Annotated in this window: 49 protein-coding genes, 1 pseudogene and 1 riboswitch (1 of these 51 only partly in view); of the genes and pseudogenes, 21 read left to right on the forward strand and 29 right to left on the reverse strand. The window is 66.0% G+C overall.

The features are described 5' to 3' along the window. Positions 1-502: 502 nt before the first annotated feature. From AB7F11_RS18280 to tkt, 5 genes are all read right to left on the reverse strand, one after another. Positions 503-2,434: a S8 family serine peptidase gene (locus tag AB7F11_RS18280; RefSeq protein WP_428288656.1), complete on the reverse strand. Its 1,932-nt coding sequence runs from the start codon at positions 2,432-2,434 to the stop codon at positions 503-505. A gap of 139 nt (positions 2,435-2,573) precedes the next feature. Next, on the reverse strand, positions 2,574-3,473 hold the full coding sequence (locus AB7F11_RS18285; RefSeq protein WP_428288657.1) for an alpha/beta hydrolase family protein: 900 nt from the start codon (positions 3,471-3,473) through the stop codon (positions 2,574-2,576). Continuing rightward, positions 3,470-4,066 carry a TetR/AcrR family transcriptional regulator gene (locus tag AB7F11_RS18290; protein ID WP_428288658.1) on the reverse strand — a complete coding sequence of 199 codons (597 nt, stop codon included), beginning with the start codon at positions 4,064-4,066 and terminating at the stop codon, positions 3,470-3,472. The genes AB7F11_RS18285 and AB7F11_RS18290 overlap by 4 nt, the downstream gene beginning before the upstream one ends. Positions 4,067-4,157: 91 nt before the next feature. Then, on the reverse strand, positions 4,158-5,156 hold the full coding sequence (gap, locus tag AB7F11_RS18295) for a type I glyceraldehyde-3-phosphate dehydrogenase (RefSeq protein WP_428288659.1): 999 nt from the start codon (positions 5,154-5,156) through the stop codon (positions 4,158-4,160). Between the two features lie 96 nt (positions 5,157-5,252). Further along, positions 5,253-7,286, reverse strand: a complete 2,034-nt coding sequence (tkt, locus tag AB7F11_RS18300) for a transketolase (protein ID WP_428288743.1) — start codon at positions 7,284-7,286, stop codon at positions 5,253-5,255. A gap of 198 nt (positions 7,287-7,484) precedes the next feature. On the opposite strand from tkt, the gene AB7F11_RS18305 reads away from it, so the two are divergent. The 6 genes from AB7F11_RS18305 (at position 7,485) to AB7F11_RS18330 (ending at position 14,615) form a co-directional block, all read left to right on the forward strand. After that, entirely contained in the window at positions 7,485-8,237 is a 753-nt protein-coding gene (locus AB7F11_RS18305; protein ID WP_428288660.1) for a nucleotidyltransferase family protein, read from the forward strand. Positions 8,238-8,285: 48 nt separating this feature from the next. Beyond that, positions 8,286-9,683 (forward strand): aminopeptidase P N-terminal domain-containing protein, encoded by a 1,398-nt coding sequence (locus AB7F11_RS18310; protein WP_428288661.1) that lies wholly within the window; start codon positions 8,286-8,288, stop codon positions 9,681-9,683. A 110-nt stretch (positions 9,684-9,793) separates the two neighbouring features. Then, entirely contained in the window at positions 9,794-10,948 is a 1,155-nt protein-coding gene (locus tag AB7F11_RS18315) for an imelysin family protein (RefSeq protein WP_428288662.1), read from the forward strand. A 10-nt stretch (positions 10,949-10,958) separates the two neighbouring features. Then, a complete protein-coding gene (locus tag AB7F11_RS18320; protein WP_428288663.1) occupies positions 10,959-12,452 on the forward strand; it encodes a di-heme oxidoredictase family protein in 1,494 nt (497 codons plus the stop codon). Then, entirely contained in the window at positions 12,449-13,531 is a 1,083-nt protein-coding gene (locus AB7F11_RS18325) for an imelysin family protein (RefSeq protein ID WP_428288664.1), read from the forward strand. Before AB7F11_RS18320 ends, AB7F11_RS18325 begins: the two co-directional genes overlap by 4 nt. Next, positions 13,515-14,615 carry a DUF1513 domain-containing protein gene (locus AB7F11_RS18330; protein ID WP_428288665.1) on the forward strand — a complete coding sequence of 367 codons (1,101 nt, stop codon included), beginning with the start codon at positions 13,515-13,517 and terminating at the stop codon, positions 14,613-14,615. The genes AB7F11_RS18325 and AB7F11_RS18330 overlap by 17 nt, the downstream gene beginning before the upstream one ends. On the opposite strand, the gene AB7F11_RS18335 is transcribed toward AB7F11_RS18330, so the two are convergent. Both AB7F11_RS18335 and AB7F11_RS18340 read right to left on the reverse strand, forming a co-directional pair. After that, the gene (locus tag AB7F11_RS18335) at positions 14,616-14,984 is read right to left on the reverse strand and encodes a hypothetical protein (protein ID WP_428288666.1); all 369 of its coding nucleotides are present in this window, start codon (positions 14,982-14,984) and stop codon (positions 14,616-14,618) included. Positions 14,985-15,020: 36 nt separating this feature from the next. After that, on the reverse strand, positions 15,021-15,326 hold the full coding sequence (locus tag AB7F11_RS18340) for a hypothetical protein (RefSeq protein WP_428288667.1): 306 nt from the start codon (positions 15,324-15,326) through the stop codon (positions 15,021-15,023). Between the two features lie 152 nt (positions 15,327-15,478). On the opposite strand from AB7F11_RS18340, the gene bfr reads away from it, so the two are divergent. The 5 genes and pseudogenes from bfr to AB7F11_RS18365 all read left to right on the forward strand — a co-directional run. Continuing rightward, positions 15,479-15,955 carry a bacterioferritin gene (gene bfr / locus AB7F11_RS18345; protein WP_428288668.1) on the forward strand — a complete coding sequence of 159 codons (477 nt, stop codon included), beginning with the start codon at positions 15,479-15,481 and terminating at the stop codon, positions 15,953-15,955. 120 nt (positions 15,956-16,075) lie between these two features. Beyond that, positions 16,076-16,300 (forward strand): (2Fe-2S)-binding protein, encoded by a 225-nt coding sequence (locus AB7F11_RS18350; RefSeq protein ID WP_428288669.1) that lies wholly within the window; start codon positions 16,076-16,078, stop codon positions 16,298-16,300. A 179-nt stretch (positions 16,301-16,479) separates the two neighbouring features. Further along, on the forward strand, positions 16,480-18,807 hold the full coding sequence (locus AB7F11_RS18355; protein ID WP_428288670.1) for an NADP-dependent malic enzyme: 2,328 nt from the start codon (positions 16,480-16,482) through the stop codon (positions 18,805-18,807). Between the two features lie 224 nt (positions 18,808-19,031). Then, positions 19,032-19,463: a ribonuclease domain-containing protein gene (locus tag AB7F11_RS18360; RefSeq protein ID WP_428288671.1), complete on the forward strand. Its 432-nt coding sequence runs from the start codon at positions 19,032-19,034 to the stop codon at positions 19,461-19,463. Positions 19,464-19,516: 53 nt separating this feature from the next. Beyond that, positions 19,517-19,912 (forward strand): annotated as a pseudogene (locus AB7F11_RS18365) (barstar family protein); the annotation flags it as partial. A gap of 205 nt (positions 19,913-20,117) precedes the next feature. Here the strand turns inward: AB7F11_RS18365 and rsmA are convergent. From rsmA to AB7F11_RS18380, 3 genes are read right to left on the reverse strand one after another with little or no spacing between them, the layout of a single operon-like run. Further along, positions 20,118-20,882, reverse strand: coding sequence for a 16S rRNA (adenine(1518)-N(6)/adenine(1519)-N(6))-dimethyltransferase RsmA (rsmA, locus tag AB7F11_RS18370; protein WP_428288672.1), 765 nt, complete (start codon positions 20,880-20,882; stop codon positions 20,118-20,120). Between the two features lie 19 nt (positions 20,883-20,901). Continuing rightward, entirely contained in the window at positions 20,902-22,281 is a 1,380-nt protein-coding gene (locus AB7F11_RS18375; RefSeq protein WP_428288673.1) for a peptidylprolyl isomerase, read from the reverse strand. Next, positions 22,274-24,757 (reverse strand): LPS-assembly protein LptD, encoded by a 2,484-nt coding sequence (locus AB7F11_RS18380; protein ID WP_428288674.1) that lies wholly within the window; start codon positions 24,755-24,757, stop codon positions 22,274-22,276. Before AB7F11_RS18380 ends, AB7F11_RS18375 begins: the two co-directional genes overlap by 8 nt. Before the next feature lie 148 nt (positions 24,758-24,905). On the opposite strand from AB7F11_RS18380, the gene AB7F11_RS18385 reads away from it, so the two are divergent. The 4 genes from AB7F11_RS18385 to AB7F11_RS18400 all read left to right on the forward strand — a co-directional run bounded on the left by AB7F11_RS18385 (position 24,906) and on the right by AB7F11_RS18400 (position 28,579). Further along, positions 24,906-25,997 carry an aminoglycoside phosphotransferase family protein gene (locus AB7F11_RS18385; protein WP_428288675.1) on the forward strand — a complete coding sequence of 364 codons (1,092 nt, stop codon included), beginning with the start codon at positions 24,906-24,908 and terminating at the stop codon, positions 25,995-25,997. A 2-nt stretch (positions 25,998-25,999) separates the two neighbouring features. After that, on the forward strand, positions 26,000-26,734 hold the full coding sequence (locus AB7F11_RS18390) for a 16S rRNA (uracil(1498)-N(3))-methyltransferase (RefSeq protein WP_428288676.1): 735 nt from the start codon (positions 26,000-26,002) through the stop codon (positions 26,732-26,734). Between the two features lie 68 nt (positions 26,735-26,802). Beyond that, positions 26,803-27,978, forward strand: a complete 1,176-nt coding sequence (locus AB7F11_RS18395; RefSeq protein WP_428288677.1) for an MFS transporter — start codon at positions 26,803-26,805, stop codon at positions 27,976-27,978. A 103-nt stretch (positions 27,979-28,081) separates the two neighbouring features. After that, the gene (locus tag AB7F11_RS18400; RefSeq protein ID WP_428288678.1) at positions 28,082-28,579 is read left to right on the forward strand and encodes a YidB family protein; all 498 of its coding nucleotides are present in this window, start codon (positions 28,082-28,084) and stop codon (positions 28,577-28,579) included. An 11-nt stretch (positions 28,580-28,590) separates the two neighbouring features. Here AB7F11_RS18400 and AB7F11_RS18405 read toward each other — a convergent pair whose 3' ends face one another. From AB7F11_RS18405 to metX, 8 genes are all read right to left on the reverse strand, one after another. Next, the gene (locus AB7F11_RS18405) at positions 28,591-29,445 is read right to left on the reverse strand and encodes an alpha/beta hydrolase (protein WP_428288679.1); all 855 of its coding nucleotides are present in this window, start codon (positions 29,443-29,445) and stop codon (positions 28,591-28,593) included. Between the two features lie 16 nt (positions 29,446-29,461). Next, positions 29,462-30,958, reverse strand: coding sequence for a M20 family metallopeptidase (locus AB7F11_RS18410; RefSeq protein WP_428300303.1), 1,497 nt, complete (start codon positions 30,956-30,958; stop codon positions 29,462-29,464). A gap of 159 nt (positions 30,959-31,117) precedes the next feature. Beyond that, positions 31,118-32,662 carry a methyl-accepting chemotaxis protein gene (locus AB7F11_RS18415; protein ID WP_428288681.1) on the reverse strand — a complete coding sequence of 515 codons (1,545 nt, stop codon included), beginning with the start codon at positions 32,660-32,662 and terminating at the stop codon, positions 31,118-31,120. A gap of 64 nt (positions 32,663-32,726) precedes the next feature. Further along, positions 32,727-34,268 carry a methyl-accepting chemotaxis protein gene (locus tag AB7F11_RS18420; protein ID WP_428288682.1) on the reverse strand — a complete coding sequence of 514 codons (1,542 nt, stop codon included), beginning with the start codon at positions 34,266-34,268 and terminating at the stop codon, positions 32,727-32,729. A 30-nt stretch (positions 34,269-34,298) separates the two neighbouring features. Next, positions 34,299-36,422 carry a Cache 3/Cache 2 fusion domain-containing protein gene (locus AB7F11_RS18425; RefSeq protein ID WP_428288683.1) on the reverse strand — a complete coding sequence of 708 codons (2,124 nt, stop codon included), beginning with the start codon at positions 36,420-36,422 and terminating at the stop codon, positions 34,299-34,301. 31 nt (positions 36,423-36,453) lie between these two features. Next, complete coding sequence (locus AB7F11_RS18430) at positions 36,454-36,981, reverse strand: chemotaxis protein CheW (RefSeq protein WP_428300304.1); 528 nt, start codon at positions 36,979-36,981, stop codon at positions 36,454-36,456. Between the two features lie 157 nt (positions 36,982-37,138). Beyond that, positions 37,139-37,720, reverse strand: a complete 582-nt coding sequence (gene metW, locus AB7F11_RS18435; RefSeq protein ID WP_428288685.1) for a methionine biosynthesis protein MetW — start codon at positions 37,718-37,720, stop codon at positions 37,139-37,141. Beyond that, the gene (gene metX, locus AB7F11_RS18440; protein ID WP_428288686.1) at positions 37,717-38,952 is read right to left on the reverse strand and encodes a homoserine O-acetyltransferase MetX; all 1,236 of its coding nucleotides are present in this window, start codon (positions 38,950-38,952) and stop codon (positions 37,717-37,719) included. Before metX ends, metW begins: the two co-directional genes overlap by 4 nt. 55 nt (positions 38,953-39,007) lie before the next feature. After that, a riboswitch (SAM riboswitch) is annotated at positions 39,008-39,083 on the reverse strand. Positions 39,084-39,335: 252 nt separating this feature from the next. Here metX and AB7F11_RS18445 point away from each other — a divergent pair. Next, on the forward strand, positions 39,336-39,740 hold the full coding sequence (locus tag AB7F11_RS18445) for an RNA recognition motif domain-containing protein (protein ID WP_428288687.1): 405 nt from the start codon (positions 39,336-39,338) through the stop codon (positions 39,738-39,740). A gap of 88 nt (positions 39,741-39,828) precedes the next feature. Here the strand turns inward: AB7F11_RS18445 and AB7F11_RS18450 are convergent, their stop codons facing one another. Genes AB7F11_RS18450 through AB7F11_RS18465 form a run of 4 tightly spaced genes read right to left on the reverse strand, consistent with a single transcriptional unit; the run spans position 39,829 to position 42,849 of the window. Continuing rightward, the gene (locus tag AB7F11_RS18450) at positions 39,829-40,635 is read right to left on the reverse strand and encodes an SDR family oxidoreductase (RefSeq protein ID WP_428288688.1); all 807 of its coding nucleotides are present in this window, start codon (positions 40,633-40,635) and stop codon (positions 39,829-39,831) included. After that, positions 40,632-41,303, reverse strand: a complete 672-nt coding sequence (gene lptC, locus AB7F11_RS18455; protein WP_428288689.1) for an LPS export ABC transporter periplasmic protein LptC — start codon at positions 41,301-41,303, stop codon at positions 40,632-40,634. The genes AB7F11_RS18450 and lptC overlap by 4 nt, the downstream gene beginning before the upstream one ends. Further along, a complete protein-coding gene (locus AB7F11_RS18460; protein ID WP_428288690.1) occupies positions 41,300-41,854 on the reverse strand; it encodes a KdsC family phosphatase in 555 nt (184 codons plus the stop codon). Before AB7F11_RS18460 ends, lptC begins: the two co-directional genes overlap by 4 nt. After that, positions 41,851-42,849 (reverse strand): KpsF/GutQ family sugar-phosphate isomerase, encoded by a 999-nt coding sequence (locus tag AB7F11_RS18465; RefSeq protein ID WP_428288691.1) that lies wholly within the window; start codon positions 42,847-42,849, stop codon positions 41,851-41,853. The genes AB7F11_RS18460 and AB7F11_RS18465 overlap by 4 nt, the downstream gene beginning before the upstream one ends. Positions 42,850-42,914: 65 nt before the next feature. Between AB7F11_RS18465 and AB7F11_RS18470 the strand changes: the two genes are divergently transcribed. Beyond that, positions 42,915-44,900: a cation:proton antiporter gene (locus tag AB7F11_RS18470; RefSeq protein ID WP_428288692.1), complete on the forward strand. Its 1,986-nt coding sequence runs from the start codon at positions 42,915-42,917 to the stop codon at positions 44,898-44,900. Positions 44,901-45,166: 266 nt separating this feature from the next. Then, positions 45,167-45,712 (forward strand): adenine phosphoribosyltransferase, encoded by a 546-nt coding sequence (locus tag AB7F11_RS18475; protein WP_428288693.1) that lies wholly within the window; start codon positions 45,167-45,169, stop codon positions 45,710-45,712. Between the two features lie 20 nt (positions 45,713-45,732). Here AB7F11_RS18475 and AB7F11_RS18480 read toward each other — a convergent pair whose 3' ends face one another. From AB7F11_RS18480 to rpmH, 7 genes are all read right to left on the reverse strand, one after another. After that, positions 45,733-46,437, reverse strand: a complete 705-nt coding sequence (locus AB7F11_RS18480; protein ID WP_428300305.1) for a hypothetical protein — start codon at positions 46,435-46,437, stop codon at positions 45,733-45,735. Positions 46,438-46,522: 85 nt separating this feature from the next. Next, the gene (locus AB7F11_RS18485; protein ID WP_428288695.1) at positions 46,523-47,014 is read right to left on the reverse strand and encodes a Crp/Fnr family transcriptional regulator; all 492 of its coding nucleotides are present in this window, start codon (positions 47,012-47,014) and stop codon (positions 46,523-46,525) included. A 106-nt stretch (positions 47,015-47,120) separates the two neighbouring features. Beyond that, entirely contained in the window at positions 47,121-48,521 is a 1,401-nt protein-coding gene (gene mnmE, locus AB7F11_RS18490; protein ID WP_428288696.1) for a tRNA uridine-5-carboxymethylaminomethyl(34) synthesis GTPase MnmE, read from the reverse strand. Positions 48,522-48,673: 152 nt separating this feature from the next. Continuing rightward, positions 48,674-50,383 (reverse strand): membrane protein insertase YidC, encoded by a 1,710-nt coding sequence (yidC, locus tag AB7F11_RS18495; protein ID WP_428288697.1) that lies wholly within the window; start codon positions 50,381-50,383, stop codon positions 48,674-48,676. Next, positions 50,380-50,667 (reverse strand): membrane protein insertion efficiency factor YidD, encoded by a 288-nt coding sequence (gene yidD / locus AB7F11_RS18500; protein WP_428288698.1) that lies wholly within the window; start codon positions 50,665-50,667, stop codon positions 50,380-50,382. Before yidD ends, yidC begins: the two co-directional genes overlap by 4 nt. Beyond that, positions 50,657-51,058 (reverse strand): ribonuclease P protein component, encoded by a 402-nt coding sequence (locus AB7F11_RS18505; RefSeq protein ID WP_428288744.1) that lies wholly within the window; start codon positions 51,056-51,058, stop codon positions 50,657-50,659. Before AB7F11_RS18505 ends, yidD begins: the two co-directional genes overlap by 11 nt. Positions 51,059-51,128: 70 nt before the next feature. Next, on the reverse strand, positions 51,129-51,263 hold the full coding sequence (rpmH, locus tag AB7F11_RS18510; protein WP_006299042.1) for a 50S ribosomal protein L34: 135 nt from the start codon (positions 51,261-51,263) through the stop codon (positions 51,129-51,131). Between the two features lie 225 nt (positions 51,264-51,488). Here rpmH and dnaA point away from each other — a divergent pair, with 225 nt between their 5' ends. From dnaA to gyrB, 3 genes are all read left to right on the forward strand, one after another. Beyond that, entirely contained in the window at positions 51,489-52,895 is a 1,407-nt protein-coding gene (gene dnaA, locus AB7F11_RS18515) for a chromosomal replication initiator protein DnaA (RefSeq protein WP_428288699.1), read from the forward strand. Positions 52,896-53,001: 106 nt separating this feature from the next. Then, positions 53,002-54,108, forward strand: a complete 1,107-nt coding sequence (gene dnaN / locus AB7F11_RS18520) for a DNA polymerase III subunit beta (RefSeq protein ID WP_428288700.1) — start codon at positions 53,002-53,004, stop codon at positions 54,106-54,108. Between the two features lie 82 nt (positions 54,109-54,190). Beyond that, positions 54,191-56,412, forward strand: the 5' portion of a protein-coding gene (gyrB, locus tag AB7F11_RS18525) for a DNA topoisomerase (ATP-hydrolyzing) subunit B (protein ID WP_428288701.1). Its footprint extends 394 nt past the window's final position; the window shows 2,222 of its 2,616 coding nt (coding positions 1-2,222); its start codon is at positions 54,191-54,193; its stop codon lies beyond the right edge, outside the window.

The following is a 56,412-nucleotide window of genomic DNA, read 5'->3' on the forward strand; positions in this document are numbered from 1 at the left end:
CGAGGGGGCTGGGCCTGCCTTGGGGGCGGCCCGGCGGCTGGCCCTGGCCCCCACGCTCCGCCGCCGCGCGGGTCGCTGCCCCCCGAGGGGGCTGGGCCTGCCTTGGGGGCGGCCCGGCGGCTGGCCCTGGCCCCCACGCTCCGCCGCTGCGCAGGTCGCTGCCCCCCGAGGGGGCTGGGCCTGCCTTGGGGGCGGCCCGGCGGCTGGCCCTGGCCCCCACGCTCCGCCGCCGCGCGGGTCGCTGCCCCCCGAGGGGGCTGGGCCTGCCTTGGGGGCGGCCCGGCGGCTGGCCCGTTCTCGTTGCCCCCACGCTCCGCCGCTGCGCGGGTCGCTGCCCCCCGAGGGGGCTGGGCCTGCCTTGGGGGCGGCCCGGCGGCTGGCCCGTTCTCGTTGCCCCCACGCTCCGCCGCTGCGCGGGTCGCTGCCCCCCGAGGGGGCTGGGCCTGCCTTGGGGCGGCCCGGCGGCTGGCCCCTGGCCCCCCCGCGCTCCGCCGTTGCGTGCTCAGGCGCGGCGGGTCCGGCGGCTCAGGTGGTTGCGTTGCGTTGCGATTGCGCCCAACACCCATGCCCAGAGGCTCAGGCCCCATAAAAGGCTGCTGGAACCGCCGCCACCGCCCGCGGGTGGAGGTGGCATGGCTGCCACCACCTGCACCGTGTCGGAGCCTGTACGCCCCAGGTCATCGACCACGGTGAGTCGAAACACGTACGTGCCCTCGGTCGCAAGCGTGGTGCCCGCCAGCGGCGTGGCGCTGTTCGTCAACGTGACCGACGTCCCGGCCGTCTGTTGCCACTGGTGGCTGACGATGGTCGAACCGGTGATGGCCACGCTCTGGCGGCCGTCAAGCGCGATGACGCTGCCGGGCTCGACCTGGCCCAGGCGCTCGATCACCGCGGCCGGGCCTGCCGCGAGCTGCAGCGAGCGTTCGGCATCCAGCAAGCCGGCGCCACAAGTGCTGGGGGTGCAGTTGCAGATGCCTGGGTGTGTGGCACTGCAGGTGCTGCGTCCAGCGTCGAAGGCGTGCGTGCGCGCACCGGTCTTCATGCGGTCGATGAGCTGTGCAGGCGAGAGCGCCGGGTTGATGCCCAGCATGAGGCTGGCCACGCCGGCCGCCTGCGGCGCCGAGAAGCTGGTGCCCTGTTTGTAGCCGTACGAATTGCTCGTCGGCGTGGTGGTGCCGCTGTTGTCGGTGGAGACCAGGAAATGGTTCGGGTTCGACTCTATGGAGCCGCCCGGTGCGGCCAAAGCCACCTGTGAGCCGAAATTCGAATACGAAGCCTTGGCGCCGTCCTTGCGCACCGCGGCCACGGCCATCACGCGCTGGCAGTCGGCCGGGCGCGTCAGGGTGGGATTGCCCAGCGGCTGGTTGTTGCCCGCCGCCACCACCAGCAGCGCGCCGGCGTCGGTGACTTCGTCGATGGTGTCCTGATAGGCCTGAGAGCAGGGCGCATCGCCGCCGAAGCTGAGGTTGATCACCTTGGCCGGCGTGCTGTTCACGGGCACGCCCGCCACGGGCAGGCCGGCGGCCCAGCGCAGGCCGTCGAGCAGGTCCGACACGAGCGCGCCGCATTTGCCCGACACCCTCACCGGCAGCACGCTGGCGCCCCAGTTGAGGCCTGTCACGCCGGCGCCGTTGTTGGAGGCGGCGGCGATCTGGCCGGCGATGAAGGTGCCGTGCCAGACGCTGTTGGAGGGAGAGCAATACTGGAAGATGCCCTGACCGGCTTCGCCGACAGTCACCCAGTCGCCGGGATCACTGGCGTCGGCATCCCGGCCGCCGCCATCGTTCGCAATGTCGATTTCGCTCACGAGGTCGTAGCCCGCGAGCAGCCGGCCGGCCAGATCCGGGTGATCGAAACGCACGCCGCTGTCGACCACGGCCACCACCACCGGGCTGCCGTTGCGGATGGTCCAGGCACCCGGCAGGTTCATGCCAGAGAAATTGGTGACGTTGTCGGCTGGCTGCAGGTACCACTGAAGCGAATACAGCGAGTCGTTGGGCGCCCCGGGGGCAAGCTGCTGGCGGGGCAGCAAGACGTTGGGTTCGACCCAGGCAACTTCGGGATGCAGCCGCAGTCGGCGCATGGCGCGGTCCAGCGCCTGGCCTTTGAGCGGACGTTCGAGACGCAGCAGGTGGGCATTGCCCGCCTCACCCGCGCCGGCCAGCGCGACGCCGGATTCCTGGGCCAGCCGGGCCACACGCTCCCGGTCACGGCGCGCCGAACGGTCCCAGGTCTTGCGGGCCCGTTCGCGTTCGGAGGCCCAGGGGCCTCGATCGACATGGCGCGTGGTCCGCTCCTCTTTGCCGTCCTTGAAGCCGATGATCAGGCCGGTGGCCACCGCCGTTTCCTGCACAGGGCGGGCGGCGGCCGGCCAGGCGCTCATGCCCAGCAGCACCACGAAGCCCAACAGGCATGTCGAGAGAAATCGGCTCATTACGTTTTGTAGCATGAGCCGATCGGCGGGCATGCAATGGGTGGGGGACTCGCGGGTTATTCTGACACGGCGCCCTGGGGCTCATGCGCCTGTTACCTCCCATTCAAGTACTTTCGTCGTCGGTGCAACGGCTTGCCCATCAGCCCGCGCGGGGTAACGCGCCCAGGCGCTGCGCGTCAATCCAGTCCAGCGCCTCGTTCCACAGTGGCTGTGCCCTGGGACGAAAGTACCCCATGTGGCCGATCGGGCCGAGCCCTGCCTGGCGGGGATCTATCGTGATGGCGCGCACCGGGGCGTTGCGGTAGCCGGCCATGAACGCGTCGCGGGATGCGGGTGGCGCCCAGGCATCGTCCAGCGCGTTGGCCGCCACAATCGGAAAACGCACTTCGTCGAAGCGGTCGGTGGTGGCGCTCATGCGCGGATCGTCAAAGAAATATCGCGGGAAACCACACCAGTGGCGCCATTGGCGGTACACGTCCAGCGGCAAGTCTTCGCCCATGCCCAGCCGGCTCCAGGGCAGGTAGCCGGCCATGCGCGTCCAGACCGGGCCGAGCACCCGCCACATGAAGAGCACACGCATTTGCTCCAGCGGCGGCATCCAGCCGTGCCAGCCGGCGCCGGTGGCGAAGGTCCAGGCGCCATCGACCCAATCGTGCCGGGGCAGCAGGCCCAGCGCATGGCCCCCATAGGAATGGCCCACCAGGTACAGCGGCATGCCCTCCTGGCGCATGGCCTGCACGCCAGCGGCCAGGTCGAGCCGGCCCCAGTCGAGGTAGTTCATGCGGAAGCCCTTGAGCGAAGGCGGGGCCGACTGACCGATGCCCCGGTAGTCCAGCGTGAGCACGTCGAAACCGCGCCCGGCGGCATGTTCCGCAAACCGCTTGTAGAAGCCCTGCGGCACACCCGTGGCGCCAGCGACCACAAGGTGCGCTCGCGCAGGGCCGGCGCTGCGGTAGCGCAGCGCCGCCAGTTCGTAACCATCAGCGGCGACGAGGGAGAGGCGCTCGGCCTGCACGGGTAAGTCGAGGGTGGGGTTCATTTGGTTGCAGCCTGGGCACGGCCCGCAAGCAAGGTGAGCAATGCCTGCGTGGCCAAGTGGATGGGTTCGATGCTCTGCGCCACGCGGGCCTGCAACAGGCCGCCTTCGTAGGTGGCCACGATCAGCGCCGCCACACCATGGGCTCGGTCGGTCGGCTCGCCAGCCTGCGCGAGCGCCAGCGCAATGCGCTCGCGCAGGCGAGCGAATGCCTGGTTGAGGGCAGCGCGCAACGCAGGATCGTCCGGGGTGGACTCCAGCGCCACGGTGGCCAGCGGACAGCCGGATTCAAACCCGCTGTCCTGCAGGCGTGCAGTGGCGCCCGCCATCCATCGGCGCGTGGCCTCGATCGGGTCGGGCGTGGTGGCCAGCAAGGCATCGAGCCCGCGCAGCATGCGGTCCACCACGGCGTCGATCGCAGCCACCGCGAGCTCGGTCTTGCCGCCCGGAAAGTGGTGGTAGAGCACGCCCTTGGGTGCGCCCGCCTGGGCCAGCAGTTCGGTCAGGCCGATGCCGTGCAGACCACGCCTGCGCAGCGCGTCGATCATGGCGGCGATCAGGCGCTCGCGGGTGCCGGGGGTGGGGACTTCGTTCATCAGGCGCAATCTATAGACCGGTCGGTCTAGTGTCAAGTCCGGACACAAAAAAAGCGCCAGAAGGCGCTTTTTTTTGATAGTCAGCGTGCGCTCACTTGGCCACAACGCGAACCATCTCAAGGCATTTGTTGGAGTAGCCCCACTCGTTGTCGTACCAGCTCACGACTTTGATGAAGGTCTTGTCCAGCGCGATGCCGGCGTCGGCGTCGAAGATGGAGGTGCGGGTGTCGCCGCGGAAATCGGTGGCCACCACCTTGTCGGTCGTGTAGCCCAGCACGCCTTTCAGAGCGCCTTCGCTCTGCGCCTTCATCTCGGCGCAGATTTCTTCGTACGTGGCGTCCTTGTGCAGTTCCACCGTCAGGTCCACCACGGAAACGTCAGAAGTGGGCACGCGGAAGCTCATGCCGGTGAGCTTCTTGTTGAGCTCGGGGATCACCACGCCGACGGCCTTGGCCGCGCCGGTGCTGCTGGGGATGATGTTCTCCAGGATGCCGCGGCCGCCGCGCCAGTCCTTGTTCGAAGGGCCGTCCACGGTCTTCTGCGTGGCGGTGGCGGCGTGCACGGTGGTCATGAGGCCGCGCTTGATGCCCCACTTGTCGTTGAGCACCTTGGCGATGGGCGCCAGGCAGTTGGTGGTGCACGACGCGTTGGAGATGATGGCCTCACCCTTGTAGGTCTTGTCGTTGACGCCGTAGACGAACATGGGCGTGTCGTCCTTGGAGGGGGCCGAGAGGATGACCTTCTTCGCGCCAGCGTCCAGGTGCTTCTGTGCGGTCACCTTGTCCAGGAACAGGCCGGTGGATTCGATCACGACCTCAGCACCGACTTCGTTCCACTTGAGGTTGGCGGGGTCGCGTTCCTGGGTCAGGCGGATCTTCTTGCCGTTGACGATGAGGGTGTTGCCTTCGACTTTCACATCGCCCTTGAAGCGGCCGTGCACGCTGTCGTACTGCAGCATGTAGGCCAGGTACTCGGGTTCAAGCAGATCGTTGATGGCCACGACTTCGATGTCGCTGAAGTTCTGCAGGGCGCTGCGCAGCACGTTGCGGCCGATGCGGCCGAAGCCGTTGATGCCGATCTTGATGGTCATGAATGCTCCTTGGATTGAAAAATTCGATCCGCTCGCCCTGAGTTTGTCGAAGGGCCCACCCGTGCGGGGGCTTTGACAAACTCAGCCCGAACGGGACTAGCGCTTGGCGAGCACGGCACGCACCGTGTCCGCCACGTTTTCAGGCGTGAAGCCGAAGTGCTTGAACAGCACCGGTGCGGGCGCCGACTCACCATAGGTGTCCAGGCCAACCACCGCAGCCACCCCGTACTTCCACCAGCCGTCGGTGGAACCCATCTCCACGGCAATGCGCGGCAGTCCGGCGGGCAGCACTGAAGTTTTGTAGGCCGCGTCCTGACGGTCAAAGGTGCTGGTGCTGGGCATGGAGACCACGCGCACAGCGATCTGGTGTTCGCGGGCGAGCAGTTCCTGCGCCTTGAGCGCCAGCTGCACCTCGGAACCGGTGGCGACGATCAGCGCCTGCGCCTTTTTCTTCAGACCCACCTCGGCGGGCTCTGCCAGGACGTACGCGCCTTTGCTGATGTCGCCCAGGTCGCCCTTGGGTGCGTAGGGGAGGTTCTGGCGGCTCAGCAGCAGGGCCGTGGGTCGGCTGGTGTTCTGCAGCGCCACCGCCCAGGCCACGGCCGTCTCGGCGGTGTCGGCGGGTCGCCAGACATCCAGATTGGGGATCAGACGCAGGCTGGCTGCGTGTTCAACGGACTGGTGCGTCGGGCCGTCTTCACCGAGGCCGATGGAGTCGTGGGTGAACACGTGGATGACGCGCTGCTTCATGAGCGCGGCCATGCGGATGGCGTTGCGGCTGTAGTCGCTGAAGGTGAGGAAGGTGCCGCCGTAAGGGATGAAGCCGCCGTGCAGCGCCACGCCGTTCAAGATGGCGGCCATGCCGAATTCACGCACGCCGTAGTTGATGTGCCGGCCGCCCTGGCCGTGCTCATTTTTCACCACCTCGCCAGCCACGTTGAAGCGCAGTGCGGGCGTGGCCTTGGTGTTGGTGAGGTTGGAGCCGGTGAGGTCGGCGCTGCCGCCCAGCAGCTCGGGCAGCGCGGCGGTGAAGGCTTCCAGCGCGAGCTGGCTGGCCTTGCGGCTGGCCACGGTCTCGGCCTTGGTGTGCGCAGCCACGGCGGCGTCCACCGCCACCTGCGCGAAATTCTTCGGCAGTTCGCCCTTCATGCGGCGGGTGAATTCTCTGGCGAGGTCGGGAAACGCCGCCTTGTAGGCGGCGAAGGCGGCGTTCCAGGCGGTCTCCGCATTCTTGCCTGCAGCCTTCGCGTCCCAGGCCGCGTACACCTCCGGCGGCACTTCAAAGGGCTTGTGCGTCCAGCCCAGGGCCTCGCGGGTGAGCTGGATTTCGTCGGAACCCAGCGGCTCGCCGTGTGCCTTGGCGGTGTTGGCGCGGTTGGGGCTGCCTTTGCCGATGGCGGTCTTGCAGATGATCAGCGTGGGCGCATCGGCCTTGTTCTTCGCGTCGGCAATGGCGCGGTCCACCGCCTCGGTATCGTGGCCGTCGATCGGTCCGATCACGTTCCACCCGTACGCGGCGAAGCGCAACGCGGTGTTGTCGATGAACCAGGGCGTGACCTGGCCGTCGATGGAGATGCCGTTGTCGTCATAGAGGGCGACCAGCTTGTTGAGTTTCCAGGCGCCGGCCAGTGCGCAGGCCTCGTGGCTGATGCCCTCCATCAGGCAGCCATCACCCAGGAAGACGTAGGTGTGGTGGTCGACGATGGCGTGGCCCGGGCGGTTGAACTCGGCCGCCAGCAGCTTCTCCGCCAGCGCCATGCCCACGGCGTTGGTGATGCCCTGACCCAGCGGGCCGGTGGTGGTTTCCACGCCAGGCGTGATGCCCACTTCGGGGTGGCCGGCGGTCTTGCTGTGCAGCTGGCGGAAGTTCTTCAGCTCCCCGATGGGCAGCGGGTAGCCAGTGAGGTGCAGCAGCGCGTAGATCAACATGGATCCGTGACCGTTGGAGAGCACGAAACGGTCGCGGTTGGCCCACTGCGGGTTGGCCGGGTTGTGGCGAAGGTGGCGGCCCCACAGCGCCACTGCCATGTCTGCCATGCCCATGGGCGCACCCGGGTGGCCAGAGTTGGCCTGCTGCACCGCGTCCATGGCCAGGGCGCGAATGGCGTTGGCCTGGATCTGCGGCGTCATGGCCGAGACGGCGGGAGCGGTGCGGGTAGAGGTGCTGGCGGCGTCGGACATGGGAGGTGGGGAAGAAGTGAGGAAGGGAGGGATGGCGTGGCGGCGCAAAACCTGAGATTTTATCGGCCTGACCGGCCTCTGCCCTCAGCGATCCCGGCCTTCGTGCCCGGCCGCGCACATAATTCCACACGCGCACCACACAGCCCCATGCCCCGACTTGCCGCCGAACCGACCGCCGCCGCTCCGATTGCGGCCATGATCCTCGCAGCCGGACGCGGCATGCGCATGCGCCCGCTCACCGACAGTCAGCCCAAGCCCCTCCTGGCGGTGCAAGGCAAACCCTTGATGCAATGGCCCATGGAAGCGCTCCACGCTGGTGGCTTTCAGCGCCTGGTGATCAACACCGCCTGGCTGGGCGAGCAGATCGAGGACTTCTGCGCGCAGTGGCAAGCCCGCCACCCCGGCGCTCAGGTGACCGTCTCGCGAGAGGGCCAGGATTTCGGCTACGCCCTCGAAACGGCTGGTGGCATCGCGCGCGCCTTGCCCCTGCTGGGCGACGTGTTCTGGGTGCTGGCGGGTGACGTGTATGTGCCCGGCTTTGTGTTCGCGCCCGCCAGCGTGGCGCGCTTCGAGACCAGCTCCATGCTCGCGCACCTGTGGCTGGTGCCCAATCCGGCGCACAACCCGCGCGGTGATTTCGGCCTGAGCCCAGAGGGTCTGGCGTTGAACCAGGCCGATGGGCGCCACACCTACAGCACCATCGGCCTGTACCGACGCGAACTGTTCGAGCCGCCCTGGTGCGACATCCTGCCGGGCAACCCGCAGGGCACGGCAGAACCGCTGGCACCGTTGCTGCGCCGTGCCATGGACGCGGGCCGCGTGAGCGCGGAGCTTTACACAGGGCCCTGGGTCGATGTGGGAACGCCCGCCCGGCTGGAAGAGTTGAACGCTGCCGGTTGATCTTCCGGGACGCTGTCAGATCGCGCCAAAACCCCGACAATGGCGCGCATGGACGCCACCACCCACACCCAGATCTACGCTGAACGCCGCGCCCGCGTGGCCGCCCAACTGGGCGCCGGCGGCATCGCCATCGTGCCTACCGCGCCCGAGCGGCCGCGCAACCGCGACAGCGACTTCCTTTACCGGCACGACAGCTACTTCTATTACCTCACCGGCTTCACCGAGCCCAACGCCTGGCTGGTGATCACCGCCGAGGGCGGTACCACGCTGTTCTGCCAGCCCAAGGACCTGGAACGCGAGATCTGGGACGGCATTCGACTGGGCCCCGCTGCGGCTCCGGAAAGCCTGGGCGTGAACGACGCCTTTTCCGTGGCCGAGCTCGACCAGCGCCTGCCCGGACTGCTGGAGAACCAGCACACCGTGTGGTACCCGTTTGCCACCCACGATGGCCTGGAGAGTCGCGTCAACGCCTGGCTGCAGCCGGTGCGCGCGCGGGTGCGGTACGGCGCGCTGTGTCCCGAGTCGCAACGCGACCTGTGCGGCCTGCTCGACGAGATGCGCTTGGTGAAGGACGCACACGAGCAAGCCACCATGCGCCGCGCCGCGCAGATCAGCGCACAGGCCCACATCCGTGCCATGCGGCGCAGCGCGGCCATGCTGCGCGCTGGCCTGGACGTGCGCGAGTACCACCTGGACGCCGAGCTGCTTCACGCCTTTCGCGAACACGGCTCGCAATACCCGGCCTACGGCAGCATCGTTGCCGCCGGCGCCAATGCCTGCGTGCTGCACTACCGCGCCGATGCCGCGCCCATTCGCAGCGGCGAGCTGGTGCTGATCGACGCCGGCTGCGAGCTCGACGGCTACGCCAGCGACATCACCCGAACCTTTCCGGCCAATGGCCAGTTCACCGGGCCGCAGCGCACGCTCTACGACCTGGTGCTCGCCAGCCAGGACGCCGCGGTGGCCGCCACCAAGGCAGGCGCACGCTTCGTCGACCCGCACGAGGCCACGGTGGCCGTGCTCGCGCAGGGCCTGCTCGATGTGGGCCTGCTGGACAGGAACAAGGTGGGCAACGCGCAGGATGTGATCGCCAACCGCGCCTATTTCCCGTTCTACATGCACCGCACTGGTCACTGGCTGGGCATGGACGTGCACGACTGCGGCAGCTACGTGGAACCGTCCGAGCTGGGCACGGTGAGCGAACGCAAGGACCCGCTGAGCGGCGAAACCATCAAGGACCGGCCCAGCCGCCTACTGCGCTCGGGCATGGTGCTCACCATCGAGCCCGGACTGTATGTGCGGCCCGGCGCCGGCGTGCCCGAGCAGTTCTGGAACATCGGCATCCGCATCGAAGACGACGCCATCGTCACGGCGACCGGCTGCGAGCTGATCTCGCGCGGGGTGCCGGTCCAGGCGGACGAGATTGAGGCCCTCATGCGCGACTGAAACGGCGTGTGACCCCTTTTGAAATGCGTTAATTTTCTGATAATCATTCGCATTTAAGATATTCTCCTGGGCATTCGGACATCCGTTCGCGCCACTTCCCAGGAGAACCCATGCACCTCAAGACCGCCCTGGCCGCCGCCATCCTTGGCGTGGCCCTGAATGCCACCGCACAGGCACAAACCGCTGCCGCAACCCCTGCCAGTGTGGCCGCCCACTACGCCACGCTGGTGTACGCCAACTACAGCGACACCCTCGCCGGCGCTCAGGAAATGCAGGCGGCCATCGCCGCCTTCGTGGCTGCACCCTCGGCCGACGGCCTGACCGCCGCACGCAAGGCCTGGCTGGCCGCCCGCGAGTCGTATGGCCAGACAGAGGCTTTCCGTTTCTACAGCGGGCCGATCGACGACGACAAGGGCCCGGAAGGGCAGATCAACGCCTGGCCGCTGGACGAGGCCTATGTGGACTACGTGCAGGGCAAGCCCAAGGCCGGCCTGATCAACAACCCCAAATTCAAGATCACCAAGACCAATCTGGCCAAGTTCAACGAACGCGGTGGCGAGGAAAACATCAGCTCCGGCTGGCACGCTGTCGAGTTCCTGCTCTGGGGCCAGGATGTGAGCGAGACCGGCCCGGGCAACCGGTCGTTTGAAGACTATGTGGACGGCAAGACACCCAACGCCGAGCGCCGCCGCCAGTTCCTGACTGTGGCCACGGCCCTGCTGGTGGACGACCTGACGGCGGTGACCAAGGCATGGGCCCCGGGCCAGAAGAACTACCGCGCCCGATTTGAGAAGGGTGGCAAGGAGTCGGTGCGCAAGATCATCGTCGGCCTGGGTTCTCTCTCGCGCGGCGAACTGGCCGGCGAGCGCATGGAGGTCGCGCTGAACTCGCAGGACCAGGAAGACGAGCACTCCTGCTTCTCGGACAACACGCACCGGGACATCGTCACCAACGCCACCGGCATCCAGAACGTGTGGCTGGGCCAGTACAAAAAGCGGGACGGCAGCCTGCTGCAAGGCCCTGGCGTGCGCGATCTGGTCGCCGCAAAGAAGGCCGACCTGGCGGAGAAGACCACCGCGCAACTGGCCGCCTCAGTGGCCGCAGCGGAGTCCATTCCAGCGCCATTTGACCGCGCCATCGGCAAGGGATCGGCCGGCCGGCCAGCGGTGGAAAAAACGATTGCCAGCCTGGTCGAGCAGTCCAAGCTGCTGGTCGAATCGGCCAGCGCCGTGGGCATTGCAAAACTGACCCTGGTGGAACCCTGAACACGACGCCATGAAGTCTCTGACCGCCCCTCGGCGGCTCGTGGCGGCGTCGATGCTGATCATCGGCTGTGCCGCCGCCGTGTGGTTGCACGCGGACGAGGCGCCCGATCCGCTCGGTGAAAAGACCGGTGGCAAGACCACCGTCTACGCCACCGGCAAGAACGCGTTCTCGTTCCCTCTGGCCAACCTGGACGACGCGGGGCGCACGCGTTTCGTGATCGGCAACTCCTTCTTCAAGCGCAACTGGGTCGAAGCCCCGGCCTCGACCACTGCGCGCGACGGCCTGGGCCCGCATTTCATCGCGCGTTCGTGCGCGGGCTGCCATGTGCTCGACGGCCGGGGCGCCCCACCGGCTTGGCAGAACACGCTGGGCGCCGAGCCCGAAGGCACCGTTGCGCTGCTCATGCGCCTTTCGGTGGCCGGCACGCCTGAGCCCGGGGCCGGCGTGCGGCCCGATCCGGTGTACGGCGACCAGTTCAACAACGCGGCCATCCAGGGCGTCAGGCCCGAAGGCCGGGTGGAGATGCGGCAGCATCCAGTCCACGGCCGTTTTGCCGACGGCACGCGGTACACACTGCAAAAGCCGATCTACAAGCTGACCGATCTCGCCTATGGGCCGCTCGCACCCGGCCTCATGGTCAGCCCGCGCATCGCGCCACAGATTGCCGGCATCGGTTTGCTGGAAGCGATTCCGGAAGCGGAGATCCTGCGCAACGCACGCGAACAGGCCACCGCTCCCGGCCCCATCAAGGGTCAGCCCAACCGCGTGTGGGACGTGTTCGCCCAGGGCGAGCGGCTGGGTCGATTCGGCTGGAAGGCCAACGTCGCCACCATTGCTCACCAGACCGCCGGCGCCTTCCACGGCGACATCGGCATCACCTCCAACGCCTTTCCGCAAGAGACCTGCACGCCCACGCAGAAAGACTGCCTGGCCGCGCCGCACGGAGGCGGCCGGACGAACGGGCGCGATGGGATCGTGCCAGCTTCCAGCGCGATCGCACAGCGCCCCGAAATCGACGACGAGACGCTGGGCCAGGTGATCTTCTATCAGGCCACGCTGGCTCCCGCCGCTCGGCGCAAGGTGAAAGACCCGCAGGTGTTGCGCGGTCAGGCGCTGTTTGCGCAGGCGCAATGCGCCACCTGCCATCGACCGAGCTACGTCACTGCCGAAGGCCCGTTCCCAAGCCTTACCAGCACGGCCCTGAAGGGCCAGCGCATCTGGCCCTACACCGACCTGTTGCTGCACGACATGGGTCCCGACCTGGCCGATGGCCGACCGGATTTCCAGGCCAGCGGCAGCCAGTGGAAGACGCCGCCCCTGTGGGGCATTGGCCTGATACCGGACGTCAACGGCCACCAGCGTCTGCTGCACGATGGTCGTGCCAATGGCGTGCTCGAAGCCATCCTGTGGCACGGTGGCGAGGCACAGGTGTCGAAAGAAAAGGTGCTCAGGATGAAGTCCGGCGAGCGGCAGGCACTGGTGAAATTCGTGGAGTCGCTATGAACAACCGCTTGCGCGCGCTCACGGCCGCAGCGCTGGCGCTGTGCATCTCGGGGGTCGGCGCGCAAGTCACTGCGCCGGTCGTGGCTGCGCCCTACTACTCGGCCGAGCAGGCCATGCAGGGCCTCTACACCCACCATCTGCCGCCGCTGGCAAGTGCGTTCCAGGGTGAGGCAGATCGCCTCGTCGAGAGCACGCGCCAGTTCTGTCAGGGCCAGGCCCCACTGGCCGCGCTGCGCACGCAATGGAAGCGCACGTTGGTGAACTGGGAGACTTTGTCCACGCCCGCTGTGGGGCCCTTGGTCGCGCGGCGCTCGCAGCGCCAGATCGACTTCTGGCCAACCCGCCCGGATCTGCTGCGTCGCTCGCTGGACAAAGCTCCCGCCACCCTGGCCGACATGGACCGCGTGGGCACGCCCGCCAAAGGATTTCCGGCGCTCGAGGTGTTGATGAACCAGTGGTCCGCAAGCCGTCAACCGGCACCCGCCGCCGCCTGCCACTATGCCGAACTGGTGTCGCAAGGCATCGCGGCCGAGGCACACGCGCTTCAGAACGAATTCGGCACCTGGGCCAGCAAGGCATGGTCCGATGAACCGGAGGTCACCACCGCCTCGCTCGCCGAGTGGGTGAACCAGTGGCTTGCCGGCCTGGAGCGGCTGCGCTGGGCCCACATCGAGAAGCCCATCACCAGCCACCAGACCACGGGCAAGGCTGCCACGGGCGCGCCGGTTCCATTTGCCCGTCTCGACCGCGAAAGCGCACTGCGCGACTGGCGCGCACAGTGGCAGAGCCTGCTCGCACAGGGCCGACTGCCGCCAGGTGCGCAGCCGCCCGCCGCGGGCAGCGCGCTCGTGCCCATGGAAGCGCTGCTGATGGGCCGGGGCCAGCTTGCGCTGGCGCAGAAGTGGGGCCAGGCGCTGGACGAGGTGACGGCGGACATGGACAAGCTGACACCTCGATCCAGCGAACGTGAACTGCTGGCACTCACGAAGTCCATGAAAGCCGTGACCGTGCTGTTCCAGAACGAAGTGGCGGCCGCACTCGACGTCCCTCTGGGCTTCTCCGATGCCGATGGGGACTGAGGACACCCCGCTGCTGTCGCGTCGCCAATGGTTGGCGGCGGCAGCTGCGCTATGTCTTGCGCCCGCCCGGGCCGCCACACCCGCGGGCGCCAGGCGTCTTCTTGCCGCCTGGCAAGCTTCCAGTGAGCAACGCATTGGCGTGATCGGTGTCGATGGCGCGCGCTGGTCGGTTCAACGCGAGATCATCGTGCCCACCCGCGCGCACGGCCTGCTGGTGGAAGCCGGCGGCAGCGTGCTCGCCACCGCGCGGCGCCCCGGCGACTGGCTGTTGCGCTGGCACCCCGCCGGCGGCAAGACCGAGTGGCACTGGATTGAAGACGACCGCCGCTTCAACGGCCACGCGGCCGCCAGCCCCGACGGCCAGGCGATCTGGACCACCGAGACCGATCTGGACAACGCGCAAGGCTGCCTCGCGGTGCGAGACGCGAAGTCGCTGGAAAAGCGCGATGAGTGGGCCACGCACGGCATGGATCCGCACGAGTTTCTGGTGCTTCCCCAGCCAGTGGGCGAGGTGCCTGCCGGGAGCCTGATCGTGGCCAACGGCGGCATTCCCACACTGCCCGAAACCGGTCGCAGCAAGCGCGCGCTTGACCGCATGGACGCTTCCCTGGTGGCACTGAACCCCCGCGATGGCGCGCTGCTGGGTCGGTGGCGTCTGGACGATTCTTTCCTCAGCATCCGCCACCTCGCCTGGGACCCGGTTTCGTGTTCCGTGGGCATTGCCCTGCAGGCCGAGCATCCCGATGCGGACGCCAGGCGGCGCGCGCCGGTGCTCGCGGTGTGGAACGGCAAGCGCCTGCAGGCCGCGCGGGAGCAACCTGCCATGCAGGGCTATGGCGGCGACATCTGCGCCAGGCCCGGCGGAGGCTTTGTGGTGAGTTGCCCGCGTGCAGACGCGCTGGCCTTGTTCGATGCCAGTGCGCTCTGGACTCAGATCCAGTCTCATCGCGAAGCCTATGCGCTGGCGGCAGATAGCGCCCACTGGTGGGCCAGTGGGTCAGAAGGCGTGTGGTGCGCGCCCGAAGCCGTCGAAGCCCGCGCCGCCCATCGGATTCAATTCGACAATCACTGGGTCGTGTTGTGATCACGGCGGCTCTTCGGCGTAGCCGGTAACCTGGTTGCACGCACCACCCGTGCGCCGGCATTGCCCATCGGCCTCCAGCCATGGATGCGCATGGCCCACGCAGCCGGTCTGGCAGATCACGCCACTGGCTTCGGCCAACGAGGTCAGCGCAGCGTCCGGATTCGTTCGTCGCTGCAGCAACGGCCGCGTCGACACCATGGCGTTCAGCCCCCAGAGCACGCAAGTGCGCGTCAGCACGAGTTGCGTGCGAAGCCTCAGCACTTCCCCTTCGAGCGCCAGCAACTGCGCCTGGCTGGCTCGCATCTGTGTCTCCACGCGGCGCTGCAAGCCTGCGAGCTGGCGCGTGAGCACACCATGTTCGGTGCTCACTTCAAGGTTTGCGGCTGCTGAGAAAACCATCGAAGGTCACTGCAGACTGGTGGGCATGGAATGCCATACCGGTTTGGGTTTCCCCGGCTCTTCTGACACGTTGTGCAGTTCGAGCTGCCAGCGGGTGCGCAGGTTGGCCAGCATCGCCTGCATGGGCGGTGAAAGCTGGGAATGGCCTGAAAGCTGTTGGAGATTGGTCACCAGTTTGCCCGCCATGTGGGCGCGGTGCGGACACTCCTTTGCGCTCTGCGCGTAGCCCGTCATGAGCGCCAGCGTGCCAGCCAGCAGGGCCTCCACACTGGGCAGGGTGTACTCCTCGTCGGCATGGTCGGTCGGGGGCATGGTCCGCATCGGGTCTCCTCAAGAAGGCTGGCGAGGTTGAATTATATGAGAACGATTCTCATTTGCAAGCCGAACCGATTCTCAAAACTGAAACGAGCCCGTGCAACGCGCACAATGCGGCCCTGTTCTCAAAAAATGCGAAAGGAGTGCCCATGAAAGGCGACGCCAAGGCCATTGGCCACTTGCAAGCCCAGCTCAAGAACGAGCTGACCGCCATCAACCAGTATTTCGTCCACTACCGCATGCTCAAGCACTGGGGCCTGGACAAGCTGGCCGGCAAGGAATACGCCGAATCCATCGGTGAAATGAAGCACGCCGACAAACTGATGGACCGCATCTTCACGCTCGACGGCCTGCCCAACCTGCAGGATCTGGGCAAGCTGCACATCGGCGAGGATGTGCCCGAGATCCTCAAAAGCGATCTGGCACTGGAGACCGGCGCGCAGAAAACCATCAAGGACGGCATTGCGCATTGCGAAACGGTGCGCGACTATGTTTCCCGCGACCTGCTGCAAGGCATTCTGGACGACACCGAAGAGCACATCGACTTCCTCGAAACGCAGATCGAACTGATCGAGAAAGTGGGCCTGCCCAACTACCTGCAAAGCCAGATGGGTTCGCCCAGCTGAACCCAGCGGTACCGCCTGTCCGCCAAACCCCGCCAACGTGCGGGGTTTTCCCGGTTCATTGAATACGATCAATTATCATTTGCAGGCTTTTCCACTTTCCAACCCTGCCTGCCTCCTGCCATGATCGTTTGCGTTTGCCATCGCGTCAGTGACCAGACCATCGCACGTTGCGCACGTTCGGGCATGGCATTCGACGACATCCAGCTCGAACTGGGCGTGGCCACGCAATGCGGACAGTGCGAGTCCTGCGCACGCTCCCTGTGGTCGGAATGCACGCCCCATCAGGCCGTGGCCCACCTGAAGTTTCACCCAGCCGCCTTGCCGGCCCAGGCCGCAGCCGCCTGAGGTACAGGCGCATACTGCGCCTTGTCAAAGCGTGCCCTGCCGGGCACATTCCCTCCTGAATCGTCAAAAGCGTTGCACCGCTTTACGCGGTTTTACGCACTAGGGTTTTCCCGGTCACCGCTTTAGAATGCGCGATTCCGTTCCGCATCGCAAGATAACAATTCGCTGGAGACACGAGCATGAGCATGGACAACAGCCCTGAGAACAAGCGTGCCGAACTGCGCCGCGCCGCGCTCGAATACCACGAGTTCCCCATCCCCGGCAAAGTGGCCATCGCTGCCACCAAGCAGCTCACCAACCAGCGCGATCTGGCGCTGGCCTACTCGCCCGGCGTGGCCGCGCCTTGCGAGGAAATCGTGGCCGATCCGGTCAACGCCTTCAAGTACACCAGCCGGGGCAACCTTGTGGCGGTCATCACCAACGGCACCGCCGTGCTCGGCCTGGGCGACATCGGCCCGCTGGCTGCCAAACCGGTGATGGAAGGCAAGGGCGTGCTGTTCAAGAAGTTCTCGGGCATCGACGTGTTCGACATCGAGATCAACGAGAAAGACCCGGACAGGCTGGTCGAGATCATCGCCTCGCTCGAACCCACCTTCGGCGGCATCAATCTCGAAGACATCAAGGCGCCAGACTGCTTCTATGTGGAGCGCAAGCTGCGCGAGCGCATGAAGATCCCGGTGTTCCACGACGACCAGCACGGTACCGCCATCGTGGTCGGCGCGGCCATCCTCAACGGCCTGAAGGTCGTGAAGAAGGACCCGAAAAAGATCAAGCTCGTCACCTCCGGCGCTGGTGCCGCAGCCCTGGCCTGCCTGGGCCTGCTGGTCAAGCTGGGCATTCCGCGCGAAAACATCTGGGTGACCGACCTGGCCGGCGTGGTGTATGAGGGCCGCACCGAACTGATGGACGAGGACAAGATCCAGTTCGCGCAAAAGACTGGCCACCGCACCCTGCGCGATGTGATTGCCGGTGCCGACATCTTCCTCGGCCTGTCTGCGGGTGGCGTGCTCAAGCAGGACATGGTCAGGAGCATGGCCGCGAACCCGCTCATCCTGGCGCTGGCCAACCCGAACCCCGAGATCTCGCCCGAAGACGTGAAGGCGGTGCGGGACGACGCCATCATGGCCACCGGCCGCACCGACTACCCGAACCAGGTCAACAACGTCCTGTGCTTCCCGTACATCTTCCGTGGCGCGCTTGACGCGGGCGCGTCCACCATCACCGATGAAATGGAGATCGCGGCGGTGCACGCCATCGCTGAACTGGCGCAGGCCGAACAGAGCGAGGTGGTGGCGGCCGCCTACGCAGGCGAGAAGCTGGCTTTCGGACCCGAGTACCTGATCCCCAAACCTTTCGACCCGCGCCTGATGATGAAGATCGCGCCTGCCGTGGCGCAGGCCGCCGCCGACAGCGGTGTGGCGCTGCGTCCGGTGGTCGACATGGCCGCGTACCGCGAGCGCCTGCAGAGTTTCGTGTTCGCCTCCGGCACCATCATGAAACCGATCTTCGCGGCAGCGAAGCTGGCCGAGCGCAAACGAGTGGCCTACGCCGAAGGCGAGGAAGAACGCGTGCTGCGCGCCTGCCAGATCGTGGTCGACGAAGGCCTCGCGCGCCCCACCCTGATTGGACGGCCGGAGATCATTGCCCAGCGCATCGAGAAGTTCGGCTTGCGACTGCGCGAAGAACTCGACTACGACATCGTCAACGTCGAACAGGACAGCCGGTACCGCGACTTCTGGCAGACCTACCACCGCATGACCGAGCGCAGAGGCGTGACCGCGCAGCTTGCCAAGATCGAGATGCGCAGGCGCCTCACGCTGATTGGCTCCATGCTGCTGCACAAGGGAGAGGTCGACGGCATGATCTGCGGCACCTGGGGCTCCACCCACACTCACCTGAAGTACATCGACCAGGTGATCGGCAAGCGCGAGGGCGGCAGCCCGAGCACCGCTCAGGACGTGCGCATCTACGCCTGCATGAACGGCCTGATGCTGCCGGGCCGACAGGTGTTCCTGGTGGACACGCATGTCAACTACGACCCGACGCCCGAAGAGCTGTGCGAAATCACGGTGATGGCGGCCGAGGAGATGCTGCGCTTTGGCCTGCAACCCAAGGCCGCGCTGCTGTCGCATTCCAACTTCGGATCCAGCGACGAGCCCAGCGCGGTCAAGATGCGCCGAACACTGGCCCTGTTGCGGGAACAGGCGCCTTGGCTGGAAGCAGACGGAGAGATGCACGGAGATGTGGCACTGGACGCCGCCGCGCGCCAGGCGCTGATGCCGAACTCAACCCTCAAGGGTGCGGCCAACCTGCTCGTGCTGCCCAACATCGACGCTGCGAACATTGCCTACAACCTCCTGAAAACGGCGGCCGGCGGAAACATCGCCATCGGCCCGGTTCTCCTGGGCGCCGACAAGCCGGTCCACATCCTGACAGCCAGCGCCACCGTGCGCCGCATCGTCAACATGACCGCGCTCACCGTGGCGGACGCAAACGTTTCCCGTTGACGCCTGTTGTAAAAGCAAGCGCTAACTTTTACACACATTTCTGACGCCCTGAATTTGCCCTCTTTTTCAGCAGGCCCTTGCAATTTCAAGCCGCCTCAGGCACACTAGCGAGCTTGGATTTCAGGGTTAACCCGCCCCAAGTCACCCCGGAAAAGAATGCTTTATCGCTCACTTTTCCCAGGCGACAAAGGCGGGTTGATTGCATCAAAAGGCAGGGGAATTTCATGGATCTGCAGCAGATCCGGGCTCGCATCGGGAGCGTGAGGGACGTGGCCACCTGGGCCATTGCGACCACCGTGTTGGTCACGATGGGCACCTTTGTGGTGCAGGCCCGGTCCCCCGAAGCTGCGGCTCCGGCGCTGGCCGCAACGCCCATGTCGGTCTCCGGTTTGCCGGTACAAGGCCAGGAAGTGATGGGCCTGATCCGGCAAGGCGGTCCCTTCCGGTACGAGAAAGACGGCACAGTGTTTGGCAATCGCGAACGCCTGCTGCCGGGCCAGAAGCGTGGGTACTACCGGGAATACACGGTGCCCACCCCCGGCTTGAGCCACCGGGGCGCCCGGCGGATCGTATGCGGTGGGTTCAAGCCCCGTTGGCCTGAAGCGTGTTATTACACCGAAGACCACTACGCCAGCTTCAGGCTGGTGGTTCAGTAGGTCTTGGTGATGTGAGCAGATTTTTAACTTTGACCTTAGAAAGAGACGCGGAGATGGACACGCCACTTCGTAACGTACGACCCAATATCGTTCAGTCGATTCGCGCCCACGGCGTGAAAGACCTGCAGGCTGCGGCCGAGCACTTGGGGCACCACTTCCTTTACGCCAACCTGGCCAAGGCCCAGAGCAAACAGGACGTGCTGGAGTTGATCGCGGCTCAATACACCTTGCCCTCGCACTTCGGCAAGAACTTCGACGCGCTCTACGACTGCATGACCGACATGGTCCACAAATCCGGTCCTCAGACCGGGTTCATCGTGGTGTTGGAACACATTCCGGCGCACGCGAAGTTCGACAAGGAAGCGCGTGAGCAATTGCTCGACATCTTCCGCGACGCCGCCGACTACTGGTCCGACCGCAAGATTCCGTTCCGCTGCTTCTATTCGTTCTCGGTGGCGCGTTCTCCCAAGGGCGAAGAGCCGATCGAGGTGCAGAGCGACGAGCCGATGCCCACCGACAAGATCCTGGACGTCAGCCCGATGGCGCTGCGCATGAGCAGTCCGTTCAATGCAGGGTATTGGCTGGCAGCGGCCTGACCCCCCGCGCCGGTCCCTCGGCGCCACTGGATAAGCCCCGACACCTGTCGGGGCTTTTTCATGCCTGCGTGCTTTTCGCCAGGCTCACGTATTCGCTGACCGGCACTTCCTCGGCTCTGCGTTGCAAGTCGAACTCGCCAGTGAATCCCTTTTCATCCAACCATCGGCCCAGCGTGTTGCGCAGGATCTTGCGGCGCTGGCTGAACGCTGCCTGGACCAGCTCGCCGTAATGGGCCACGTCGATGGCCGGCGGTTCGGCCAGGGGCACCATGCGCACGATGGCGCTGTCCACCCGCGGTGGCGGGTCGAAGCTTTCGGGCGGCACGAAGAGCACGTTCTCCATGGCATAGCGCCACTGCAGCATGACCGACAGCCGGCTGTAGTCCGACGTGGCAGGCCTTGCGACCATGCGATCAATCACTTCCTTTTGCAGCATGAAGTGCTGGTCCTGGATCACGTCCACGTGGTCGAGCAGATGAAAGAGGATCGGTGTGGAGATGTTGTAGGGCAGGTTGCCCACGACGCGGATCTTCATCGCGCCCAGACGCGAAGCCAGCGCAGTGAAATCCACCTTCAGCACATCCGACTCGATCACATCCAGCGAGCCGTGGGCACGCAGGCGAACCGCCAGATCGCGGTCGAGTTCAATGACGGTGAGTCGTTTCAGACGCTCCGCCAGGGGCTGGGTGAGCGCGGCCAGCCCAGGGCCTATCTCGATCATGGCGTCGGCGGCGGCAGGCGCGATGATCGCGACGATGGACTCGATGATGGCGCTGTCGGTCAGGAAGTGCTGACCGAAACGCTTGCGCGCGATGTGTTTCATCGCTGGCCTGCGCCGCGCTTCACTGCTGCGGCGCTTCGCGGTATTCGATGAAGGCGCGGCCACGCACGTCCAGCGCCCAGGCGCGCAAGGCTTCGTCGGTTTTCTTCTCGCGCACCAGTCCTCGCACGATCTCACGTTGCTCGCGCGCCGAGAGCTTGGTCTGGCGCCGTTCTTCCACTTTGATGAGGTGCACCCCAAAGCGCGAGACCAGCGGAGTCGACACCTCACCGGGCCGCAAACTGTTCATCACCTGTTCGAACTCGGGCACAAACTGACCTGGGCCGGCCCAGCCGAGGTCACCACCCTGGCTGGCCGAGCCATCCTGGCTGTGCTCGCGCGCGAGCGCCTCGAAACTGGCCTGCCCACTGGCGAGTTGCTGGCGCCAACCGTTGAGACGGGCCACCGCATCGGCCTGGGTGAGCTGGGCATCGGGGCGCAGCAAGATGTGCCGCGCGCGGGTCTGGGTCACGTTGACGTCGGGCATGCCGGCCTGACGCTTGTCGAGCACCTTGAGGATGTGAAAGCCCGCCGGGCTGCGCAGCGGACCGGCGATATCGCCCACGTTCAGCGAGCGCGTGGCATCCACGAACAGCGACGGCAGCCGCTCAGCCGGCCGCATGCCGAACTGCCCACCATTGACGCGCTCAGGAGCATCGGAAAACTCGCGTGCGAGCTGTGCAAAGTCGGTGCCGGCACGCGCGCGCGCGGCCACGTCCTGCGCCTTGTCCTGCAACTCCTTGATGCGCTCGGGACTGGCGCCCTCAGGCACGATGAACAGCACATGGGCCAGGTTGAGTTCAAGGTTGGCCAGCACATCGCTGCTTTGTTGCTCGCGGATGAAATCGTCGATGTCTGCCTCGGTCACGCGCACGCGCGAATCGACCTGGCGCTCGCGCACGCGCTGCAGCAGGATCTGGCTTCGCAGGTCATTGCGCAGGCGGTTGATGTCCACGCCCTCGGTGGCCAGGCGTCGGCGGAACTGCTCGGGGCTGAGCTGGTTCTGCGCGGCAATGGATTGTTCGGCCTGGGTGACATCGGCCTCACTCACCGTAATGCCGAGCTCGGTGGCCTGCTGGACCTGGATGCGCTCGTTGATGATCTGTTCGAGCACCTGGCGGGCCAGCTGATCGCGCGGTGGCATGGCCGTGCCTTGTTGGGCCATCTGCTGTTCCACGCGCACCAGGCGTTGGCGCACCTCGTTGTTGGTCACCGGTTCGGAGTTGACGAGTGCCACGATGTAGTCGGCGGTTCTTTGGACGCCAGGGACCGGTGTGGCGGTCGGCAGGCTGAGCTGGGTTGTCAGGCGCAGGCTCTGGGCTTGAACCGTGGCCGCGCACAACACGGAAGCACAGGCCAGCCAGATCGACGGGCGGATGCGGGTGGAGAAACGGTCAGTCATATTGTTGGAACCGGCTGGGCGGGTTGATTTCTTCGCGCAGATATTGGTAGCGCGGCACATTTTCCTTGAGGGTTCTCAGCGGGTTGGAGCCCAGGCGCGAGAACCCGGTGAATTCCAGCTGGAACAGGATACGCTGGTTGGCGGTGGCGCCGCTGCGCTGCAGGCGCTCGAGGACGACGCGCCCAACCCAGCATCCCGCATCGTACTCAAAGCCGGCCACCAGATCGACCACCTTCTTGTCGGGCACGCTGTAGTTGACGCGGCCCACGCTGTACCACTGGCCCGGACCGAGGCCCCTGCCCGGCACCTTCGTGTGGGCGGGCTCGCCCCACAGGTCGTTGAGCGGCCATTGCCAGCCAATGTCGAACTGTTCGCTGGTGCCGCGCTGGAGTCGGTAGGCAGCGCTGACCACGCGGTAGTTGCCGGGCGTGTAGCGCCCCCCCAGCGTGGTACGCACCGACTCGCGGTTGCTCGGGTTGAACTGCACGTTGGTGTCGATCGACCAGCGCGGGCTCCACTGCACGCGGGTGGCCACCAGGATGTCGCTCAGGCGCTCGGTCACGGGATCGCCACCGGGTAGGCCGCGGGCGTTGGGCAGAATGACGTTCTGGTCCTCGAACAGGTAGCGCTGGGCCACGCCCACGCGCAGCACTTCAGCGCCGCTGTCCGGGTCGAGCAGGCGCGAACTCACACCCAGTGTGAGGGCTCGGGTATCGGATATCCGGTCGTTTCCGCCGAACACGTTTTCGGAAAAGATGGAGGCGAGGTTGAAGTCGTTCGTGGCGGAGTCGTAGTTGGGCAGCAGGTTCTGATCGCGGTAGGGCGTCCAGGTGAAAAAGGCCCGCGGTTCGAGCGTCTGGACGAAAGAGCGGCCCAGATAGCTGGCATCGCGTTCGAACACGAGTCCACTGTCCAGGCTGACGGTAGGCACCACGCGTGTAGCGCTGCGCGCGCCGTTGGCCAGGGGATTGTCAAAGTTGTAGTGGGTGGCATGCAGCTGGGCACGCGGTTTGATGAACCAACCCGGCGCGAGCCAGCGGCGGCTGATCTCGGCCACCGACATGGTGCGCGACCCGTTGGTCTGGCCGGTCAGGAGCGGGTTGGATTCGAAGCGGGTGAAGTCGGTAAGCACCGACCAGTCCCAGCCGCCCAGGCCCGCGATGCGCGCGTCGCCACGGCTGTAGCGCGCAGCAATCGACGGCAGGCGGTCATAGGGAGGCGTGATCGGTGCGTCGATGTCCTGAAGGGTCTGCCAGCTGTAGGTGCCCGCGCTCACCGCCCAGGGGCCACGTCCCCAGCTCAGCACCGCATCGCTGGCCAGCAGGCGCGTGGTCAGCGACGCGGTGGCGCGCGGGAAATCGCGCCAGTAGTCGTCGTCGCTCACGCGATTGAGATTCAGGTACAGGCCGGCCGCGCCTGGAGCTCCCAGCCGGTTGGTCAGGTCTGTCAGGTTCTGCTGGTGTTGCAGCGTGTAGCCCCAGCGATCGGCATCTCGCAACTGGTCCGATGGCATGAACGCTCCGCGCACCTGGCCGGCATAGGTCGGCTGCAGGTAGCGGAGTTCTGCGCCCAGATCGACACCGCGCTTGCTCATGAACGTGGGATAGAGCGTGGCGTCGAAGTTGGGCGCGAGGTTGAGGTAATAGGGCTGTGTGAATTCGAGACCGCTGATGTTGTCGATGTTCAGGGTCGGAGGCAACAGGCCCGACTTGCGCGCGTCGGTCAAGGGGAAGGTGAAGTACGGTGCGCCGAGAATGGGCACGCCCTTGAACTCCAGCACGCCATTGGTGGCTTTGCCGATTTCCTCGACGTTGTCGAACTCGATGCGCGAAGCGCGCACCATCCAGTCGGGCATCCAGTCTGCGCCGGGCGTGCGCGGGCAGGTCGAGTAGCGCGCATCAAAGGCATTGGCGTGGTCCTTGTCGAGGAAATCGACACGGCTTGCGTCGCCCTTGCCTTCGTTCTCGAGCAACTCGAAAGTGGGTTGCGTGAACCTGCCCTGGAAGGTGTCCATGTTGAGCTGCAGGTCGGGGCCGCGAAAACGATTCCCATCGCGGTTGACGAGCACATTGCCCGTGGCACGGGCGTCGTTGTTGCTCTGGTTGATCTGCAGGCGATCGGCGCGGATGACGATGTCGTGCCGGCGCAGTTCGGCCGCGCCTTCCACGGCGGTCACGCCGCCGGTCTGGCCTTCGATGCGATCGCCCGAGATGAAGGTGGGCGCCTGTTGGCGGGCCTCATCGGGCAGGGCCTCCAGCAGCATGCCGCTGGGCCTGAGATTCAAGGCGGGCGCCGCAGGGGCTTCATCGCCATCGCCAGACTGCGCCCGCGCCCAGCCAGGCGACGCCAGGACGCCCAGTGCAAGCAAGGCAAGCAGGACGTGAACGCCCCGCGCAACGGGTGCAGCCACGAAATGGGGCGCGCGCCTGCTGTGGTGAGCGAGGCCAATGCGCTGCGGGTGGGTGCGACGGTTCAAGGAAAAGGACTTCGTTGGCCCGGCTGCCTGTACGGGCGCGAAAGCCGGCAGCCTGCCCAGCAGGGGGGTTTGTAGAATCAGCTGGCATTATCCACTGCCCGTCACGTGCTCAGACCGGACAGCGGCCGACCAGACACCCTCCACCACCATGACCCTGCCCACCCCCGCTGTCGCGTGGACCGATGCCTCCCGGGAAGCCGCATTCCAGACGTGGCTGGCACCGTTGACGAAGGACTTCGGCCTATCGCCGGACACCCTCAGGCCGGCGTCTGCCGACGCGAGCTTTCGCCGCTACCTGCGCATCGACACCTCTGCTGGGCGCAGCCTGATCGTGATGGACGCACCGCCCGAACACGAGAACTGCGAACCGTTTGTCCACGTGGCCCGCCTCATGCGCGACGCGGGCCTGCTGGTACCGGACGTGCTGGCCTGGGATCAGCCGCTCGGATTCATGCTTCTCAGCGACCTGGGACGTCAAACCATGCTGGACGGCATGGACCTCGACCATGCGCAGGCCAACCATGCACGCTACATGCAGGCCCTCGATGCGTTGCTGGCCTGGCAGCTGTCGTCCCGGCCCGGCGTGCTTGCGCCCTACAACGAAGCCTTGCTGCGGCGCGAACTGCAGCTCTTCCCCGACTGGTACCTGCATCAGCACAAGGCAATCACCCTCAGTGACGCGCAGTCGCAGACCTTGCGCCAGGCGTTCGACACGATCGTGGCGCACAACCTGAACTCGCCCATGGTGTATGTGCACCGCGACTTCATGCCACGGAACCTGATGCTGCCTTTGCAGGCCGGCAACACCCCTGCGCAGCAACTCGGCGTGCTCGATTTCCAGGACGCGGTGCATGGCCCCATCACCTACGACGTGGCCAGCCTGATGCGCGATGCCTTCCTGAGCTGGGAAGAGGACTTCGTGATCGACGTGACCGTGCGCTACTGGGAAAAGGCACGGGCGGCCGGTCTGATGGATTTCGAAGACTGGCACAGCGACTTCGGCGCTTTCTACCGAGGCGTGGAATGGATGGGGCTGCAACGCCATCTGAAGGTGGCGGGCATCTTTGCGCGCCTCACGCTGCGCGATGGCAAACCCAAGTACCTGGCCGACACGCCGCGTTTCATCGCCTACATCCGCCACACCGCGCACCGCTACCGCGCGCTTGGCCCCTTGCTCAGGCTGATCGACGAGGTCGAGGGCCTGCAAGCAGCCTCGGGCTACGCCTTCGGGCGGGTCTGAACATGCCCCGCTTCCATTGCCCCGTGCGCCTGGTGGAGGGGCAGGTGCTTTTGCTGCCGGCAGCGGCGGCGCGGCATGTTCAGGTGCTGCGCCTGCAACCTGGACAAACCATCGAGCTCTTCAACGGCCAAGGCGGCGAGTGGGATGCCAGCATCACCCGCATGGGCCGCAGCGACGTGGAGGTCAGTGTGCTCAAGCACCATCCCACCGAGCGCGAGCCATTGCGATCGGTACACCTCGCGGTGGGCATGCCGGCCAACGATCGGATGGACTGGCTCCTGGAGAAAGCCGCCGAACTCGGCGTGGCCAGCCTGCAGCCCCTGCACACGGCCCACAGCGTGCTGCGCCTTGCGGGCGAACGCGCCACCAGAAAGCAGGCGCACTGGCAGTCGGTGGCCATCGCGGCCTGCGAACAGTGCGGCGGCAACCGGGTGCCCGACGTACATGCGGTGAGTGATCTGACCACTTGGCTGAAAGCCTTGCCTCCCTGGGATCGCGAGCATTCTGCGCTGCGCTGCCTGCTGTCGCTCGGACAGGGCACCCAGGCACTGGACCTTTTTCTACAAGATGCGCCCCTCCATGCACCGGTGCTGTTCCTCAGCGGCCCCGAAGGTGGCCTGAGCCCGCAAGAGGAATCTCTGGCCCTGGCAGCCGGCTTTGTGCCAGTGACACTCGGCCCGCGCGTGCTGCGCGCCGAGACCGCCGCACTGGCCGCGCTGGTGCTCGCGCTGCGCTGAGCACGGCGCCCGGCGCTGTCGCGGGGGCGCAGGCGCCGGCGGCAGCGTCCATGTATAAACGATGACTTATGAATAAAAATCTCTGGTTGCTGGCCGGCGCCCAAGGGCTGTTCTTGACCAACAACGTGGTCTTCATCGCCATCAATGGCCTGGTGGGCCTGTCGCTGGCACCGCTGGGCTGGATGGCCACGCTGCCAGTGATGGGCTATGTGGTGGGCGGCGCGCTGTCCACGCCAATGGTGGCGCGCACACAGAGCGCGCTGGGCCGCAAGGCGTCTTTCCAGATCGGGCTGCTGGTGGCCTTGGCCTCGGCGCTGTTGTGCGCGTGGGCGGTCATGGATCGCAACTTCTGGATGCTGGTGGCCGCCACCGTGATCGCCGGCTACTACAGCGCCAATGGCCAGCTCTACCGCTTTGCCGCCGCAGAGCTGAGCGCCCCGGCGTTCCGCGAAAAGGCGGTGTCATTGGTGCTGGCAGGCGGCCTGGCGGGTGCGGTGCTCGGGCCCAACCTGGCAACTCGCACCAAGGACTGGATGAGCGTGCCCTTTGCTGGCGCCTACCTGGCGCTGGCGGCGGTGGCGCTGTTGTCCATGGCGGTGATCGCCTTCATGAGCTTCCCGCCCGTGCCGCCCAGAGTGGCGGCCGCTGATCGGGGCCGTCCGCTGGGCGTGATCATGCGCCAGCCGATCTTCATCGTGGCGACCGCTGGCGCTGCCCTGGGCTACGGCGTGATGAACCTGCTGATGGCCGCCACGCCACTGGCCATGCAGGTGTGCGGCCTCCCCTTCGAAGACGCGGCCCTGGTGCTGGAATGGCATGTGATCGGCATGTTTGCTCCGGGCTTCGTCACCGGCCACCTGATCAAGCGCTTTGGCGTGCTCACCATCATGGGCGTGGGCGTGGTGCTCAACGGCGCCTGCATCGCGATCGCGCTGTCCGGAGTGGACCTGCACCAGTTCCTCATCGCGCTGTTCCTGCTTGGCGTGGGCTGGAATTTCCTGTTCACCGGCAGCACAACGCTGTCCTTGCAGGCCTACCGGCCGGAAGAAAAGGACCGAGCGCAGGCGGCCATCAATTTCTGCGTGTTTGCCACCATGGCGCTCACCTCCTTCGCCTCGGGCGCGCTGGTGACCACGAAAGGCTGGCAGTGGCTCAATGTCGGTTCGCTGGTCCCGGTGGCGCTGACCGGACTGGCACTGCTCTGGCTTGCATGGGTGCGTCGGCAGACCCAGAATCCGGCATAGGAGGAAGCCCCCCCCCGCGCTGTGTCAGGCGTCGTGGGTCGGGCTCGGCGCGGGAGCCACTGATGTGTCAAACGTTCATCCACACCACTGAAAGGGTAGGACCATGGGACTTCTGGATTCACTGATCGGCGCGGCCACCCAGGCTGGCATGGGCTCATCACAAGGCCCGTCTTCCCCTTCGGCCAGTGGCTTGCCCGGCGGCATGGACCCGCAAATGCTGGTCACCCTGCTGGGCGGCCTGCTGGCCAGTTCGGGTGGGCTGCAGGGTTTGCTGGCGAAACTGCAATCGGGAGGTCTTGGCGATGCGGTGCAGTCGTGGATCGGCACCGGCGCGAACCAGCCGGTTTCAGGCGAGCAACTGGGCGGCGCGCTTGGTCCGGACCTCATGGGCATGATCGCCTCGCAACTGGGCGGCAACCCGCAACAAGCCTCCGGCACATTGGCCGAACTGCTGCCCGGCCTGATCGACCAGCTCACCCCGAAAGGCCAGCTGCCCTCCGACAACGAGCTGGGCGGACTGGGTGCGCTGCTGGGTGGAAATGGCGGAAACGCCGGCGACCTCATGGGCGTGCTCGGCGGGCTGATGCAGCCCAGGCGCTGAGGCGTGCTGCGCTAGCCCGCTGGCGCCTGCACGTCCAGCCACGCCTTGAGCGTGCCGAACACGGCCGATGGATCGGCCTCGTTGAAGATCTCGTGGTACAGGCCCTCGAAGGCCTGCGTGTGCACCTGAGCGGCGGACGCGGCGGCGGCGAAGGCTCGACTGCCGGCCGGGCGCACCAGGTGATCGGCGCCGGCGAACATGAGCAGCGTGGGCACGGTCCAGCGGGCGGCGGCGGCAACCACGGACGGCCCGTTGCTGTCGATGAAATGCGCCAGGCGCGCAGTGATGCGGTCATGCACCAACGGGTCTTTCTTGTAGGCATCCACCGTGGCCGTGTTGTGCGAGATCTTGCTCGCGTCCAGCCCATTGGACAAGGCGAAGTTGGGCGCATGGCGGTAGAGCAGCCGGACCAGTTTTCTCTGCAACCAGCTCATGCCCGTATCGAGCGCGGGTGATGACAGCACCAGGCCATCCACCCGGGCCATGCCCCGCTGCACGAACGTGGCCGCCACCAGCCCTCCCATGCTGTGGCCCATGAGGATCAGAGGGCAGGACCAGGGCTCGGCAATATGGTGCCGCGTGTCTTCCAGCACTTCAGCGAGGTCGTCCAGCAAGGCGTCGTCGTCGGGCAGGACGCCACGCGCACCCCCCGATTCACCATGGCCGCGCTGGTCGTAGGCGCGCACACAGAACCCCCATTCGTTGAGACGGTGTGCCACCGGGTCGTAGCGCCAGGCATGTTCGCCCAGACCATGCACGATGAGCACCACCGCACGCGGTCGCCAGCGCATCGGCAGGGGCCAGTCATACAGCGCCAGGTTCAGCCCGTCGCGCAGGGTGAAGGGGGCCTGGGTGGTTTCGGACATCATCTGGCCCGCCAGCTCAGGGCATGCGGGCGATGACCTGGGCGACCGTCGCGGTCAGGCGCCGGGCGTACTCCAGGTGCAGGAATTCGTTGGGACCGTGGGCATTGCTCTTGGGGCCGAGCACGCCGCAGACCATCATCTGCGCTTTGGGGAAACCCTTGCTGAGCATGTTCATGAGCGGGATGGTGCCTCCCTGGCCGATGGTGCCGCAGCCGGCGCCAAAGTGCGCCTGCGAGGCGGCCTGCAGGGCCTGCTCGAACCACGGTTCAGTGGTCGGGGCATTCCAGCCGCTGGCGGCACCCTCACCCTCGAAGGTCACGCGGGCCTGGTAGGGTGCGTTGTCTTCCAGCAGCGCCTTGAGTTCCTGCACGGCGGCGGGCGCGTCCACCAGTGGCGGCAGGCGCAGGCTGAGTTTGAACGCCGTGTAGGGTCGCAGCACATTGCCGGCATTGCGCAGCTCGGGAAACCCGTCCGCGCCGGTCACCGACAGCGTGGGCCGCCAGGTGCGGTTGAGCAGTGCCTCCACCGGGTCGGTCGTGGTGGGCAGCGCAAACAGGGTGGCGCCGCCGCAATCGTAGTGAGCCCAGGGGAAGCGTTTGTAAAGCTCATCGCCCAGGATCGCCGCCGTTGCCCTGGCCTGAGCCACGCGTTCGGCCGGCACCTCGCAGTGGAAACTCGCGGGCAGCAAGCGGCCCGTGGCACTGTCTTCCAGCCGGTCGAGCACCTGGCGCATGATGCGAAAGCTGGATGGCACCAGGCCAGAGGCATCACCCGAATGAATGCCCTCGGTGAGAATTTCCACCTTGAGCACACCACTGGCCATGCCGCGCAGGCTGGTGGTGAGCCAGAGCTGGTCGTAGTTGCCCGCGCCGCTGTCCAGGCAGATCACCAGGCCGACGTCGCCCAGGCGCGTGCGCAATGCGTCCACGTAGGGCAGCAGGTCGCCCGATCCACTTTCTTCGCAAGTTTCGATGAGCCCGACGATGCGGGGATGGGCCACGCCCTGGGCCTTGAGCGCCTGCAGGGCGGCGATGCTGGCGTACACGGCGTAACCGTCGTCCGCGCCACCCCGGCCGTACAACTTGCCGTCGTCGATCTTCGGCGTCCAGGGGCCCAGGTCGCTGCGCCAGCCGGTGAACTCGGGCTGTTTGTCGAGGTGGCCGTACATCAGCACGGTCTGGCCGGAAGCTGGCGCCGGGGTGCCATCGCGCCCGGCGCTGGCAGGCACCTCGAAAAACAGCACAGGGGTGCGCGGCTGGCCGCGCGCATCGTCAAGTTGCACCACTTCCAGCGTCAGGCCTTCGACCTGCTGCGCACGCACCCAGTCGGCAGCGCTGTGCAGCACGCGATCCAGCAGGCCGTGGCGGGCCCAGTCGGCGTCGAAGGCGGGCGACTTGGCCGGTACCTCGATGTAGCGCACCAGCTCGGGCACGATGGTGCCGGACCAGCTCGCCTCCACATGGGCCTGCAGGGCGGCCGAGTCGAGCGCGGTGTGAGGCAGGCGGGCGTTCATGGCGGTGGTCTCCGGGAGCGTGGGGGGCCGCCACGCGCCGCGAAAGATTTCACCCGCTGCGGTGGCCAGGGAAACAAGTATAGGCAGGCGCAACGGTTTTTGGGACGCATGCAGCCCCTGACCAGAGAAGCGGCGCAGGGGGGGGTGTGGTTCGAGCCGTCAGGCTGTCCGAAAGACCCGCACCGCCTCGGCCAGCCGGCTGGCCTGGTCGCGCAGGCTGTCGGCCGCGGCTGCGCTTTCCTCCACCAGCGCGGCGTTCTGCTGCGTCATCTGATCGAGCTGGTTCACCGCCGTGTTGACCTGACCGATGCCCTGCGACTGCTCGGTGGCCGCCGTGGTGATGTCGCCCATGAATGCCGAGACCTTCTCGGCGTTGGCCACAATCTCGCGGATGGTGCTGCCTGCCTGCGTCACCAGGCGCGTGCCGTTCTCCACCTTGCCCACGCTGACTTCAATCAGGCCCTTGATTTCCTTGGCCGCCTGCGCGCTGCGCTGCGCCAGGCTGCGCACCTCGGCGGCCACCACCGCGAAGCCTCGCCCCTGCTCACCGGCGCGCGCGGCTTCCACCGCCGCGTTGAGCGCCAGGATGTTGGTCTGGAACGCGATGCCGTCGATCACGCCGATGATGTCGCCGATCTTCTGGCTGCTCTGGTTGATCTCTCCCATGGTGGTCACCACCTCGCCCATCACCTGGCCACCACGTGCGGCCACTTCGGCATTGGCAGCTGCCATCTGCGTGGCCTGGCGCGCCGCGTCGGCGCTCTGGCGCACCGTGCTGGTGAGCTGCTCCATGCTGGCCGCGGTCTGCTGCAGATTGCTCGCGGCCTGCTCTGTGCGACTGGAAAGGTCCTGGTTGCCGCTGGCGATCTGAGAGCTGGCAGTGCCGATGCTGTCGGTCGAACTTCGCACCTGGCCCACCATGCGGGCCAACGAGCCCTGCATGTCTCCCAGGGCCTTCATCAGTGTGGCCAGCTCGTCGCGCCCCTGCGCGCGCACCGGCTGCGTGAGGTCACCCTGGGCAATGGCTCCGGCCAGGCGCTGCGCCTCTTCCACCGGGCGACAGATGCTCTGCATGTTGAGCAGGGTGCTGGGCACCACGATCACGGCGGCCAGGGCCACGGCCAGGCCAAAGAGCGCCAGGGTCTGCTCTCGGGTCGCCTGGCCCTCCTGTTCCAGGTGCGCCGCTTCGGCAATCAGGATCGCCTCCACCTTCCCGAGGTTCTGGAGCAGCCCGTCGTACTGTTCGTGCGCTCTGGCCAACACGCGGTTGGCCACGGTGGCGGTGTCGTATCCCCCGCTTTCGAGCTGCTTGCTCACCGGCTCCACAAAAGCCACGTACCGGGTCAGTTGTTCCTTCATGTCGCGCACCAGCGCGTTGTCATCGTCCTCATCGCCCACCAGCATCTGGTCGATCTGCTGAAGCGCGCTGTCGCGCGCGGCGTTCCATTGGGCTTTGGCCTTGGTCACGGCCTCAGGCTTTTCGTAGCCAATGATCATGTCCTTCTCAAAGCGGCCCAGGTCGCCCAGCGCCACCTGCAGGCGCGAGAGTGTCACGGTTTCCTGGAAGGCGTGATTCATGAACTCGGTGCTCAAGGCGTGCAGCCGAGACATGCCCCAAAGGCCCGCTCCACCCACCAGCACCAGCAGAAACAGGACGACGCCGATGGCCCCCATCATGCGGGTGCGGATGGAAAACTGTCTCATCAGATCTTGCATGGTCGAAAACTCGTTCTTGCAGGGTTCGGTAACGCCAGAGTTCAAATGAGGGTCAGAGCCGGAACACGCGCACGACCTGGTCGAGGCGAGCGGCCTGGTCCTTGAGGCTCTCGGCCGCAGCCGCGCTCTGTTCCACCAGCGCCGCGTTCTGCTGCGTCATCTGATCGAGCTGCGTCACCGCCACGTTGACCTGGCCGATCCCGTCGCTCTGCTCGCCCGCAGCCGCCGTGATCTCGCCAATGATGTCGCTGACCCGCTGCACCGAGCCCACGATCTCGCTCATCGTCTGCCCCGCATCGGCCACCAGCCTGGAGCCGGTCTCCACCTTGTCCACGCTCGCACCAATCAGCCCCTTGATCTCCTTGGCCGCCTGCGCGCTGCGCTGCGCCAGGTTGCGCACCTCGCCAGCGACCACCGCAAAGCCTCGGCCCTGCTCACCCGCACGGGCGGCCTCCACCGCCGCATTGAGCGCCAGGATGTTGGTCTGGAACGCGATGCCGTCGATCACACCGATGATGTCGCTGATCTTCTTGCTGCTCTGGTTGATCTCGTCCATGGTGGTCACCACCTGCCCCACCACCTGGCCGCCACGCACCGCGATCTCGGCCGCGCTGGCAGCGAGCTGGTTGGCCTGGCGCGCCGCATCCGCGCTCTGGCGCACCGTGCTCGTGAGCTCTTCCATGCTGGCCGCCGTCTCCTCCAGGCTGCTCGCAGCCTGCTCGGTGCGCGCGCTCAGGTCCTGGTTTCCAGACGCTATCTCCACCGACGCCGTCCCTATGCTGTCCGTCGCACTGCGCACTTGGCCGACGGTCTGAACCAGCGAAGTTTTCATGGCACCCAGGGCCCGCAGAAGATCGCCCAGCTCGTCGTGGCGGTCGGACTTCACCTGTTGCGTGAGGTCGCCTGCGGCCACCGTGGTGGCAATCGCCACGGCTTCATTCAGCGGTGCCGTGACCGACCGGGTGATGCGCCACGCCACGAGACTGGCCACCAAAACGGCAGCCACGGCCAAGCCGACGAGCAGCATCACGGCCTGGCGAATGGTCGTCTGCGAAGTCGCCACCGCCTGGTCCACCAGACCCCGCTGGAACACCAGCAGTTCACTCTGTGCGTTGCCATAGCTGTCCGCCGCCGGCATCAGTCCGGTCGTGAGTTGCCGGTTTGCAGCATCCAGGTCACCGCTCTTGAGGGTATCGAAATACACCTTTCGCACCGCGATGTAGGCGGTCCGAAGTTCGGAGATCTTGGCCAGGAGCGCCTTGCCCTGCGCGCTGCTGATCTCGGCCTCCAGCGTCTTCTGCAGCTCGTTGATGCGCGTGGTGGTCTCCGCGATCTGGGGCTTGAAGTAGGCATCGACCTCGGCGTCGGCCCTGGACTTCGCGACCGCAAGCACGCGGTTGATGTTCAAACGCGTGCTCGCTGCCCATTCGGCCGTCGCGGCTGCGCGGTGCTCGAGCGCAGCCACGCGCTCGGTCGCCGCCTGTGCGTTGCGCAGGCCGTTCCAGGCAAGCGCGGTAAGCACGAGCAGCAGCGCCAGGACACTGGCGAATCCGAGGGTCAGCCGCTGGCCGATCTTGAGTTGGGTGAAAAACACGTCGATGTCTCCAGGAAGAACAGAAAGCAATCAGAAACTTTCCCAGTCACCTTCGGCGCTGGCAGATGCCTTGGCCGGCTCGGGACGGGAGGGAGGTACCACGGCACGCTGGGGTTCGCGTGCAGGAGCGGAGGGTTTGTGCACCGCAGGACGCAGCGCCACGGCCGGCGCCGTCACGGGCAACGCGGTGGCGCGCACCACCGGAGCGACCACCGCAGGCGGCGCGTCGCCCGTGCGGAACACGCGCACGACCTGGTCGAGGCGAGCGGCCTGGTCCTTGAGGCTCTCGGCCGCAGCCGCGCTCTGTTCCACCAGCGCCGCGTTCTGCTGCGTCATCTGATCGAGCTGCGTCACCGCCACGTTGACCTGGCCGATCCCGTCGCTCTGCTCGCCCGCAGCCGCCGTGATCTCGCCAATGATGTCGCTGACCCGCTGCACCGAGCCCACGATCTCGCTCATCGTCTGCCCCGCATCGGCCACCAGCCTGGAGCCGGTCTCCACCTTGTCCACGCTCGCACCAATCAGCCCCTTGATCTCCTTGGCCGCCTGCGCGCTGCGCTGCGCCAGGTTGCGCACCTCGCCAGCGACCACCGCAAAGCCTCGGCCCTGCTCACCCGCACGGGCGGCCTCCACCGCCGCATTGAGCGCCAGGATGTTGGTCTGGAACGCGATGCCGTCGATCACACCGATGATGTCGCTGATCTTCTTGCTGCTCTGGTTGATCTCGTCCATGGTGGTCACCACCTGCCCCACCACCTGGCCGCCACGCACCGCGATCTCGGCCGCGCTGGCAGCGAGCTGGTTGGCCTGGCGCGCCGCATCCGCGCTCTGGCGCACCGTGCTCGTGAGCTCTTCCATGCTGGCCGCCGTCTCCTCCAGGCTGCTCGCAGCCTGCTCGGTGCGCGCGCTCAGGTCCTGGTTTCCAGACGCTATCTCCACCGACGCCGTCCCTATGCTGTCCGTCGCACTGCGCAGCTCGCGCATCATGCCCAGGAAGCGCAGGCGCATGGCCTCCACTTCGCGCACAAGTCGACCGATCTCGTCCTGCCGCTGGCTCGCAAAAGCGTGGCTCAGGTCGCCCTGCGCCACCGTGGTCACGGCCCGCGTGAGGTCGCCCAGGGGCTGGCTCACATTTCGGCGCACCAGCAGGTAGAGCCCGCCACCCAGCGCAGCGGTGGCCACCAGCAGCATGGCCCACAGGGCGTACATGCCGTTCCAGTGCGAAGCCATGGCCTCGGTGTCGGAGACCTCCGCAAGGATCCACCAACCGCCAGCAGCCGACTCGCGTTTGCTGACCCAGGGCTTGCGCATCTCGGCATTGAACAGCGGGGTGGCATCGCGCACGAAGGCCTGCGGCGATTCGCGCAACCGGGTGAGCATGGCATCGGCGCCCGGGTTGACATCGAGCACCTTCTTGCCCGCAGCTGTCGGGTGCGACACGAACACGGCCTCGGCGTTGCTCGTGCGCGGATCAATGATGTACGTGCCGCCACTGTCGAAAAAACGGGCCTCGCCCACCAGTTTGTCCAGCGACGCCTGGAAGTCGGCGATGTCAAAGCCGATGAAGAGGATGCCAACCACCTTGCCCGCCTCGTCGCGCATGGCCTCGTAGTGCGTCATGTACGGCTTGCCAAACAGCACGGCGCGGCCGGTGTAGGCCTTGCCGTCGAGCATGAGTGGGTAAGCGGGGTGGTTGCGCGCGAGCAGCGTGCCCATGGCACGCTCGCCGTTTTCCTTTTTCAGTGAGGTGCTCACGCGCTCGAAGTCGTCGCCCTTGCGCATGAAGATGGTGGCGACGCCACCGTTGGTGCGGTTGAAGGTATCCACCTCCGAGAAATCACCATTGAGCAGCATGCCCCAGCTCTTGAGCATGCCGGCCGATGCATCGAGCTCGAACTTCTCGGCAAACTTCTGGCGAAACGGGCGGTAGGCGCGGTCGGTCATCATGCGCGCCGTGGCGTCGAAAGCGTCGACAGAGTTGGCCACCGAAGCGGCCTTGTCGCCTGCCCACTCGACCATCTGATCGCGCGAGCGGCCCTCGGCCACCACGGCCATCACCCCGCTGATGAGCACCAGCGCGCCAGCCAGCATGGACACGGAGAGGAGCGATACGCGACGCGCAACGGATTGGGTGGAAGATAAGAAGGTGTTCATCGGTGCGTGTCTCCGGTGAAAGGTGGCGGGTTCACTGAAGAACCTGGGTGGCGTCCATGAGCCCCATGTCCTGGCTGGACATGAGCGCCTCGATGTCCATGAGGATCAGCATGCGCTCGCCCACGCTGGCGATGCCGGTGATGAAGCTGGTGTCCACATTGGTGTTCATCTCGGGCGCGGGCTTGACCAGGTCGCCCGCGAGTTCGAGCACATCCGACACGGAATCGACCACCGCCCCCACCACCCGGCCGCGCACGTTGAGCACGATGACCACGGTGAAGCCGTTGTATTCCACCTTGTCGCAACCCAGCTTGATGCGCAGATCCACCACCGGCACGATCACGCCGCGCAGATTCACCACGCCTTTGATGAACGACGGTGCGTTGGCGATGCGGGTGGGCTCCTCATAGGAGCGGATTTCCTGCACGCGCAGGATGTCGATGCCGTACTCCTCGCCGCCCAGTCGGAAGGTGAGGAACTCGGCACTGGCCTTCAGGCTGGCGACAACGCGTGCGCTGTCCTGGTGAGCGTTGGGGTGGGCGTCGTGGCGCATGTCCATGGAATCGGTCCTCGGTGATCGGGTTGGTCCATGGAATATCGGCCACCTCGGGCCAGGCTGAAGTCCGAAAAAGCCGGACAAACCCTTCCCATTCGCCCGGCGGTGCGCGAGCGTGAGTAGCAAAGTACACACCTGGAGCGCCAGGCGGCGCAGTGCCCTAACTCGAAAAGCGGAACACGGCGGTGCTGGCCAGCAGGTTGGGCCAGGTGCGGATCTCGCGGCCTTCGTGCAGGCCGAAGCTGTCCTCGATGGTGAGGCCGTTGCGCCGGGCCAGCACCTCGAAATCAGCATGGGTGCCCACGCGGATGTTGGGCGTGTCGTACCACTCGTAGGGCAGGCGCTTGGTCACCGGCATGCGCCCGCGCAGCACGTGCAGGCGGTTGACCCAGTGTGCAAAGTTGGGAAACGCCACCACGCCGAGGCGACCCACGCGCGCGGTCTCGCGCAACATGGTTTCGGCGTTGCGCAGGTGTTGCAGCGTGTCGATCTGCAGCACCACGTCGAAGGCGTCGTCGCCGAACATGGTCAGGCCGTCTTCCAGGTTGAGCTGCAACACGTTGACGCCACGCTTCATGCAGGCCAGCACCTTGGCATCGTCGATCTCCACGCCGTAACCGGTGCAGGCGCGGGTGGATTGCAGCAGCGCGAGCAGCGCGCCGTCGCCGCAGCCCAGGTCCAGCACACGCGAGCCCGGCGGTACCAGCCGCGCGATGGAGTTGAGGATGGTCAGCTCGCTCATGCCGCGCCTCCCTGAAGCGTGCCGGCCACAGCCTGGTCGAAATAGGCGCGCACGGCGCCGAGGTAACGCGCGTCATCCAGCAGGAAAGCGTCGTGTCCGTGCGGGGCGTCGATCTCGGCGTAGCTCACCTCGCGCCGGTTGTCGAGCAAGGCCTTGACGATCTCGCGGCTGCGTGCAGGCGAGAAGCGCCAGTCGGTGGTGAAACTCACGAGGAAAAACCGGGCCTGCGCGCGGGACAGCGCGACGGTGAGGTTTCCATCGAATTCGCGCGCGGGGTCGAAGTAGTCGAGCGCGCGCGTGATGAGCAGGTAGGTGTTGGCGTCGAAATACTCGCTGAACTTGTCGCCCTGATAGCGCAAGTAACTCTCGATCTGGAACTCCACGTCCTGTGTGCTGTATCGGTAGGCGTCGAGGAGAGCAGCGCGATCCGGCGCCGGGCCGCCCCAAGCCGGATCAGCCCCTTCGGGGGGCAGCGAACCACGCGCAGCGGGGAGCGTGGGGGCCAGGTTCCGCCCGAATTTCTCGTTCATCACGTCATCGCTCAGGTAAGTGATGTGGCCGATCATTCTGGCGATTCGCAGGCCGCGCCGAGGCAGCGTCTGGTGGCGCAGGTAGTGGCCGCCGTGAAAGTCCGGGTCGGTCACGATGGCACGCCGCGCCACCTCGTTGAAAGCGATGTTCTCCGCCGTGAGGTTGGGTGCGCTGGCCACCACCACGGCGTGGCGAACCCGTTGCGGGTACTGCAGTGTCCAGGAGAGCGTCTGCATGCCGCCCAGGCTGCCGCCCATGACGGCTGCCAGCGTCTCGATGCCCATGGCGTCGAGCAGTCGCGCCTGCGCCTCCACCCAGTCTTCCACGGTGACCACCGGAAAATCAGCGCCCCAGGGCGCGCCTGTGGCGGGGTTGGTGTGCGTGGGCCCGGTCGAGCCGAAGCAGGAGCCGAGGTTGTTGACGCCGATGACGAACCAGCGATCGGTGTCGACCGGTTTGCCCGGACCGATCATGTTGTTCCACCAGCCTTCGCTGCGCGCCAGCGGCTGGCCACTGGCGTCACCGTGCCAGCCGGCCACGTGGTGCGAGGCATTGAGCGCGTGGCAGATGAGCACGGCGTTGGAGCGATCGGCGTTGAGGGTTCCGTAGGTCTCCACCACCAGCTCGTAGGCCGGCAGCAAGGCGCCGCTGCGCAAGGGCAGGGGCTCGGTGAATCGGAACGTTTGGGGCGTGACGATCAAGGCAAGGTCCAGACCGGGCGCCGGGCGCCCAAAAAAAAACCCGGTACCGCCAAGAGCGAGACCGGGAATCTCCCCTTTAGCGGCATTTCTAAAGCGCCCGCAATTCGGATCAAATCGGCGCTGGGCGGAGTATAAGTTGAAGCGCCCCGGCCCGGGCGGCAGCCCGGATGGGGGGCGTTGTTGTAACGGCGCATCGCCTAAACCGGGGCTTTGCACATCCTGAAAAATAGTTACTGTTTCTGCCGCATTCAGCGCATAATGGTCTGGCGAGTGCCCGAAACACTCGCTTTGACAAGTGATCGGTCGGTTTCGCGTGCTACAGGTTTTTGTGTGCTAACGGGGCTCCATCGCTATTTTTATCAGTGTTATTAGGAGTCCCATCCATGGGCAACAAACTGTACGTGGGCAATCTGCCCTACACCGTGCGCGACGAAGACCTGCAACAAGCTTTCAGCGCCTACGGCTCTGTCAACAGCGCCAAGGTCATGATGGAACGCGATACCGGCCGCTCCAAGGGCTTTGGTTTCGTGGAAATGGGCAGCGATGCCGAAGCACAGTCCGCCATTGAAGGCATGAACGGCCAGTCCCTGGGCGGCCGCAGCCTCGTGGTGAACGAAGCCCGTCCGATGGAAGCCCGTCCCCCCCGCAGCGGTGGCGGCGGCTTCGGTGGCGGCGGCCGCAGCGGTGGCGGCGGCTTTGGTGGTGGCGGTGGTGGCGAAGGCGGTTTCCGCAGCCCCTACGGCGGCGGTGGTCGTCGTGAAGGCGGCGGTGGCCGCGGCGGTTACTGATCGGCCTCGCCTGTCTGCCTGAACCAGCGCGGCGCGCTGGTTCAGCCGCAAAAGACAAAAAGCCCTGTGGTCCGCCACAGGGCTTTTTTCATGTCGATGTCTGGCGATGTTTGCGTGGCCGTCCGGCCAACAGGCGGTCGAACACCGCGTTGGGCAGCAGGCGCAACAACTTGGCCACCACGCCCATCTGCCAGGGGATCACGCGGTAGCTGGTGCGCGAGCGGATGGCGGCGAAAGCGCGATCGGCGAAGGTTTCAGCGCTGAGCAGGAAGGGCATGGCGTAGCGGTTCTGACGCGTCAGCGGGGTGTCCACATATCCCGGCAGCAAGGTGACCACCGCCACGCCGCTGCCGCGCAGCTCGCCACGCAGGCTTTCGCAATAGGCCACCACCGCCGCCTTGCTCGCGCAGTAGGCGGCATGCCCGGGCAAACCCCGGATGGCCGCCACGCTGGCGATGCCCACCAATGCGCCACTTCCTCGCGCGCTCATGCCGGCCAGAAAGGGGTGAAAGGTGGCGGCCAGTCCAACGTTGTTGGTGGCCAGGAGACGGGACATCACGTCGATGTCTTCGCGCACTGCGGTGTCCATGCCGATGCTCACGCCGGCGTTGGCGATGACCACGTCGGGAAGACCCTGGTTGTTCAGGCAGGCCAGGCCCGCAGCGACGATGCTGTCGGTGTCGGCGACGTCGGCGCCGTACACACGGCATTGCGCCTCGCCATAACCCTGGGCCTTCACCCAATCCTGCATCTCGGCAACGCGGCGGGCCACGAGCGCCAGGCGGTAGCCGTCGCGCGCGAACCGTGCGGCCAGCGCCTGGCCGATGCCGCTGGAGGCGCCGGTGATGAAGACCAGAGGCTGCTTCGTCCCTGCGGACAGCTCGGGCGCGATCATCGGGGCTCCATTCGCACTTTCACGCGACCCTTGAAGTTCGCCACGCGCTCATCGCCGACGTAGTCAAGGGTATCGGCCTGCAGGCGATCGGTGCCTCGAAGGAGCGTGACCGGTCGATCCGACACGATGCGCTCGGGTGTGGTGTAGACGTGGAGAAACTCGCCACGGAACTCCAGCCGGGGCACCGCTTCGCCGGTCGCGTTCACGCCCGCTTCGCGCACCACGACAGCATTGCCTTCGAGAATGAACTCGGTGTTGTCGCCGTTGGTGGTGATCAGCCGGGCGCTGGCCAGCGTGGGAAGGCCATTGAGTCCGACGTGGCGGATGCGACCGTTGTCGACTTCCACGGTGTCGGTGGCGGGGTAGTGCCGCGCCTCGACGCCGGTGAGTTCGGTCTTGAGGATGCCGACGGCGTCGAACACCTTCACCGAAAAGCGGCGCATGAAGTAATCGGGCTCTGTGCTCACGGGTCGCTCCACCCCGGGCAGTTCGGCCACAGGCGTGGCGCGCAACAGCCAGTAAGACGCGAGCGCGAGCAGGCCCATGAGCAGCACGGGCAGGTAGATGGAAAGGCTGTCGAGCCATTTGCGCTTGCGTCGAGGCGCCCGTGGCACGGAGGCGACCGAATCGACACCGTCGAAGAAGTCCAGGGGATCGGTCGTGCTCACCGCGAGGCCGCCCCCAGCTCGCTGGCGTAGGCGCCGCAGGCCACGAGCAGCAGATCGCAGACATCACGCACCGCGCCCGCGCCAGCCGCACGCTGGGCAACGTAGTGTGCAATGGCCAGCACCTCGGCGTGGGCGGTCGATGGCGCACACGCCAGCGCGGCTCGGCGCATCAAGGGCAGGTCGGGCCAGTCGTCGCCCATGGCGGCGACGGCGCTCCAGTCCAGGCCCAGTTCGGCCAGGATGGTCTCGGCCGCTGGCGCCTTGTCTTCAGTGCCCAGGCGCACATGCTGGACGCCCAGGGCGCCCAGGCGCAGGCGCAGCGCGGCGGAGTCGCGCCCGCTGATCACGGCCGGTGTGATGCCGGCGCGCTGCAGCAGCTTGATGCCGTGGCCATCGAGGGTGTGAAAGCGCTTGAGCGTTTCGCCGGCCTCGCTGATGTAGAGACCGCCATCGGTGAGCACGCCGTCCACATCGAAGAAGGCCACGCGCACCGGCTGCGCGCGCAGCAGCAGGGTGGGCGGGAATTCGAGCACGGGGCGCAAGGGCGTCATATGACTTTGGCGCGCATGAGATCGTTGCTGTTGAGCGCGCCCACCAGGCGCCCGGCTTCGTCAACCACGAGCACGCTGGTGATGCGGTTGATTTCCATCACGCCCGCCGCCTCGACGGCCAGGGCACCGGAGCTCACGGTGCGCGGGTTGGCGTGCATCACGTCGCGTGCCCGAAGCGAACGCAGGTCGGCGCCACTGCCGGTTTTTTCGATCAGGCGGCGCAGGTCGCCATCGGTGAAGACGCCCTGCACCCGGTTTTCGCCGTCGACCACCGCGCACAGTCCAAGGCCTTTGGCGCTGACCTCGCGCATGAGGTCCATGAGCGTGGTGTCCAGGCCGACGCGCGGCGCGTCGTCACCGCTGCGCATCACGTCGCTGACATGGGTGAGCAGCTTGCGACCGAGCGAGCCCCCCGGGTGCGAGCGGGCAAAGTCGTCGGCCTTGAAGCCGCGTGCGTCGAGCAGCGCCACGGCCAGCGCGTCGCCCAGGGCGAGTTGTGCGGTGGTGCTGGCGGTGGGCGCAAGGTTGTGCGGACAGGCCTCTTTCTCCACGGAAGTGTCGAGCACCACATCGGCATGCCGACCGAGTGTGGAGTCCGGGCGACCGGTCAGGGCCACCAGGGGCACGCCCATGCGCTTGATCAGCGGCAGGATGGCGGTGAGCTCTTCGCTCTCGCCACTGTTGCTGATGCCCAGCACCAGGTCGACGGCGGTGATCATGCCGAGGTCGCCGTGGCTCGCCTCGGCCGGGTGGACGAACAGAGCCGGCGTGCCGGTGGAGGCCAGGGTGGCGGCGATCTTGCGGCCGATGTGCCCGCTTTTGCCCATGCCCATGACCACCACGCGGCCGGTCACGATCAGCATGCGTTCGACCGCCCGGACAAAAGAAGCGTCCATGCGCTGGGCCAAAGTGTTGACCGCCTGCGCCTCGATCTGGAGGGTTTCCCGGGCCAGGGCCAGGGCTCGGGCGGGATCGAAAGTGGGCGGCAGCGACATGCGCACGATTATCGCTGCCACCGTACGCACATCGTGCCATGGGCGCCAAGTAACATCACGACCAGATGAACTCGCTCGACATCGCCCTGCTGTACCTCCTGGCCGCCGTGCTCGGGGTGGTGGGCTGTCGCATGTTGCGGCTGCCACCGATGCTGGGCTATCTGCTGGTGGGCGTGCTGATCGGGCCCAACGCGCTGGCGCTGGCACAGGAATCGGGTGGTGTTCGCTACCTCGCGGAATTCGGCGTGGTGTTCCTGATGTTCGTGATCGGGCTCGAATTCAGCCTGCCCAAGCTGCGCGCCATGCGGCGCCATGTGTTTGGCCTGGGGTTGTCCCAGGTCGTGCTCACCATCCTGTTGACCACAGGGGCCTCCCTCGCACTCACGCTCTTGCTGCCCACCTGGTGGGACATCAGCTGGCAGACGGCGCTGGCGCTGGGCGGGGTGATGGCCATGAGCAGCACGGCGATCGTCATCAAGATGGTGGCCGAGCGGCTGGAGCTGGAGTCTGAGCATGGCAAACGCGTGCTGGGCATTCTGCTGTTTCAGGATCTGGCCGTGGTGCCTCTGCTGGTGCTGATTCCTGCCCTAGCAGCGGACCCGGACGACCTGCTGATCGCGCTCTCCTGGGCCACCCTGAAAGCGGTGCTGCTGCTCGGCTTGCTGCTCACCGGCGGGCAAAAGCTCATGCGCTGGTGGTTGACGATGGTGGCGCGGCGCAAGAGCGACGAGCTGTTCATGCTCAACCTGCTTCTGATCACGCTCGGCCTGGCCTGGCTTACCGAGCACGCCGGGCTCTCGCTCGCCCTCGGCGCCTTCGTGGCCGGCATGCTGATCTCGGAGACCGAGTTCAAGCACCAGGTGGAGACCGACATCCGGCCTTTCCACGACGTGCTGCTGGGTCTGTTCTTCATCACCATCGGCATGACGCTGGACTGGCGCCTTGTCCTGGACCGCTGGCCGCTCGTGCTGCTGCTGTTCTCGGTGTCGGTGGGTTTCAAGCTGCTGCTCATCACCGGCCTCACGCGCGCACTCGGTGCGACCACGGGCGTGGCGCTGCGCACCGGGCTGTACCTGGCACAGGCAGGTGAATTCGGGCTGGTGCTGCTCACGCTGGCAGGACAGAACAACCTGGTTCCACCGCAATTGTTCAACCCGATCCTGGCAAGCATGGTCATCTCCATGCTGCTCACGCCGTTTGCCATCATGTACGCCAACGCCATCGTGATCCGGCTGGTGGGCAGCGACTGGCTGATGCAGTCGGTGCAGATGACCAGCATCGCCCGCAAGGCGATCAACGCCGACAGGCACGTCATCATCTGCGGCTACGGGCGCTGCGGCCAGAACCTGGCCCGGCTGCTGGAGGCCGAGGGCATCCCCTACATGGCGCTGGACCTTGACCCCGACCGGGTGCGCCAGGCCGCTGCTGCAGGGCACTCGGTGGTATTCGGCGACGCAGCGCGCCTGCAGGCCCTGATGGCTGCCGGTTTGCATCGCGCCAGTGCCGTGGCCGTGACCTACCTCGACACTGCGAGTGCGCTCAAGGTGCTGCGCCATGCCCGTGAGCAGGCCGCGCATGTGCCGGTGGTGGTGCGCACGGTGGACGACGTGGATCTGGAGAAGCTGCGCGCTGCCGGCGCCACCGAAGTGGTGCCCGAGGCCATCGAAGCCAGCCTGATGCTGGCCAGCCATGCGCTCGCGCTGGTCGGCGTACCGATGCGGCGCGTGATCCGCGTGGTTCAGGACCAGCGCGATGCGCGCTACAACCTGCTTCGCGGATATTTCCATGGCGCCGACGACGACGGCGCCGACGAGATCGACCACGAGCGGCTCAACACCGTGACACTGCCCGCGGCCGGACGCAACGTGGGCAAGACACTGGCTTCACTCGCGCTGCATGCCATGGGCGTGCGGGTGGTGAGCCTGCGGCGTGCCAATGGGCGCGCCCAGGCGGTGGACGACGAGGTCGCGCTCGAAGGCGGCGACACCATCGTCATCAGCGGCAAGGCGCCGGCGCTCGCGCTGGCTGAAGAAAAGCTGCTCTCGGGCTGAGGCGCCCTGGCCTGCGGCAACGAAGGTCGTCCATCGGCTGCAGGCGACCACACGCCGGGTGCGCGCCTGTCAGGGCACGGCGGGCACACACAATCTGCCTCAGGCAACGATCACCGTGACCTCGATTTCCTCCCATGGCATTGAACAGGGTCGCCATGGTCTCCTGCCCCGGCCCAAGGCCGGGGCTTTTTTTGTCCTGCATGGCGCATCAGCACGGGCCACGCTCCATCGCGTCGATAATGCCCGCTGCTTCACGGACCACGCCCATGGACAACGCCGCCTTCCTCAAAGCCCACATCCGCACCGTGCCCGACTGGCCTGCGCCCGGCGTGCAGTTCCGCGACATCACGCCCCTTCTGCAAGACCCCAAGGTGTTTCGCGTGCTGATCGACAGCTTCGTGCATCGCTACATGGACGCCGCACTCAAGCCCACCGTGGTGGCCGGGCTGGATGCACGCGGTTTCATCATCGGCTCGGTCGTGGCCTATCAGCTCGGCGTGGGCTTCGTGCCCATCCGCAAGAAGGGCAAGCTTCCTTTCACCACGGTGGAGGAGACCTACGAGCTGGAGTACGGCAGCGCCACGGTGGAACTGCACACCGACGCGGTGAAGGCCGGCGACCGGGTGCTGCTGATCGACGACCTGATCGCCACGGGCGGCACCATGATGGCGGGGCGCCGGCTGCTGGAGAAGCTCGGCGCGGAAGTGACGGAGGGCGCGGCCATCGTGGATCTGCCCGAACTGGGCGGCTCCGATAAGCTCCGCGCCTCCGGGCTGAAGCTGTTCACGCTGGTGGATTTCGCCGGTCACTGAGCGGGCCGGCGCGGCAGCGCTCAGAGCTTGCCGTGCTGCGTCTCGCTCAGGGCCGCGAAGTCGCTGTGCGACTCGGGCACCGGCATCTGCGCGTCGGCGGCCGTGCGGTAGGGCGGCGTGGCCACGCTCTGCAAGGCTCGACGAAATGCCGCCACTTCGTCGTCACCCACCACCTGCGCAGGTTCGCGCGAGGGCGTGATCTCGGGTCTGGGAATTGCGGTGGGGCTGGGCACCGGCATCGGCCGTGAGGGCGGGGGCACCGCACCGGGGGTCATCAGCACCGACTCGCGGCGCGTCTGCGCAGACACGGCGGCTTTGAGCGCCATGCCCACCTGGTCGTGCAAGGCCTTGCGGCGCCAGTACACCGAGCGGATGTCCATCTCATGGCGCGTCTTCGCACTCTGCTGGATCCAGCGCTCGATCTCGAGCAGGTACTCGTCGGGCATGGCCTGTGCGGGCAAGGCCAGGTCGATCAACACCAGAAAGGTGTCGCCCGTCGCGTCGAGCGTGAGCACCTTGAACTCGTAGCTGGTGGAGAGCACGCCTGCACGGATAAGGGACTCGCGCACCACGGAGAACAGCTGCTCGCGGCGCAGGATGCGGCGACCGCGGCGCGGCGAGATCAGCGGCAACGTGGTCTGGCTGAACTTGTTGCGGGCCCGGGTAAAGCCCCCCTTGCCGGAGAGTGCGGGTTTCCGGGCTTGCCACCAACTCATCAAAGACATGTACATCGTTTGCGCAGGGGATACGCGCAGAAAGGGTTGAAGGGAGGACATGAGGACGTGTTGAGGGGGAAGCCGCGCCGCACGGTCAGGTCACCGCGACCCGCTTGGGTCGGTTGTACATGCGCCGAGCGAGCACGGCCGACATGGCCACCGAGAGTTCGAGCGCGATTTCGGGGTGGCGCGCGGAAAGTTCGCGAAAGCGCAGCGGCGTCAGGCACCACAGGCGGCAATCGCTGCCCGCATGCACCGTGGCGCTGCGCGGGAGGTGGCTGTAAAACGCACCCTCGCCCAGCAGCGAGCCCGAGCCCACCACGGCGATGCGCACGCGCTCGCGCGAATCCTCGTAGTGAACGGTGAGCGTGCCACTTTCCACGAAATAGACGGTGCGGTCTTTCACGCCCTGCTCGATCAGCACCTGCCCCTGCTGCAGCGCCACCGGTTGCAGGTAGTTGGCAAGCATCGGCCACTGGCTGTCGTTGAGATTCAATGGCACGGCGTCCAGCGCACTGGAGAGGCGCATGGAGTTGGCCAGGCCTTGAATGTCAAAGCGCACGGAGGCGGGAAGCTGGGCGTTCATGCGGTCACGTTAACCGCGCAGCCCGCACGCGCGCAAGCGGGCCCTTACCCCTGCTTACAGTTGCACTCCGGGCGGTGCGAGCGGCGCCGTGAACGGCACCCTGCGCTCACTTGCCGATGCAAAAACGCGAAAAAATTTCGCCCAGCAGATCGTCGGCGGTGAACTCACCCGTGATGTCGCCCAGCGCCTGCTGCGCCAGGCGAAGCTCTTCGGCCAGCAGGTCCAGGTGCTCGCCGCGCCCAGCCAGCAGTCCCCGCGCGGCGCACAGGTGTTCGTCCACGCGCCGCAGCGCCTGCAGGTGTCGCTCTCGCGCCATGAACAGGCCGTCGCCCGGTTGCTCCCAGCCCACGATGTCCAGCAAGCGGCGACGCAGCGAGTCCAGCCCCGCGCCGCGTTTGGCGGAGATGGCCAGCGCGTCCCCGGGCGGCCCCGACATCGCAGCGGCAATCGCGGCGGCGTCGCACTGGTCTTCCTTGTTCCACACCTGAAGCACCGGAACGCCGCTCGGCAGCAGGGCAGCAATGGCGCCATCGGCCTCACGGTAGGCAGTGTCCTGCCCACGCGTGAGGTCGTGAACGAACAGCACCGCGTCGGCCTTCTGGATGCGGTCCCAGGCACGCTCGATGCCGATCTTCTCCACCTCGTCCACGTCTGGACTGTCGCGCAGGCCGGCGGTGTCGATCACGTGCAACGGCACGCCTTCGATCTGGATGGTCTGCTGAACCACGTCGCGCGTGGTACCGGCCACCGGGGTGACGATGGCCAGTTCCGCACCGGCCAGCGCATTGAGCAGCGAACTCTTGCCCGCATTGGGCTGTCCGGCAATCACCACCTGCAAGCCGTCGCGCAACAACGCGCCCTGGCGCGCCTGACTCTGCACGTCGGCCAGTGCCTGCTGCAGACGCAGCAACTGACCGCTGGCGTCGGCCTTTTGCAGGAAGTCGATCTCTTCCTCGGGAAAATCCAGCGTGGCCTCGACCAGCATGCGCAGGTTCACCAGCGCGTCGCGCAAGGCATGCACGCGGCTGGAGAACACACCGGCGAGCGAGCGCGAAGCGCTGCGCGCGGCGGCCTCGGTGCTGGCGTCGATCAGATCGGCCACCGCCTCCGCCTGGGCCAGATCGAGCTTGTCGTTCAGGAACGCGCGCTCGGTGAACTCACCCGCGCGCGCCACGCGCAAAGCTGGCGCGGTCTCACGCCCTACCTCCAGGCAGCGGGCCAGCAGCAACTGCAACACCACGGGGCCGCCGTGTCCCTGCAACTCCAGAACATCTTCCCCGGTATAGGAATGTGGCCCAGGAAACCACAGCGCCAGACCATGGTCGATCGCCTGACCCACCACATCAGGAAACGGCAGATAGGTCGCCTCACGCGGTCGCAACGAGCGCCCCAGCAAAGCCCGCACAAACGGCTCCAGGCCCCGCCCCGAAACGCGCACGATGCCCACCCCACCCCGACCGGGCGCCGTGGCAATGGCAACGATGGCATCACGCGAGGCAGCAAGCATAAAGAGCGAGCATAAAAGAGAAGGGCCCGCAAAGCAGGCCCGAAGAGAGAAGAAGCGCCACCCCTTCCAGAGACACCGAGGGTCCGGCTCCGCCGGCCCCAGGTGTCGTCCCCACCTCCCAGGGGGGAAGCCGCGTCAGCGGCGCAGGGGGTTCAGGTGAACTTCGGCATGCTGAATTTCAGGGGCACACCCATGCTCTTGTTGATCACCGCCTGCTGCGCAATCGTCAACACGTTGTTCGTGATCCAGTACAGCACCAGGCCGGACGGGAAGAAGAAGAACATGACCGAGAACATCAGCGGCATCAGCCACATCAGCTTGGCCTGCAGCGGGTCGGGCGGCAGCGGGTTGAGCGCGGTCTGGATCATGGTCGTGATGGCCATCACCAGCGGCAGTATGAAGTATGGATCGGGCGAAGACAGATCGGTGATCCACAACTGCCAAGGCGCATTGCGCATCTCGACGCTGGAGAGCAGCACCCAGTACAACGCAATGAACACCGGAATCTGAATCAGGATCGGGAAGCAACCACCCAGCGGATTGACTTTCTCCTCCCGGTACATCTTCATCATTTCCTGCTGCATCTGTTGCGGGTTGCCCTTGAGGCGCTCGCGCATTTCCATGATGCGGGGATTGATCTTCTTCATCTTGGCCATGCTGCGGTACGCGCTGGCATTGAGCCAGTAGAACGCCGCCTTGATCAGCACCACCAGCAACACGATGGCCCAGCCCCAGTTGCCCACGTAGCCATGGATCTTCTCCAGCAACCAGTACAGCGGCTTGGCCAGAATGGTCAGCCAGCCATAGTCCTTGACCAGCTCGAGGCCGGGCGCAATGGTCTCCAGCACCTTCTCTTCCTGAGGGCCAACGAACAGTCGCGATTCCACGGCCTGGCTCTGGCCCGGCGCAATGGCGGGCAGGCTGCTGATGCTGCCCACGGCGTACAGGTTCTTGTCCACCTGGCGCACAAAGTTCTCGCGCGCCACGCCATCGGCCAGCAACCAGGCTGTAGCAAAGTAATGCTGCACCATGGCCACGTAACCATCGCTGGTGTTTTTGACGAACTCGGCTTTGTTCTTTTCGATGTTGGCGAATTCAACCTTCTGGTATTTCTTCTCGGTGGTGTAGACCGCCGGGCCGGTGAAGGTGGAATAGAAGGGCGTTTCGCTGCTGAGCTTGCTGCCGTCGCGCACGAGCTGCAGGTAGAGCTGTGGGCTCACGGACTGCCCGCCAACGTTCTGCACCTCGTGCTTGACGGCGATGTCGTAGCGGCCGCGCTGGAGCGTGTAGGTCTTGACCAGCTTGACGCCACCGACCTCGGCCGATTCGAAACGCACCTGCAATTCGTTGCGACCTTCGGCCAGCATGGTGTCGCCACCAACCAGCGTCATGGGGGTCTTGTGGGTCGGGAAACTGCCGCCGATCAGTCCGGTCTGCGCCACATAGATGCGATCCCCACCTTGCGTGAGCAATGTGAAGGGCTGTTCGGTCTGGTCCTTGCTCTGGCGCGTGGCCTCGGCGTGCTTGAGCAGTTGCGCGCCAATGAGCGAACCGCCTTCGCTGTTGAACACGAGCTTGAGCACATCGGTACTGACTTCATGGCGCTGCGCCACCGCGCCAGGAGCACCGCCAGGCGCTTCGCCCGCGGCAGCCACTGACGCAGGATTGGCCTGCGTGGCCGACGGCAGGCTGGTGTCGGCCGAGACGGCCGCACCCGCAGGAGCGGCAGCTGGTGCGGTGACGGGTGCCGATCCCGGGAAAAAGGTGGGCTTGTGGCCGTTGTGGATCTGCCACTTGTCCCAGATCAGCACCATGGAAAGACCAAAAACCACCCACAGGATGGACCGACGGATGTCATTCATGACGGGTTCTTCTTTTCGCAGGAAGGAGAAAGCAGGCTGGTGAACAGGGTGCCCTTCGGTTCGGGCACCGGGTCGTGGCCACCCTCACACCAGGGATGGCAACGCACCAGGCGTTTGAGGGTGAGGACACTGCCCCCCAGCGCGCCGTGGCGCTCGAGGGCACCGATCGCGTAGACCGAGCAGGAGGGCTCGAACCGGCAGCCGCTGCCCAGCCAGGGGCTCAGCAGCAGACGGTACCCCTTGACCAGGCCCACGAGGCCCTGGCGCGGCCAGTCAGACAACATGGCGGGCCTCCACCGGCACGAGCACGCGCGCCAGCAACTGCTCCAGCTCGGCGCGAACTGCGCGCTTGAGGGGCTCGGACGTGGCGCTCACGAATTGCTGGCGGCTGAACTCGCTGCGCAGGCGCACGACCATCGCCGCTTGCGGCAGGCTGTCGGCGCGTTGGCGGGCGGTCTCGTAGATCTGGCGGCGGATGGCGTTGCGCGTAACCGCACGGCGCGCCCAGCGCTTGGGCAGCAGCACACCCAGCCACGCATCGACCACGGGAAACAAAGCCCGGCCTTCATGCGCGCTGGCCAGCGCCGCACGGTGCAAGGCGAAGTGGGGGGTCTTGGCCACGGGTGCTCCCGCCATGACGGCCTGGAACTGTTGCCGGGACCGCAGCCGCTGTATCACCGCTGCACCCTCAACGCCGCTGATAGACGCGGCCGGGCGAAACGGCGCCGGCACGGCATGCGCGGCCTCAGACGGCGAGACGCTTGCGGCCTTTGGCGCGGCGGGCGTTGATCACGGCGCGGCCGCCACGCGTTTTCATGCGGACGAGGAAGCCGTGGGTGCGTGCGCGGCGAATCTTGGAGGGCTGGTAGGTGCGTTTCATGGTGGTCTGTACAAATCGGGGAAACCCGCAATTATCGCAAAGAAAACCAAAGTGCGGCAAGCACTTGGCCGCGCGTGCCCGCGCGCCACCTGAACTTCACGGGTTCTGGTGATCGGACGGAAAAAAATCGCGGCCGTCCTTGTGGATAAGTGCCGCCGACCCCTACAATGGCCGGCCGGCCCCGGGTCAATTGTCCACAATCAGAATACTTGAGACTTCCCCAGCATGATCGAGGGCACCCAACCCGACGCGTCCCTGGCCGACACCCGGTCACTCTGGTCCACCTGCATGGATTTGCTGGCCCAGGACATTCCCGAACAACAGTTCAACACCTGGATCCGCCCGCTCTCGGCGACCGTGATGCCGGACGGTTCACGGGTGGTCGTGGCCGTGGCCAACCGCTTCAAGCTGGACTGGATCAGGGCCCAGTATGCCGCGCGCATTTCAGCCCTGCTGGAATCGGTGCAAGGTGCTCCTGTGGCTCTGGAGTTGGTGCTTGCTCCGCGTGAAGGGCCCAGCCGCACGACGCCTGCGCCGCGAACCGTGCATGAACAAGTGCTCTCCGAGTTGCCCGATCTGGCGCCAGCCGAGCTGGTGGCTCCCAGCGGCCCCAAGACCCGCCTGAACCCCGCGCTCACGTTTTCCACGCTGGTGGAGGGCTCGGCCAACCGCATGGCTCGCGCTGCCGCGATGCACGTGGCGGGCAGCCTGGGGCAACTCTACAACCCGCTGTTCATCTACGGCGGCGTTGGCCTGGGCAAGACCCACCTGGTGCATGCCATCGGCAACCACCTGCTGGCCGACCGTCCACAGGCCAAGGTTCTCTACATCCACGCCGAGCAATTCGTCTCCGATGTGGTCAAAGCCTATCAGCGCAAGACCTTCGACGAGTTCAAGGAGCGCTACCACTCGCTGGATCTGCTGCTGATCGACGATGTGCAATTCTTTGCCAACAAGGAGCGCACGCAGGAGGAATTCTTCAATGCGTTCGAGGCATTGCTGGCCAAGAAGAGCCACATCGTGCTCACCAGCGACACCTACCCCAAGGGACTGGCCGACATCCACGAGCGGCTGGTTTCGCGCTTCGACTCCGGCCTGACGGTGGCCATCGAGCCGCCCGAGCTGGAGATGCGGGTGGCCATCCTGATCAACAAGGCGGCGGTGGAGAACGCGGTGATGCCGGAGGAAGTGGCGTTCTTTGTGGCCAAGAACGTGCGGTCCAACGTGCGCGAGCTCGAAGGCGCATTGCGCAAGATCCTGGCCTATTCGCGGTTCAACCAGAAGGACATCTCGATCGCGCTTGCCCGCGAGGCGCTCAAGGACCTGCTGTCGATCCAGAACCGGCAGATCAGCGTGGAGAACATCCAGAAGACCGTGGCCGACTTCTACAAGATCAAGGTGGCGGACATGTACAGCAAGAAGCGCCCGGCCAGCATCGCCCGCCCGCGCCAGATCGCCATGTTCATCGCCAAGGAACTGACCCAGAAAAGCCTGCCTGAAATCGGCGAGCTCTTCGGCGGGCGTGACCACACCACGGTGCTCCACGCGGTGCGCAAGATCGGCGCGGAGCGGCTGCAGAACACCGAACTCAACCAGCAGCTTCATGTGCTGGAACAGACGCTCAAGGGATGACGCCACAAAAAGGCGAAAATAGCGGGGATTTGGCTCCGCCAGACACAGGGCCCACCGGGGGAGGCATGCTCCGGGCCACAAGCAACCAGAGACGAAAGAGTCTGACATGATCGTTTTGAAATCGACCCAGGACAAGGTTTTGGCCGCGCTGCAATCGGTGGCCGGCATCGTGGAGCGCCGTCACACCCTGCCGATCCTGGCCAACGTGCTGCTTCGCAAGACTGGCTCACAGGTACAACTGACCACCAGCGACCTGGAGATCCAGATTCGCACCACGGCCGCGCTCGATGGCGACGACGGCAACTTCGCCACCACCCTGGGAGCTCGCAAGCTGATCGACATCTTGCGCACCATGCCGGGCGACCAGACCGTGAGTCTCGAATCCAGCGCAGGCAAGCTGATCCTGAAAGGTGGCAAGAGCCGCTTCACGCTGCAGAGCATGCCGGCCGAGGACTTTCCCCTGGTGCAGGAATCTGCCAGCTTCGGCCCGGTGTTCTCGGTGCCGCAAAAGACGCTGAAAAGCCTGCTCGGCCAGGTCTCGTTTGCGATGGCGGTGCACGACATCCGCTACTACCTCAACGGCATTCTGTTCGTGGCCGAAGGCAAGCAGCTCAGCCTGGTGGCCACCGACGGCCACCGCCTGGCTTTTGCATCCAGCACGCTGGATGTGGAAGTGCCCAAGCAGGAGGTGATCCTGCCGCGAAAGACCGTGCTGGAGCTGCAGCGCCTGTTGTCCGACAAGGAGGGCGCGATCGAGATGCAGTTCGCCGCCAACCAGGCCAAGTTCAGTTTTGATGGCATGGAGTTCGTCACCAAGCTGGTCGAGGGCAAGTTCCCCGACTACAACCGCGTGATTCCCAAGAACCACAAGAACATCGTCACCCTGGGCCGCGCGCCGTTGCTGGCTTCGCTGCAGCGCACCGCGATCATGACCAGTGAAAAATTCAAAGGCGTGCGCCTGAACGTCGAACCCGGCTCGCTGCGCGTGGCCTCGAGCAACGCCGAGCAGGAAGAGGCGGTGGACGAGCTCGACATCGACTACGGTGGCGACACCATCGAAATCGGCTTCAACGTCACCTACCTGATCGACGCGCTGCAAAACATGTCGCAGGAGATGGTGCGCGTCGAGCTCTCCGACGGCAACAGTTCCGCGCTGGTGACCAACCCCGACGACAACGCCTTCAAATACGTTGTCATGCCGATGCGGATCTGAAGCCAGCCACACTGGTTGCTACCGCCTTCCAAACCCGCGAACACCGCGGGTTTGGCGTTTACTGAGATCGAGAAACTGCACCATGTCCGACGCCAACAAGCCTGCCGAAACCGTCAACACCGGCGTGGCACAAGCCGAAAGCTCCAATTTCCAGCCCGTCATCGACGCCCACCAGGTCGGCGCGAGCGAAGGCTATGGCGAGGGTTCGATCCAGATCCTGGAAGGCCTGGAGGCTGTGCGCAAGCGCCCTGGCATGTACATCGGCGACACGTCGGACGGCACCGGCCTGCACCACCTGGTGTTCGAGGTGGTCGACAACTCCATTGACGAAGCCCTGGCTGGCCATTGCGACGACATCGTGGTGACCATCCACACCGACAACTCCATCAGCGTGGTGGACAACGGGCGCGGCATTCCCACCGGCGTGAAGATGGACGACAAGCACGAGCCCAAGCGCTCGGCGGCCGAGATTGCGCTGACCGAACTGCACGCGGGCGGCAAGTTCAACCAGAACAGCTACAAGGTCTCGGGGGGGCTGCACGGTGTGGGCGTGAGCTGCGTCAACGCGCTCTCGCAATGGCTGCGCCTGACGGTGCGCCGCGAAGGCCATGTGCACCAGCTCGAATTTGCGCGTGGCTTCGTGCAGAACCGCATCGTTGAAGCCACGCCCACGGGTGTGGAGCTCTCGCCCATGCGCGTGACCGGCGCCACCGAGAAGCGCGGCACCGAAGTTCACTTCCTGCCCGACTACGAGATCTTCCGCGAGAACGCCGATTTCCACTACGAAATCCTGTCCAAGCGCCTGCGAGAGCTCAGCTTCCTCAACAACGGCGTGCGCATTCGCCTGAAGGACGAACGCAGTGGCAAGGAAGACGACTTCTCCGGTGCGGGCGGCGTCAAAGGCTTCGTTGACTTCATCAACAAGGGCAAGACCGTCCTGCACCCTAACGTGTTCCACGCGCTCGGCGATCGCCAGAGCGACCAGGGCACCAACATCGGTGTGGAAGTGGCGATGCAGTGGAACAGCGGCTACAACGAGCAGGTGCTGTGTTTCACCAACAACATTCCGCAGCGCGATGGTGGTACCCACCTCACCGGCCTGCGCGCGGCCATGACGCGCGTCATCAACAAGTACATCGAAGAAACCGAGCTGGCCAAGAAAGCCAAGGTGGAGGTGACCGGTGACGACATGCGCGAAGGCCTGTGCTGCGTGCTCAGCGTGAAGGTGCCCGAGCCCAAGTTCAGCAGCCAGACCAAGGACAAGCTGGTCTCCAGCGAAGTGCGCGGCCCGGTGGAAGACATCGTGAGCCGCCTGCTGGCCGACTACCTGCAGGAGCGCCCCAACGACGCCAAGATCATCTGCGGCAAGATCGTGGAGGCTGCGCGCGCACGCGAGGCCGCCCGCAAGGCGCGCGAGATGACGCGCCGCAAGGGCGTGCTCGACGGCATGGGCCTGCCCGGCAAGCTGGCCGATTGCCAGGAAAAAGACCCCGCGCTGTGCGAGATCTACATCGTGGAAGGTGACTCCGCCGGCGGCTCCGCCAAGCAGGGCCGCGACCGCAAGTTCCAGGCGATCCTGCCACTGCGCGGCAAGATCCTGAACGTGGAAAAGGCGCGCTACGAAAAGCTGCTCACCTCGAACGAAATCCTCACGCTCATCACCGCCCTGGGCACCGGCATCGGCAAGGCCACGGGCGTCGGCGGCACCGCCGGCGTGGACGATTTCAACGTCGCGAAGTTGCGCTACCACCGCATCATCATCATGACCGACGCCGACGTCGATGGCGCCCACATCCGCACCCTGCTGCTGACCTTCTTCTACCGGCAAATGCCCGAACTGGTGGAGCGCGGCCACATCTACATTGCGCAGCCACCGCTCTACAAGGTGAAGGCCGGCAAGGAAGAACTCTATTTGAAAGACGCCTCGGCGCTCGACGGCTTCCTGCTGCGCATCGCGCTCAAGGACGCCTCTGTCTTCACCGGCGGCGCCACACAAACCACCTTGAGCGGCGACACGCTCGGCGAACTCGCGCGCAAACACCAGATCGCCGAGAGCGTGATCGCGCGCCTTTCCAGCTTCATGGACGCCGAAGCCCTGCGCGCCATTGCCGACGGCGTGTCGCTCAACCTCGATAGCGTGGAGCAGGCCGAAGCCAGCGCGGTGGCGCTGCAGGCCAAGTTGCGCGAACTCAGCACCACCGGCGTGCCCGCCGAAGTGGCGTCAGAGTTCGACGTGCGCACCGACAAACCCATCCTGCGCATCAGCCGCCGCCACCACGGCAACATCAAGAGCAGCGTGCTCAC

Source organism: Hydrogenophaga sp., from assembly GCF_050250835.1.
GTDB lineage: Bacteria > Pseudomonadota > Gammaproteobacteria > Burkholderiales > Burkholderiaceae_C > Hydrogenophaga.

Excerpts from the sequence above, each read along its gene's own strand:
- AB7F11_RS18280 (WP_428288656.1), bottom strand. The coding sequence starts at position 2,434 with ATGAGCCGATTTCTCTCGACATGCCTGTTGGGCTTCGTGGTGCTGCTG.
- AB7F11_RS18285 (WP_428288657.1), bottom strand. The coding sequence starts at position 3,473 with ATGAACCCCACCCTCGACTTACCCGTGCAGGCCGAGCGCCTCTCCCTC.
- AB7F11_RS18290 (WP_428288658.1), bottom strand. The coding sequence starts at position 4,066 with ATGAACGAAGTCCCCACCCCCGGCACCCGCGAGCGCCTGATCGCCGCC.
- gap (WP_428288659.1), bottom strand. The coding sequence starts at position 5,156 with ATGACCATCAAGATCGGCATCAACGGCTTCGGCCGCATCGGCCGCAAC.
- tkt (WP_428288743.1), bottom strand. The coding sequence starts at position 7,286 with ATGACGCCGCAGATCCAGGCCAACGCCATTCGCGCCCTGGCCATGGAC.
- AB7F11_RS18305 (WP_428288660.1), top strand. The coding sequence starts at position 7,485 with ATGCCCCGACTTGCCGCCGAACCGACCGCCGCCGCTCCGATTGCGGCC.
- AB7F11_RS18310 (WP_428288661.1), top strand. The coding sequence starts at position 8,286 with ATGGACGCCACCACCCACACCCAGATCTACGCTGAACGCCGCGCCCGC.
- AB7F11_RS18315 (WP_428288662.1), top strand. The coding sequence starts at position 9,794 with ATGCACCTCAAGACCGCCCTGGCCGCCGCCATCCTTGGCGTGGCCCTG.
- AB7F11_RS18320 (WP_428288663.1), top strand. The coding sequence starts at position 10,959 with ATGAAGTCTCTGACCGCCCCTCGGCGGCTCGTGGCGGCGTCGATGCTG.
- AB7F11_RS18325 (WP_428288664.1), top strand. The coding sequence starts at position 12,449 with ATGAACAACCGCTTGCGCGCGCTCACGGCCGCAGCGCTGGCGCTGTGC.
- AB7F11_RS18330 (WP_428288665.1), top strand. The coding sequence starts at position 13,515 with ATGCCGATGGGGACTGAGGACACCCCGCTGCTGTCGCGTCGCCAATGG.
- AB7F11_RS18340 (WP_428288667.1), bottom strand. The coding sequence starts at position 15,326 with ATGCCCCCGACCGACCATGCCGACGAGGAGTACACCCTGCCCAGTGTG.
- bfr (WP_428288668.1), top strand. The coding sequence starts at position 15,479 with ATGAAAGGCGACGCCAAGGCCATTGGCCACTTGCAAGCCCAGCTCAAG.
- AB7F11_RS18350 (WP_428288669.1), top strand. The coding sequence starts at position 16,076 with ATGATCGTTTGCGTTTGCCATCGCGTCAGTGACCAGACCATCGCACGT.
- AB7F11_RS18355 (WP_428288670.1), top strand. The coding sequence starts at position 16,480 with ATGAGCATGGACAACAGCCCTGAGAACAAGCGTGCCGAACTGCGCCGC.
- AB7F11_RS18360 (WP_428288671.1), top strand. The coding sequence starts at position 19,032 with ATGGATCTGCAGCAGATCCGGGCTCGCATCGGGAGCGTGAGGGACGTG.
- rsmA (WP_428288672.1), bottom strand. The coding sequence starts at position 20,882 with ATGAAACACATCGCGCGCAAGCGTTTCGGTCAGCACTTCCTGACCGAC.
- AB7F11_RS18375 (WP_428288673.1), bottom strand. The coding sequence starts at position 22,281 with ATGACTGACCGTTTCTCCACCCGCATCCGCCCGTCGATCTGGCTGGCC.
- AB7F11_RS18385 (WP_428288675.1), top strand. The coding sequence starts at position 24,906 with ATGACCCTGCCCACCCCCGCTGTCGCGTGGACCGATGCCTCCCGGGAA.
- AB7F11_RS18390 (WP_428288676.1), top strand. The coding sequence starts at position 26,000 with ATGCCCCGCTTCCATTGCCCCGTGCGCCTGGTGGAGGGGCAGGTGCTT.
- AB7F11_RS18395 (WP_428288677.1), top strand. The coding sequence starts at position 26,803 with ATGAATAAAAATCTCTGGTTGCTGGCCGGCGCCCAAGGGCTGTTCTTG.
- AB7F11_RS18400 (WP_428288678.1), top strand. The coding sequence starts at position 28,082 with ATGGGACTTCTGGATTCACTGATCGGCGCGGCCACCCAGGCTGGCATG.
- AB7F11_RS18405 (WP_428288679.1), bottom strand. The coding sequence starts at position 29,445 with ATGTCCGAAACCACCCAGGCCCCCTTCACCCTGCGCGACGGGCTGAAC.
- AB7F11_RS18410 (WP_428300303.1), bottom strand. The coding sequence starts at position 30,958 with ATGAACGCCCGCCTGCCTCACACCGCGCTCGACTCGGCCGCCCTGCAG.
- AB7F11_RS18415 (WP_428288681.1), bottom strand. The coding sequence starts at position 32,662 with ATGAGACAGTTTTCCATCCGCACCCGCATGATGGGGGCCATCGGCGTC.
- AB7F11_RS18425 (WP_428288683.1), bottom strand. The coding sequence starts at position 36,422 with ATGAACACCTTCTTATCTTCCACCCAATCCGTTGCGCGTCGCGTATCG.
- AB7F11_RS18430 (WP_428300304.1), bottom strand. The coding sequence starts at position 36,981 with ATGGACATGCGCCACGACGCCCACCCCAACGCTCACCAGGACAGCGCA.
- metW (WP_428288685.1), bottom strand. The coding sequence starts at position 37,720 with ATGAGCGAGCTGACCATCCTCAACTCCATCGCGCGGCTGGTACCGCCG.
- AB7F11_RS18445 (WP_428288687.1), top strand. The coding sequence starts at position 39,336 with ATGGGCAACAAACTGTACGTGGGCAATCTGCCCTACACCGTGCGCGAC.
- AB7F11_RS18450 (WP_428288688.1), bottom strand. The coding sequence starts at position 40,635 with ATGATCGCGCCCGAGCTGTCCGCAGGGACGAAGCAGCCTCTGGTCTTC.
- AB7F11_RS18460 (WP_428288690.1), bottom strand. The coding sequence starts at position 41,854 with ATGACGCCCTTGCGCCCCGTGCTCGAATTCCCGCCCACCCTGCTGCTG.
- AB7F11_RS18465 (WP_428288691.1), bottom strand. The coding sequence starts at position 42,849 with ATGTCGCTGCCGCCCACTTTCGATCCCGCCCGAGCCCTGGCCCTGGCC.
- AB7F11_RS18470 (WP_428288692.1), top strand. The coding sequence starts at position 42,915 with ATGAACTCGCTCGACATCGCCCTGCTGTACCTCCTGGCCGCCGTGCTC.
- AB7F11_RS18475 (WP_428288693.1), top strand. The coding sequence starts at position 45,167 with ATGGACAACGCCGCCTTCCTCAAAGCCCACATCCGCACCGTGCCCGAC.
- AB7F11_RS18480 (WP_428300305.1), bottom strand. The coding sequence starts at position 46,437 with ATGTCTTTGATGAGTTGGTGGCAAGCCCGGAAACCCGCACTCTCCGGC.
- AB7F11_RS18485 (WP_428288695.1), bottom strand. The coding sequence starts at position 47,014 with ATGAACGCCCAGCTTCCCGCCTCCGTGCGCTTTGACATTCAAGGCCTG.
- mnmE (WP_428288696.1), bottom strand. The coding sequence starts at position 48,521 with ATGCTTGCTGCCTCGCGTGATGCCATCGTTGCCATTGCCACGGCGCCC.
- yidC (WP_428288697.1), bottom strand. The coding sequence starts at position 50,383 with ATGAATGACATCCGTCGGTCCATCCTGTGGGTGGTTTTTGGTCTTTCC.
- yidD (WP_428288698.1), bottom strand. The coding sequence starts at position 50,667 with ATGTTGTCTGACTGGCCGCGCCAGGGCCTCGTGGGCCTGGTCAAGGGG.
- rpmH (WP_006299042.1), bottom strand. The coding sequence starts at position 51,263 with ATGAAACGCACCTACCAGCCCTCCAAGATTCGCCGCGCACGCACCCAC.
- dnaA (WP_428288699.1), top strand. The coding sequence starts at position 51,489 with ATGATCGAGGGCACCCAACCCGACGCGTCCCTGGCCGACACCCGGTCA.
- dnaN (WP_428288700.1), top strand. The coding sequence starts at position 53,002 with ATGATCGTTTTGAAATCGACCCAGGACAAGGTTTTGGCCGCGCTGCAA.